Source organism: Angustibacter sp. Root456 (assembly GCF_001426435.1).
In the GTDB taxonomy this organism is placed as follows: domain Bacteria; phylum Actinomycetota; class Actinomycetes; order Actinomycetales; family Angustibacteraceae; genus Angustibacter.
This window is the reverse complement of record NZ_LMER01000017.1, coordinates 113,059-168,499: the sequence shown is the minus strand read 5'-3', so window position 1 is coordinate 168,499 and position 55,441 is coordinate 113,059. Positions and strand designations below refer to the sequence as shown.

Sequence of the window (55,441 nt, the reverse complement as noted above, 5' to 3'; positions counted from 1 at the left end):
AAGCCAGTAGTCACGGGTCCTCCTCCACGCCGCAGTGGGACGGCGCGCAGCAGCCAGGAACGGTCGATGCGGACGGTGTCACGAGTCGTGACGGTAGGCCGATGGCCTAGGTCCGTGCGACGCCTAGCTGTGACCGGGAGGGGCTGAGGGCACGCGGCTCCAACGACCGGACGCCGCACACAATGGTTCCCGTCAGCCACCGGAAACGGCATGCCTGGTCGCCCGACGCGACGGCGACGAGGAGCACCAGCAGCAGGGCTTCCAGCACTCCGAGGCACGAGGCTGCCAGGTGGTGTCCGCCGTGGGCGGGTCCGTGGTCGGCGTGGTGGACGGCGGCAGAGACGCCGGTCTGGATACTGCCGGGCACGGCGATCCGGTCACCGCTGCTCGCTGAGGCGGCGGCAGGGGAGGGCGCCTGTCCCGACGCGGTCGACGACGAGAACGGCGCGAGCACCTGGTGCATCGACGTCATACCGTGCATGAAGAACAGCGCGGCCAGGGCGGTCAACGCCAGCACAGCACGCAGCGACCCGGGCGAGCCGGGGCGCAGTGACCGTCGCATACGAGCGAGACTAGGGGGAACTTCATACGGCCGCACGACGAGCAGCAGGTCGCGAGCGGTGCAGATGTGCAGCGGAGTCGCGTGCGACCGCCGCTCTCTGGGCGACCGCGGGACCTTGGTCCCCGACGGTTCACGAAACCTTGATGCGACCGCTGTCCAACCCATCGCCCCGGTTCGCCACGCTCGTCCCAGACGATGCCGCAAGGAGCGAACCATGACCGCAGCGCACGACACCGAGCCCGTGCGAATCACCGTTGTCGACGCGCCGGGGTGCCACTTCTGCGAGGACGCCCACGAGGCGCTCGCTGCGATGGTGCGAGCCGGCCACCGACTCGAGGTCCGCACGATCGGCGTCGGAAGCTCGGAGGGACGGGCGCTGGTACAACGGCACCGCGCTGCGCTCAGCCCCCTCGTCCTGGTCGACGGCGCCTTCTTCAGCCACGGTCGCCTGCCGAAGGGCAAGCTCCTTCAGCTCCTGGAGTCCCGGCCGTCCGCGCCCGCCCACGCGACGACCGCGGAGGCCTGAGGTGGGCGCCACGGGCCATCACCCACCCGCGGCTGGCTCGCCCCGGGGGCCGGGTCAACCACAACCCCTACCTACCGCGGTGACGCCCGTCGTGGCGACGGGGACGATGATGGAGTCATGAGCGTGGACGTGACGGTGCTGTACTTCGACGGTTGCCCCAGCTGGCAGACAGCCATCGAGCGGCTGCACGCTGCCGCGGACCGGACCGGTGTGGCCGTTCAGGTCAGCACGCAGGCGGTCGAGACCACCGAGGACGCCGAACGGCTCGGGTTCACCGGGTCGCCGACCATCCTGCTCGACGGAACCGACCCCTTCGCCCAGCCCGGCGAGATCTCGGCCCTGGCCTGTCGGGTGTACGCCACCCCGGACGGCTTGGCCGGTTCGCCAACCGTCGACCAGCTCGCCGATGCCCTCACCCGAGCCCCCATCTGAGCGGGTACGTCCGGCCTCTGGTCAGCAGCGTGGTCCTGGGTGACGATGGGGACATGGCAGCAGCTGCAGCAGTTGAGCACGAGCAGGTGGAGCGACCCACCTGCTGGTGCTGCGGGAACACCTTCGACGAGCAGGACCTGTCCCGGCTCGGGTCCCACCCCGAAGTCGGGGTGTGCGAAGGTTGTGCGCGCTGGCTGGCCCGGCGCGCCCGCTCCAGCGCTGAGACGGGTGCCCACAACCCGGGTGCGGTGATGCGCCGGGCGACGCTGGCAGCCCGTGGGCGGGTCATGCGGGCCGGGCTTCAGGACTGGCCCGTCTTCGGCCCCCTGCTGCGACGCCTGAACCGGCACCTGCCCTGATGCCTGAGGCCGGGGTGAGCCCGCACGACGAGCCCGCCCATCCGGTCGACCGCGCCGCCATCGTCGCCAGCCTGAACGGGTGCCGCGACGACCTGCACACGCTCCTGGCCACCGCGTCGCCCGCTCAGCTGCGCAGGCCCAGCAACGGCACCAAGTGGAGCAACGAGCAGCTGCTCTTCCACATGGTCTTCGGGTTCCTCATCGTGCGTCGGCTGCTCCCGCTCGTGCGGGTCGTGTCCAGGATGCCGAGATGGGTCGGCCGAAGCTTCGCCGGGCTGCTCGACGCGGGACGGGTCCCGTTCCACTGGATCAACTACGCCGGGTCCTGCGGCGGTGCGCTGGTGTTCAACCACGCCCGCATGGGGCGCCTGTGCGACCACACCATCGACCACCTCGTCACCAGCCTCGAGCAGGCACCCGACGAGACACTGGGTCGTGGGATGCCATTCCCGACCAGCTGGGACCCCTACTTCGAAGCGCACATGACCCTGGCCGCCGTGTACGCCTACCCAGCGCTGCACTACGCACACCACCGCAAGCAGCTCACCCTCGGAACCTGACCCCACGAACGGCCGCCACGGGAGCCACCCGACACGCCGCGCACGTCCGGCTACGCATCTGACGACCCAGGTCAGGGCAGGCTTGGCGTGTCCGCAGGCGGCGCGCACGAAGAAGCGCGCCCCCGGTTCGATGAACCGAGGACGCGCTTCGATGCGCCATTCACGCACCGTGAACCCACACCAAAAGCCGAACACGGAAGGGCAGCAGGGGCCGACTCACCCGTGTGGCGCAAGCCGCGGCAGGGTGTCGGCGCCATGCGGCAGGATGCGCGCGAACGCAGCACATCGACCAGGGGGCAGACATGGGGTTGTCGCAACGGCTGACTGGCAAGGGCGCATCTTCGCCAGCGACGGAGCCCCGTTCCGTCGCGCCGGCGTCTACGCCGATGCAGCCTTTCAAACCTGTCGCCACATGGCCGGCAGGCGGGTTCGCAGTCGTCGACGTGGAGACCACGGGGCTGTCCGCCCGGACCGACCGCATCCTGGAGGTCGCCGTCGTCCTGACCGACGCACGCGGCTGGGTCCAGCACGAGTGGACGACACGGGTGAACCCGCAATGCGCGGTCGGCGCCACGCACATCCACGGCATCACGGCCGACGACGTCGCGCACGCGCCCACCTTCGACCAGCTGGTGCCGCACCTGACCTCAATGCTGCGCGGTCGGGCCGTGGTCGCGCACAACGCCAAGTTCGACCTCGGCTTCCTGCGGTGGGAGTACGGACGCGCGAACTGGTCCTGGCCGCAAGTCCCGGCGATGTGCACGCTGGAGCAGTCCTGGCACTTCCTGCCACACCTGGACCGGCGCCGGTTGCCCGACTGCTGCTGGGCCAGCGGCATCACGCTGGACGGGGCGCACTCGGCTCTAGGGGACGCCCGCGCGACCGCGACGCTGCTCGCTAGCTACCTGGACCCTGCCTTCGGCCGGCCCCCGTTGCCAGAGCACCACGCCCTCCTCGCGCCGGCCGGGCGCGTCACCTGGCCGGACCGGCCTGGCGTGGGCCGCATCCCCGACCCCACCGGTCCGGTGCGGCGAGCCCCGAGGCCGGGCGTCAACTTCACCCGGGCCCTGCGCGTCGCCACGCTGCTGGAGACCTTCACCCTCTCCGACGCCTTGGACGAAGGCGCGCCATCGCAGGCCCTGCCCTACTTGGAGATGCTCGCTGAGGCTCTGGAGGACGGTGAGCTGTCGGCCGCGGAGCAGGTCGCGCTCAATGACGTCGCTGAGCTGTACGAGCTCGACGGGGAAGCTCTGACGGCTGCTCACCGGGGGTTCCTGCGCGCTCTGGCCCGCGAAGCACTGGAGGACGGCAAGGTCACCAGAGCCGAGAAGACGGAGCTGCTTGCTGTCGCCGAGCTCCTGGGCGGCACCCCGGGGGACGTCAACGACCTGCTCGACGGCGAGGAGGAGCGCCGGCTGGGCGCACTGTCGCACGGCCTGGCACCCCTGCCCGACCCGTGGGACCACGGCGAGCCGCTACGCGTTGGACACCGCGTGGTGTTCACCGGCTGTGAGGACCACCACCGCGAACACCTGGAGGCAGCCGCCCAGAAGGCCGGTGTCCGCGTGCTCGGTGCGGTCTCCAGCCGGACGGCCATGCTCGTCTCAGACGGCACCATGGAGGGCACGAAGGCCGAAGCCGCTCGACGTCTCGGCACCCGGGTGGTGCACCCGACCACCTTCGCCGTACTGCTGGCCCACCTCCAACCTGTCAGCCGCTCGGGCCGGCCCGAACGTCACGCGCCGACGCCAGCAGCGTTCCCCGCCGCGCACACCACCGCGACCATCGGCGAACGCGCCGCCGCACCCGGTCACGAGCCGGTCGCCGGCCCAGCCATCAGCGCGGTGCCACCCGCAGACGTCCGAGCATGGGCGCGCGCCAACGGGATTCCCGTCGGCACCCGCGGCCGGCTGCCAGCAGAGCTTGTCGACGCCTACCAAGCCGCGCACCTGCACGAGTGACTCGCGACAACTACGCCGGGGGGCTGGAGCGGTGTGGCTGTGCGGATAACAGCCTTGTCAGTCGACGGTCGAGCCACCGACACGACGCCTTCGCCGCAGGGGTAACGCTGCACGAACAGCTTGGTAGCCCTTCAGGCCGACTCCCGGGATGGAGACCTGCGACGCGGCACCGTGACCGCCTCCCTGACAGGCGCGTCGTACGTGGTCAAGGATCCACGCCAGCATCTTCTGAACGGCGCGTGCCAGCGGTTTGTGCGGGGCAGTGCCGGACGTCGGCCGGTCGGTGGCCTCCAGGGTGTGGCGTCGGCGCCAGGCGGCGACGGTGGTCGGTGAGCATCCCGCTAGCCGCGCGATCTGACGGTCGGAGGCGCCGGGATTGCTCTGCAGAACCTCGACGAGGGCCACGCCGCGCGAGGGGTAGTTCTTGCCGTCGCGACCGGTGCGGCGCCCGTCCAGGTGAGACATTGGCGAAGGTGGACGCACGGCGGCCCTGGCGGCGCGTGCTTGCCGGCGACGTCGGACGGTGGCGTCGCTGACGCCTGCTGCGTCGGCGATGCGCCGGTTGCTCCAGGCGGGGCGCAGCTGGATCAGTCTGTCGACGCCCTGACGTCTCTGCTTGCGGGTGAGCGGGAGTCCGTGGGCTGTGTTCGCCCGGAGAGCGACCTCCAGGAGCTCTGCTTCGTCACCGCGGACCCACTGCACTGCAATGGAGCGGTCGCCTCGTGCGGCGGCGGCCGCCGCACGGTGGTGGCCGTCGATCACGCGGGCGGTGTCGCAGTGCACGAGGAGCGGTTCACACTGGTCGAGCACCTCGGCGAGCAGTGCGACGTGCTCCGCGTTGAGCCCTCGAAGTGGTTCGCTGAGATCCAGCTCTGACAGGACTACGGGCACCGGGCCGCTCAAGTCGGCACCGGGGGCGTGGTCGTTCGTGGTCATGCGCCGGACAGTGCCGTCTGCGTGCGTCACGGCAGTCGCGCCAGCCTGCACGAGCCGGCGGCCCCGGCGGACGCCTTCACCGCCGGTGAGTGACGGCGGAGGGTCGGTGGGGGACGCACGAACGTGGGGAGCACCTGACGGTGCTCCCCACGTCGTCTACGTGTGTAGTGCGGCGAGCCCGTTGGTGAGGGCGTCGCGGATCTTCTTCTGGACGCCGGCCCCGACCACCTTGAGCTGGTTGAGGTTGCGTTCGGCGCTGGTGGCGAGCCGACCGACTTCGTCGAGCTCGGTGAGGGCGGACATGGCCCACTTGAGGTGGGCTTCGACCTTGGCGAGGTCGATCTCGTCGCCATCGTCCTGGCGAACGGTCAGCAGCGCCGTCATCTCTCGCAGGATCAGGTAGCACAGGCTGACGACGGTGGGGTCGTCTGCGGCGACGACCCAGCTGGCGTCGTCGACGCGGGCCCAGCGACCGCCGCCGGGGACTTCGTCGCTGGTGGGCACGAGGACGAGTCCGGCCGCTGCCTGACGCAGGTTGCGGCTGCGGTTCAGCTCCTCGCGAAGTTGGCGAGCGGTGAGGGGCTTGGACCTCCGTTTCGCCTCGACCACAATGCGCACCGGTCGCCCATGGGCGATGGGCGCGCACAGCGTTGCGATTCCGTCGCCTGCTCGCGAGGTGCCACCTGGTGCCGGGGTGGAGCCGGTGGGCTCGAAGCGGTCCCCGGCTGCGGTGATCACCTCGTCGGCGATGGCCATGGCCTGGTTCTCCCACTCCAGCCCGATCGCGCGGGTGCTCTTGGCCGAGGCGGCCTTGTGGGCTTCGGCGGCCTGGAGCAGGGCTCGCATCTGGGTGAGCTGCTCCCCGAGCTCCTGGCGGGAGGCGTGGACCTGTTCCAGGACGTCGCGGCGCAGTGCCTGAACGGGGCCATCGCGGTCCAGCGACAGGGCGTCCCGCATTGCCGTCGAGTGCTGGGCCAGTGCGCGTCGCACCTCATCCAACGCGGCGGACTGCGCGGTGCGGGCGGCCTCGCCGACCGAGGTTCGGACGTCGCCACTGGCCCCGGCCAGGGCGGCTTCGACCTGCTGTGGCAGCCGGCCCAGAACCTCCTGGGCGACGCGAGCGACCTGCTGTTCACCGGCTTGCAGTCGACGCAGGGTCTCGTCCATGCCGGCGAGGGCGCTCTGGGTCTTGGCATCGACCCGCTCGGCGAAGTCGTCCAGCGTGCGGCTGATCGTGCCGGTGTCGAGGCCAGCGGCCCCGACCGAGAGCGCGACGAGCCCGACCTGGACGGCACGCGCCACCAGGTCCGCCAGCGCCTGAGAGCCCTGGTCGGTCAAGCAGGCTCGCGCGATCGCGGCGGACTCGCGGTTGGCCACGGTCAAGTGGCTGATGGTGATGCCCGTGTCGGTCACCGTGACCGGTGACGACGACGCCATGGTGGTTGCCGCGGTCATCGCGCACCGCCGCGGACGGCCGGGAACGGCAGCGCGAGCGGGAGCTCGAGCCGGGCGCGCCGGCAGATCAGGCACTGCTCGGGTGGCGTCTGGTCGGGCCCGTGGATCAAGGACGCGTCCAGGACGGCGAGCTCGTCCAACAGCCCCGCCCCGTTGTAGCGGGCGGCGAGGGTCTCCTCGAGCTGCAGCTGCTGGCGCAGCAGGCTCGTCTCGTCACCGGTGCCGTGCGCGGCTGCACATGCGGCGTGGCGGGCGAGCTCGCCCCACAGGCGCAGCAGGCGTTCGCCTTCTGGCTGTGGGTCGCGGGTGGTGCTGGCCTTCGGCGTGGACGCCGTCAGCGGCTGGCTTGGTGTCATGTGTGACGCTCCAGCGGTTCGACCGAAGCGACGGGGCCGGGTGCCCCGTCGTCGACGGGGGCACTGAGTGGCCCACCAGAACCTGTTGAAGCGCTGTCCCCCAGCAGTAGTCACCCGATCGGGTGACGTTGCTGCCGCACCCCGCGCCGGGTGTCGAGAGACAGCCACCCGGAATGGCGTCTACGGGCCGCCCACGGCCGTGGTCTCGTCCTGTCGAGGGGGCCAACCACGGCGGACCATCGCTTCCCACTGGGTGGCCTTGCCGCGGAACGCCATCTCGGCGTGGATCAGGATCCGGCGGGGCCGGTTGCCCCTCGACTCCTCACGGTGGATCAGGCCGAGCGCCTCCAGCTGTGGGAGTGCCCGGCTCACCGAGGAGCGGTCGTGACCGACCGCGGCGGCGAGCTCCTTGATCGTCAACTCGACCACGTTGCCGTAGCTGCATTCCGCCAGCAGGTACAGGTAGAGGCGCCACTGCAGGGCGCTCATGTCGCGCCCGTCGCCTCGGATCAGCTCGCGCCAGGGTGCCTGGAAGAGCATCACGAACGGCTCCTTGTGCAACTGCTTCTTGGCGAACGCCACGAGGTGCACCTCGCCCGTGTCCACGTTCTTGTACTTCGGCATGCCCGTCCTCCGGTGGTGAAGGGCCGCACGGAGGGCGGCCGGAGCGGACACCTGTGCCGCGACCAAGGGGGTTGTCACGGAGGTCACCGAACAGGGCGGATCTGTACTTGCCGTCCCGGCCGTCCGTGTGCGGCGCCCCGCACAAGGGTGTGACCGGCCGGTCACTCGTAGGGCGCCCTGAGCAGGGCGTTTGCATCGAGCCTTCTACGCTCTCCTGGTAAGCCCCGGTGGCAGATGCCAGGCGCTTCCCCGACCAAGCACACAGGTACCGAAGTTCGGTGGTGCGCCCGGAGGGCGCGAGCCGAGCGCAGCGAGGCATGACCTGGGCCAGCGCCCTGCCTCGACACCCTCGGACGTCAGGCCTCGCGGGTGCGACCGGGCGGACTTCGAGGCGATGGCAGTGGGCCAGCAGGAGAGAGGTCTTGGATCGGTACGGATGGCGCTCAGCAGTCTGAGCATGACCCCCGACCTTCGTCCCACGGTTCTGCTCGTCCAGCGCCTCGAGGCCCAGATCGCGGCCCTGCGCACGCTCGGCGACGAAGAGTTCGCCACCGTCGACGGTTTGGGGCTCCGTCCGATCCTCGCGCCGGTGCGGGCTGTCTTCCCCGACGGGCAGGCGCCCAGCGCAAGGGTCAGGCAGTAGCTGCGGCATTCCGGACCCATCTCGTCGGGTGCGGAGTGTTGTAACCGGCTGAATGCCACCCAGGGTCTGGCGCGCACGGTCCATGACAGGACCACGAACACCGCCGGGAGGCCACCCATGTACGACCTGCAGGAGCTGTTCACCGAGCGCAAGGTCGCCCGCACGCTGGCGGCGCTGCTGCCGGACCGGTCGTTCGAAGGGGTTCACTGGGACCGGTGGTCCGTGGTCATGGACGCGGCCGGGGTCGCCACGCAGGTGCGCACGACGACCAAGCTGTACCCCGACGACCCGGACGTGGCCGCCTACACCGCGATCCCGGAGGACGCGTTCGACCCCTCGCGGCCGGACCTGGCGGCCAAGTACGGGCTCATCTGGGTGCGCATGTCCGACGTCCACCCGCTGGCGACGTCCGACGAGTACATCGGCTGCCTGTGGGCGGGCACCAAGACGCTGTTCTGCCGGATCACCTCCTCGGCGGTCAAGCGGCAGATCCGCCGGTTCGACGGCCCCGATGAGAACGCCTACACCGTGCTGGGTCTGGCGATCTTCAACCACTTCGACACGCTGGAGTGGACGCGATGGGCGTCCGACATCAGCCGCGCCGCCCGGGACAACGTCAACTACTCCCTCATCCACCGCACCTGCGAGGACCGCGGCCTGCTGATGACCTTCGGCACGGCCACCCACCACCCCGTGCGCGACCGCGAGGCGCTGGCCATCCTCGGCGTGTTCGGCAAGAAGGACGACTACGAGCGACGGCAGAAGCTGACCGGGACCAACGTGCAGAAGGCCAAGGACGGCGGAGCGCCCCGCTCAGAGAACCAGATGGCGCACGGCTACCGGCACGCGCGCCACCCCGGCACCGACCGCCGCGTCAAGGACGCGACCCGTGGGTTCATGCCCGAAGCCATCTGGGAGTTCGTCCCGACCCTGCAGGCCCTTGTTCAGGCCGCCGTTCAGACCGACGAGTCCGGCCGGTACGTCACCTCCTGGCGGGAGTTCACACGACTGCTCGCTGTCCACGACGTGCCGCGTCGCGGGCAGGTGGCCGACGGCAGCTACCGCTCCATGTTCGGCGACGCGGACGTCAACGACCCGCAGTCCGTCGCAGCGGCGGACGACCTCGACGGTGACGCCCTGTACCGGGTGGGGCGCTCGTTCTTCATCAACAACAACCACCATCCCCGGCTCCCAGCGGACAGGGCCGCCGAACCCGACCTGACGCTGGAGGAGCGCCTCTACCTGCACAAGGTGCTGCTGTGGAAGACGGGAACGTTCCTGTACATCCGCGAGAACGACATCCGCGGTCGGCACGCCGAGGCCAAGGGAGAGCGGCCCGTCTTCCGGGGCCCCATGGACGAGTTCGGCTACTTCCACATCGAGAGCCGCTGGGGGTTCCCCGTCGACCCCACCACCGGCGAGGAGCTGATCGGCTGGGGCATCCCCGACGCGGTCTGGGACAAGCTCATCGACCGGCTGCTGCACGAGACGCGGCCGCGGCGGCCACGCGGCGGCCGCAGCCACGCCACGCAGCGGCGCCGCTTTCTGGAGGACTTCGGCACCTGGACCACCGACGGCTCGGGCCGGGTCCTCGCGGCCGCCAACGACGAGCCACGCGAGGACGCGGTCGAGTGGACCGTCGGGGCACGCCAGAACAACACCCGAGGAGACCACCCCGGCCGGCAGAACATCGTGCTCCTTGCCCGCCCATGGCCTTCGGGGACGACCACCTCCGGTCGGCGGCGCGGCTGGAGCCGCGAGCAATCCAACCCCACCCGGCACGTCAAGGGCACGGCCAACCTCGCCGAGCTCGCCGCCGACCTGCGCACCCGGCTCAGCCACGCCGTCCAGCAGATCCTGGACGCCACCGAGCTCGCACCGGTCAGCCTGCCTGCCCGCCGACCCGAGCGCGACACCGCCGCCGACAAGATCGCCTCCCTCCGAGCGAAGCACGCGACAGCTGAGCGCGAGCGCGAGGCAGCCCGGACGGCGGCCGCCGCCCTGCGGGAGGCCGCCGCACGCTTCCTGACCGACGGCAACTCCACCAAGTTCGCGCAGTACGACCAGCAGGCCGACGACAGCGAGGCCACCGCCGAGCACACCACCGCCACGATGGACGCCCTCGCCGCACAGATCAACGCACTCACCGAACTCGCCGGCCAGTGCCCGCAAGAGGCGCTAGCCGAGGCCGACCTCAGCGTCACCGCCTACCTCGACGAGGCCCTGCGCCGAGCCGCCCTCAACAACGGCGACGCCCCGTGGCAGGCCGCCGACGTCGCCACCCGAACCTTTAGCCAGTGGAAGTTCACCCCCACCGGAGAGCACATCGACTACCAGTGCGTTGCCAGCCTGCCCCTCGCCGACGGCGGCACCGTCGACGTGCCCCTGGCCGGCAGGGTCGCGAACATCCGCAGCCGCACCAAGCGCACCGGGACCGGACCGAGCGTGATCGTGCCAGCCTTCTTCGCGGCCGGCCGAGAGCTGGACGACCTGACCGTCGTCCACCAGTGCACCCGACGCAGCCTGGTCATCAACCACCTCATGCCGTGGCTGGCCCAGCAAGGCGTCACCGACCGTGCCGTCAAGTGCGCGCTCATCGACCACCCCATCGTCGACGTCAGGCAGCTGGTCCACGCCGCCCTCACCGGCGCGACGGACCCGACCCACGCACGCTGGTCCGCCGGCTGGCGCGAGGTCATCCTCGAGACCTACCTGCATCACCCCACGCAGTGGGGCTTCGCCGCCTGCCCCGACGACACCACCGTCATCCAGCAACTGGCCAACACCCTCGCCCTGGCCCAACACCGAGAACAGGGACTGCCGGTCGCCGTGCTCGCCGCTCTCACGGGCATGAACGCCAAGACCAAGATCCGACGGCTGGTCAAGCCCGACGACCGCGCCGCCAGCGGCCTCGGCTTCACCCGTCCCCAGTACTTCGAGTACACGCCCGGCACAGACAAGCAGCACGTCCGCGTCCGGCCGTGCCCGCACCGGGGCTGTACCGGCGTAGCCGACCGAGTGCTGCTCCTTCCCGAGGTCGCAGTGTCGGGCTGGGGCGTGCTCTGCTCGTCGTGCTGGCGCGCCCCCGTCACGGCGGAGGACCGGTGCGCCGTGGCCGACCAGGAGCGTCAGGCACGGTGGGCACGCGCTCCCTTCCCGGCCGCGTACGACACCTACGTCACCGGGAACCCCGGACCGGCCGGTTCGCTCCGCGACGGGGCTCAGAGCCGGCGGGTCACGCCACGTTCACCATTCGACGTAGCGTCGGTCCAGCCGCGCGATCGTTGACAGCAGCCACGGTGTCAGCACAGCGGGACCGGCTCCGGAAGTACTGCAGGGTCTCCGCTGCTGAGATGCGCGTGCCGGGAGGGAGAGCGCCAGTGCGCTCTCCCCTCCCGGCACGGTCGCTGCTTCGCCGCGCTGTGGCCGCCCAGTGCTACTGGGTGGACGTGTCAGCGGACCGCCCGAAGGGGCGCGAGGTCAGGACGACGTAGCCACCTGGCCAGTTCGGGCCGCTGTCCATGTCCCACAGCAGACGGCTGCTGTAGCCGCAGCTCGACTCGTAGTCGTTGAGCGTCATGGCCTCCAACGGGCCAGCGCACCACATGAACGTGCCACCGGTCCACGCGTCAATGTCCTGATCGTCGATGGTGCCGGCGCCGTCGTGGCTTTCGAAGCGGCCCTCCGCGTCCAGGAAGGACTTGGCCGGAGCGGCGGTGTGCCAGAGCATCTGCGCCCGTCGGGCGTCGATCAGGACCGTCAGCGCGACGGGCTCGTGGTGGTTGGTGTGGGTCGGGGTGATCATCTCGATGCTCCAGCCAGGTCGGTTGTCCGCAGCGTTCTCGCAGCGTGGGAACACCCGTGCCGGAACCACGCTGGGGGGCAATCGAGGGTCGTGTGATCTGCGCCACAGCCCGTGGCCCCGTCGGCGTGCTGGCGCGCTGCCCCGAGGCGTGCGAGACCGCATCCGCGCCACCCGGTTCCCCCGCTGAACCGCAGGCCCCGGCCGGTGCCATCAGCCCCCAGAACGAGTGTGCGCGGACACCCTTCGCTGACCCGCGGCCAGGTGCGGCCGTCGCCGACTCAGGCGGCCTCGCGGCCATTCGCCCCTGGGGCAAGCGTCACCTCCCCCACCAGGCTCGGCGGAGGGCGATGACGCTTGCCGTTGACGTCGACGGACTTCTCGGCGCGCGACGACGTCAGAACTTGTCCGCCCCCGACTCGAAGTGCTCCTCCCCGGCGTTGTAGTACAGGTCCTTCACGACGGTCTCGTTCTCCCAGCCGCCGTTGGCCATGAGCTCACCCGGGGTGAGCCGGCGGACGTCGACGCAGGTGCGGGCGTACCGGTGTCGCAGCGAGTGCCAGGTCAGGTCGAACTGCACCCGCTCCTGGGTGATCCGAATCCAGCGTTCCTCGCGCTCGCGCCAGCGGTCGCCGACGTAGAGCCACTCCTGGTGCGGCCAATCAGCGGCCAGCGCCGCCGGCTTGAAGTAGTCGTTGCTGAACGCGGTGTGGAAGAACAGATCACCCCGCTCGGCGGGGAACAGCAGCGCTTCAGGGTTGGTCCCGGCCGCCTGCTCCTGCCGCGCCTCAGCGCAGCGAGCCAGCAGCGCGTCGTGCAGCCGGTAGCCGGTGATCGTGACGGCCGCGACCCACGCCTTGCGCCGCTTGTTGCCCTTCGGCGGCTTACGGCGGTTGCCGCCCGCGGGTGCTCCGGATGAGATCTGCCAGTCGATCTTGACGTGCAAACGCGCCCTTGCGAACGTGCCGTCGCTGCCCGTGTGCGCCGGGGTGTAGACGACGTCGTCAGCGGTCAGCTGGTACTGCTCGCCCCACCGGGCCCCGGCGTCGGCAGCCAGCTCCACGGCGAGCCGCCCGGTCCCCATCGGCAGAACAAGAGCCCGGGCGAGAGCGTCGATCTGCTGGGCGCACGGGGCGTCCTCCGTGCTGATGTAGATCTGGGACTCGCCGACATTGCGGACGCGGGTGCGGCGCTTGGGGGCTGCGGTGCCAGCGACGTCGCCGGCCAGGTCGTAGACCCTGACAGGGAGCAACTCGGCCTGCTCGGCCGTGAAGTAGCCCTGCGTCGCGCCCCAGCGCAAGAGTCCCCGCAGCGCGGTCGCGTTCTCCCGGCGGGTGTTGCGAGTCCCGGCCTGCGAGCGCATGCGGTCCAGCAGCTGGCGGTCGACGTCCATCCCCAGCCGGTGCCCGTGGCCGCGGATCACACGTGCGATCTTGGGGCGCATCTGAGTGAGCTGGCTCTCGGACCAGTCGCCGCCGGTCTTCTGGTTGCGGCCAACCCCCGACGACAAGTAGTCGTCCGTGATCGCCTTCAGCGTGGCCATGGCCTTGCCCCCCGCCGCCTGCCCGAGCCAGGCCGAGATCCCGGTGGCCTTGGCGACGGCGCTCTCCTGGGTCCGCCCCCCGGAGGTGCGGCCCAGGCTGCCGTCGGGCTGCGTCCAGGTAAGGCGGTAGTACGCGGAGGTGCCGGTCGGGGCCAGGACGTTGACGCGGCCCACAGTCACCAGCGGGGAGTTGCGACGGGCGCGCGTGCCGGGCCCGGCGGAACCGTGTGCGGTGCTCATGCCGCCACCTCCGCTCCGCGCCGCTTGCGCGGCTTGTAGCGCATCTGCGGCGTTGCGGCCTGCACGCTGGGTGCGACCTGGGCGGCCGTCTTCTTGCGCTGGTCGACGCTGAAGCGGGGCTGCTTGCGGATCCAGGCCAGGACCTCGTCCGGCACCCAGAGGCACCGGCGACCGACCTTGATCGGCTTGGGGAAGTCCGCGCGGTAGGTGTACTCGCGAGCGGTGTCGACTGCGACGAAGAACAGGCGGGCCAGGTGCTCGATCGCGAAGAGCGGGTCGGTGAGGTCGGGGTCGGCCAGGGCCGCGCTCGTGGTGCTGTGTGAAGTGGTCATGACCGGACCCGTCCGGGACGGCCGGATGAGCGCAGTCGCCTTGACGGTAGGGCGGTGACCGCCGCCGGTTGGTGCCAAAGACGTGCGAAAGCGGGCCTCCTGGAGGAGGCCCGCTTTCGCGTTAGGCCAGGTCAGAGGGCGTACGGCCCCGTCGACGCTGTCGTCGGTCAGATGTCGAAGTACAGCTCGAACTCGTGCGGGTGCGGACGCAGCCGGATCGGGTCGACCTCGTTCTTGCGCTTCCACTCGATCCAGGTGGCGATGAGGTCGGGGGTGAACACGTCGCCCTCGGTGAGGTAGTCGTGGTCGGCCTCGAGCGCGTCGAGCACCTCGGCGAGCGTGCCGGGCACCTGCTGGATCGACGCGTGCTCCTCCGGGGGCAGCTCGTAGAGGTCCTTGTCGATCGGGTCCGGCGGCTCGATCCGGTTGCGGATGCCATCGAGGCCGGCCATGAGCATCGCCGAGAACGCGAGGTAGGGGTTGCTCGACGGGTCGGGCACGCGGAACTCGATGCGCTTGGCCTTCGGGTTCGACCCCGTGATCGGGATGCGCACGCAGGCCGAGCGGTTGCGCGCCGAGTAGACGAGGTTCACCGGAGCCTCGTAGCCCGGCACCAGGCGGTGGTAGGAGTTCACCGTCGGGTTGGTGAAGGCCAGCAGGGACGGCGCGTGCTTGAGCAGGCCGCCGATGTACCAGCGCGCGGTGTCCGACAGGCCGCCGTAGCCGCGCTCGTCGAAGAACAGCGGGTCGCCGTCCTTCCACAGCGACTGGTGCACGTGCATGCCCGAGCCGTTGTCGCCGAACACCGGCTTCGGCATGAACGTCGCCGTCTTGCCGTGGCGGTGAGCGACGTTCTTCACGACGTACTTGAAGAGCATCACCTTGTCGGCCGACTTGCCGAGGGTGTCGAACCGGTAGTTGATCTCGGCCTGGCCGGCGGTGCCCACCTCGTGGTGCGAGCGCTCGACCTGCAGCCCCAGCCGGTCGAGCTCGAGGCAGATCTGGTCGCGCAGGTCGGCGAAGTGGTCGACCGGCGGCACCGGGAAGTAGCCGCCCTTGTAGGGGGTCTTGTGGCCGAGGTTGCCGCCCTCTTCGACGCGGCCGGTGTTCCAGGCGCCCTCGATGGAGTCGATGTAGTAGTAGCTGGCGTTCTGCTTGGTCTCGAAGCGCACGTCGTCGAACACGTAGAACTCGGCTTCGGGGGCGAAGAACGCGGTGTCGGCGATGCCGGTGGAGCGCATGTACGCCTCGGCCTTGGCGGCCACCTGGCGCGGGTCGCGCGTGTAGGGCTCGTCGGTGAAGGGGTCGACGATCGAGAAGTTGAGGTTCAGCGTCTTCTCGGTGCGGAACGGGTCGACGTACGCCGTGCTGACGTCGGGGATGAGCTTCATGTCGGACTCGTGGATCGCCTGGAAGCCACGGATCGACGAGCCGTCGAACATCTGGCCCTCACGGAAGAAGTCGGCGTTCACCGAGGCCGCCGGCACGTTGAAGTGCTGCATGACGCCCGGGAGGTCGCAGAAGCGTACGTCGACGAACTTCACGTCCTCGTCCTTGATGAACTTCATGACCTCGTCGGCGTTGCTAAACATTCATCCTCCTCGATGGCGCACGCAGTCGTGCTGACTCGCCGTACGTTAGGCAGGCGCGGTTTCTCGACAGTGTCCCGAGTGTTTCACCGACGTTACGTGGTCGCTCGGGCGTGTCCGGTGCGTGAAATCTCACGGACGGCGCGCGCGTACCCTGGATCCCATGGCACAACGCCGCCCACCAGCAGGCCGCTCAGCACGCCGCGAGGCCGTCGGCTCGTGGCTCGAAGGTCCGGCCGCGGCGACCCGCGCCGACGACGACTACCCCGGGCGCCGGCTCGGCCTGCCGCAGTCGGGCCCCGGCTCGGTGGCTCGCTTCGGACGGCGCATCGTGGCCCTGTTCGTCGACTGGGGTCTCAGCCTCCTCGTGGCCCGCGGTCTGCTCGACGGCCAGGAGTGGACGACGCTCGGCGTGTTCGCGCTCGAGCAGGTGCTGCTGGTGGCGACGCTGGGCGGCTCGCTCGGCCACCTGCTGCTGGGGCTGCGGGTCGTGCGGCTCGACGGCACCGCGGCGGGCCCGGCTCGCGCGCTGGGACGCGCCGTCCTGCTCTCGCTCGCCGTCCCGGCGCTGATCTGGGACCGCGACCAGCGCGGCATGCACGACCGGTTCATGGGCACGGTCCTGCGCCGGGTCTGACGCTGCGGGGGAGCAGCTCCTCAGCTGGCGTCCGGCAGCGCCGGCTGCCGCAGGTCGAGGTCGAGCGCCGCGACGTCGCGCTCGGTCTCCTCGGCTCGTGCGCGTTCCTCGGCGATGGCGCGCGCGGCGTTGGCGAAGCCGCCCTGCGCGAGCAGCGCGTCGGCTCGGCGCACCCAGACACCCATGACGCGCAGGGCCTGTGGGGTGGTCATAGCACTCGCCATCTCGTCCTCCCGCGCTCAGTGGGCTGGGGTGCCACGAAGAGTGACACCGACCAGTGAAGCCGACGCGGGTTACGTGCGTGTGTCCTGGTGTGAAGGCCAGGCAAAGCCTCTGCGCAGATCGCGGTTCGAAGCTGGCTCAGCGGCCGCGCAGGCCCTTGCGGTCGGGCCGCGCCCGCATCGGGTCGATGCCCTTCGGCACCGGCATGGGCGCCGAGCCGAGCGCGCGCAGTCGCTTGTTGACGGCGGTGACCTCCGTCTTGGTCAGCGACGGGCGCATCCGCTGCAGCTTGCTCACGAGCTTGCGCACCGGCACCTCGCCCTCGCCCGTGCCCACCCGAAGCACGGTGACGGGCACGTTCGGCAGCACGCGCGAGATCCGCTTGCGCTCCTTGTCGGCCAGCTTCTGCGCGCGGCCCTGTGGCCCCTCGGCCACGAGCACGACCCCGGGCCGGCCCACGGCCCGGAACACCATGGCCGCCGCCGACAGGTCGCCCGGCCGGGTCGCCTCGACGGCCACGGGCTGCTGCTCGAAGAACCATCCGCGGCGCAGCGCGCCCAGTGCGGCGCCACCACCGCCGACCTGGCCCTCGAGCTGGGCGTACGCCGCCCGCTCGGTGCGGCGCACCATGACGATGCCGGCGGCCATGACGGCCAGCGGGATGCCGATGACCGACAGGTAGATGGCGTGGTCGAAGACGATGCCGAGGACGACGAACACCACCTCGACGAGCACGAACGCCCCGAGCATCCACCACACGACGGCCGGGTCGAGGCCGCGCGCCTGGGTGAACGCCGTACCGATCTGACGCGCCCAGCCGAAGCGCTGCTTGCGCGGGGCGGGCGTCGAGGAGTCCTTGCGGGCCATGACGGGAAATCCTAGTGTCAGCGGACGGCGCAGCCGACCGCGGTGCGAGACGTGCGGGTTCTGAGAGTGCTGTCGGTGCCGCGGCTCAGCGGCTGAGCAGGCTCGAGGCCTCCTGGCGCGCCGGTGCCGCCTCGGCCAGGTGGGCCAGCGCCTCCGGCAGCTCCTCGCCGCGGCGACGCATCGCCTGCGCCCACAGCCGCCCAGCGCGGTAGGACGAGCGCACGAGCGGGCCGGCCATGACGCCGGCGAAGCCGATCTCCTCGGCCTCGGCTGACAGCTCGACGAACTCCTCGGGCTTGACCCAGCGCTCGACGGGGTGGTGGCGCTTGCTCGGCCGCAGGTACTGCGTGATGGTCAGCAGGTCGCATCCGGCCTCGTGCAGGTCGCGCAGCGCCTCGCTGACCTCCTCGCGGGTCTCACCCATGCCGAGGATCAGGTTGGACTTGGTGACCAGCCCGGCGCGACGGCCCTGCGTGATGACGTCGAGCGACCGCTCGTAACGGAACGCCGGCCGGATCCGCTTGAAGATGCGCGGCACGGTCTCGAGGTTGTGCGCGAACACCTGCGGCGCGGCGTCCAGCACCTGGCCGACGAGCTCGGGCTTGGCCGAGAAGTCGGGCACCAGGATCTCGACGCCGGTGCCGGGGTTGAGCTCGTGCACCTGGCGGACGGTCTCGGCGTACAGCCACGCGCCCTCGTCGGGCAGGTCGTCGCGGGCGACGCCGGTGATGGTGGCGTAGCGCAGCTCCATGGCGCGCACCGACTCCGCGACGCGCCGCGGCTCGTCGCGGTCGAGCGGGCTGGGCCGGCCGGTGTCGATCTGGCAGAAGTCGCAGCGGCGCGAGCACTGCTCGCCGCCGATGAGGAACGTCGCCTCGCGGTCTTCCCAGCACTCGAAGATGTTGGGGCAGCCGGCCTCCTGGCACACCGTGTGCAGGCCCTCGCTGCGCACCAGTCCCTGGAGCTCGGTGTACTGCGGGCCCATCGAGGCCTTCGTCTTGATCCACGACGGCTTCTTCTCGATCGGGACCTGCGCGTTGCGGGCCTCCAGACGCAGCATCCGGCGTCCCTCGGGCGCGATCGTCACCTTGCGGCTCCCATCCGATGTGCGGTCGTGCGTGAGTCGTTCACGTCCCGGGCGCCCCCGAGGACCCCTCCAGCCTACGCCGCGTGCGCAGGTGGCCTCAGGCGACCGGCACGGTCAGCCCCGCTGAGGTCTGCAGAGTGGCGTTGCCATCGCTGCGCCAGATGATCTTGCTGGGCCGGGAGAGCCCCCCAACGGGCGGCCATGGCGCCAAGATGCCCGGTGCGTCACCGTTCGTCCGCCGCCATGAGCCGAGGCTGGACTCGCTGCACGACAGGTGGTCGATGAGCAGAGGCCAGCGAGCGTGACCGCTGGCGCGAACCGGCGTGGTGTGGGGGCTTCAGCTGCTCAGGTCACCCGGGCGCCGTGCCGATACCTCCGTCAGCGCGGCTGCTCGAGCCGCCACCAGGAGGTCCCCATGGCCGTCATCACCGCGAGCGAAGCGGCACGATCGAGCGTTCCCGAGCACCCGCTGCTGCGCGCGACCGCGTGGTCGTCGGCGATCGGGCTCGTGGCTGGTCTGGTGCTGGGGCTGGTCACGCAGGCACAGGAGCACGACCGGGGCTGACCGGCCCCTCGCCCTGCTCCTCAGCCTGCTCCGCACCCAGCACCGCGCGCAGCTGCTCCTCGACGAGCGAGAGCACCTCCGAGACAGCGACGTCGCGGCCGAGCTCGGCGCTCAGTGAGGTCACGCCGGCGTCAGCGATGCCGCACGGCACGATCGTCTGCGCCCAGGCGAGGTCGCAGTCGCAGTTGAGCGCGAAGCCGTGCATCGTCACGCCCTGCGACACGCGGATGCCGATCGCGCCGATCTTGCGGTCCGGGCCACGGTGGTCGGCACCCACCCACACGCCGCTGCGGCCCTCGACGCGCTGCGTCGAGACGCCCAGCTCGGCGCAGACCGTCATCATCATCTGCTCCAGGCGCCGCACGTGGGCGACGACGTCGACCGGCTCGGTGAGCCGGACGATCGGGTAGCCGACGAGCTGCCCCGGGCCGTGCCAGGTGATCTTGCCGCCGCGGTCGACGTCGATCACCGGCGTGCCGTCGAACGGCCGCTCGTGCGGCTCGGTGCGCTTGCCGGCGGTGTAGACCGCCTCGTGCTCGAGCAGCAGCACGGTGTCGGGTCGCTCACCGGCGACGACGCCCGCGTGCACCTGACGCTGCAGATCCCAGCCCTGCAGGTACGGCACCGGCTGGGGGACGAATCCGACGTGCTCGAACTCCAGGCTCATGCCCGAAATGCTACGCCTCCCGCAGCGGTCGTCCGGACGGGCGGTGCAGGTGCTCGACGACGGCGACGAGGTCAGCCCGCAGCCGCGCCAGGTCGCCGACCGCGTCACCGATGAGGGCCTCGGCCGCGGCCTCGTCGTGCGCCTCGTCGCGCACCCGGCGTCCGGTGGCGGAGAGGCTCACGAGGACGCGGCGGCGGTCCTGCGGGCAGCGGTCGCGGCTGACGTAGCCGAGACGCTCGAGCCGCTCGACCACACGGCTCATGGTCTGGTCCTGCACCGAGGCGGCGGCGGCGAGCTCGCGCTGGGTCATCGCGCCGCCCTCGAGCATCCACAGCACCGCGAAGCTCGCGTGGTTGAGCTCCCAGCGCGACAGGTGCGAGTCCCACGCGTGCTCGACCAACCGCGCGGCGGTCGACAGCAGCCGCCCGGTGGCCCAGTGCGACAGGTCGTCGACCGCGCCGATCGGCACGTCGGACGAGGCGGTCACGGGATACTCCTGCTGTTGTCGGCGACAGCGACGAGGCGCTGCGGCCGGTTGGCGCGATCCATGATGCCGCGTCGCCGTCCGAGATGCACAGCAGGCTGAGCGATGGTTAAGGTCAGCATGCTGAGGATTTCGAGAAGAGGAGCCAGCGTGAGTTCGCAGACCGCCGACGGGGCGTCCGGTTCGGCTCAGGAGTCGCGTCAGGAGCAGCGGCGCCGCCGTCGCAAGGTCGGTGGCACCCGCCGGGCCGTGCTGCGGGCCGTGGCCCTGACGTTGCTCGGCCTGGTGTGGCTGGGGATCAGCGGCGTGGGCGGCCCGCTCGTCGGCCGGCTGTCGGAGGTGCAGGAGAACGACAACGCGAACTTCCTGCCCGCCTCGGCGGAGTCGACCGAGCTGGCCAAGCTGTCGAAGAAGTTCAGCTCGGCGTCGACCTTCCCGGCCTTCGTCGTCATCGAGCGCGATGCCGGCGTGAGCGACGCGGACCGCGCCGCGGCCCAGCAGTTCGCGCGAGGCCTGCCTGACCTCACGATCGACGTCGCGCCTGCGGCGGCCGGCGACCGCACCTTCCGCCTCGGTGACTACCTCGCGCCCGCGCCCACCGCCGTCGTCCCGAGCGAGGACGGCAAGGCACTGCTGCTGCCCGTGCTGCTCAACGGCGACAAGGCCGGTGACAGCCTGCCGGACGGTGAGAGCGTCGTCGGGCAGTCGGTGAAGGCCGTGCGGGACGCCGCCCAGGAGCAGCTCGAGTCGACCGGTCTGAAGACGTACGTCACCGGTCCAGCCGGGTTCACCGCCGACCTCGTGACCGCCTTCAGCGGCATCGACGGCAAGCTGCTCGGGGTCAGCCTCACGGCCGTGTTCATCATCTTGCTGCTGGTCTACCGCAGCCCGCTGCTGCCGCTCGCGGCGCTGATGACGTCGGCGTTCGGCCTGTCGCTCGCGGCCCTCGTGGTGTTCCCCCTCGCCAAGAGCGGCGCGATCACCCTCGACGGCCAGAGCCAGGGCATCCTGTCGATCCTCGTCATCGGCGCGGCCACCGACTACGCCTTGCTGCTCGTGTCGCGCTACCGCGAGGAGCTGCACGACCACGCCAGCAAGTACGTCGCGATGCGCCGGGCCTGGCGCGGCTCGGTGGAGCCGATCGCGGCCAGTGCGGCCACGGTGGTGCTCGGCCTGCTGTGCCTGCTGCTCAGCCAGCTCGGCTCCACGCGCGGCCTTGGGCCGGTCGGTGCCATCGGTATCGGCGGCGCGCTGCTTGCCGCGCTCACGCTGCTGCCGCTGCTGCTGCTCGTGCCGGTGATCCTGCTCGCAGCGGTCGCTCTCGGCGTCGCGTTCGCCGTCGGGGCGGTGCTGGTCAACGCGGTCGTCGGGCTGGTGCTCGTGGTGCTGGTGCTGGCCGCGGGCATCTACTTCGCGGTCCGGCGTCGCCAGGCGTTGCGGCGCAATGACATCGACGGCGTCGACGGCGTCGACGGTGCCGAGGGCGCGCGCCTGCCGTGGTACGCCCGGGCCGAGTCCGGTCGCTGGCTGTTCTGGCCGCGCACGCCGCGACTCGACCACGTGCACCGTGCCGACTCCGTGGGCGGCGGGGGCATCTGGGGTCGGATCGCCTCGCTGGTGGGCAACCACCCGCGCGTCGTGTGGGTCACCACGCTCGTCGTGCTGCTCGGCGCCGCAGTGTTCGCGCCGTCGCTCAAGGCCGACGGCGTCAGCACGTCGCAGGTCTTCCGCGACCGCGTCGAGTCGGTCGTCGGGCAGGACGTGCTGACCCAGCACTTCCCGGGCGGGGCCGGCAGCCCGGCCCTGCTCGTGGTGCAGGAGACCGACGCCCAGCAGGCGCTGCAGGTCGTGCGCTCGGTGAAGGGGGTGGCGTCAGCCCAGCTCACGGTCGACCCGTCGATGGCCGGCGGAACGCAGCCACCGCCGCCCAAGGTGGTCGACGGTCAGGTCGAGATCGAGGCGACGCTGTCCGCGGCCGCCGACAGTCCGGCCGCCGAGGAGACGATCAAGCGGCTGCGCAGCGCGGTCGACCAGATCGGGCAGGACGTCCTGGTCGGCGGCACCACCGCCGTCAACCTCGACGTCCGCGAGGCCAGCCGGCGCGACCTGACCGTGATCATCCCGGCGATCCTCATCGTGATCCTGCTCGTGCTGATGGTGCTGCTGCGGGCCGTCGTGGCACCCCTGCTGCTCATCGGCGCCAACGTGCTGTCGTTCGGCGCCACCATCGGGGTCAGCGCGCTGGTGTTCAACCACGTGCTCGGCTTCCCGGGCGGCGACCCGCAGATCCCGTTGTACGGCTTCGTGTTCCTCGTCGCTCTGGGCATCGACTACTCGATCTTCCTGATGACGCGAGTGCGCGAGGAGTCGCTCGAGCACGGGACACGACGGGGCGTGCTCGTGGGTCTGGCAGTGACCGGCGGCGTCATCACGAGCGCGGGCGTGGTGCTGGCCGCCACGTTCGGGGCGCTGTCGACGCTCCCGCTGCTGTTCCTGCAGCAGATCGCGTTCATCGTCGCCTTCGGCGTGCTCCTCGACACCCTCGTGGTGCGCTCGCTGCTGGTGCCGGCACTCACCCGCGACATCGGCGGGCGCGTGTGGTGGCCCAGCCGGTTCGCCGCTGACCACGAGGACGAGCCTGCGGCGGAACGGTCTGACACCATCACCGCATGAGCGAAGGCGTGCGGGTCGGGCTGGTCGGCTACGGCATGGCGGGCCGCGACAGCCACGCGCCCCTGCTGCGCGAGGCCGGGCTGCAGGTGACGCACGTCGCCACCTCCGACGCCGGACGGCGCGCACAGGCCGAGGCCGACCTGCCCGACGTCCGTGTGGTGTCGTCGCTCGACGCGCTGCTGCTGGAGGCGAGCGACATCGACGTCGTGGTGCTCGCCAGCCCCACGGGCGTGCACGCCGAGCAGGCCATCAGCTGCCTGGACGCCGGACTGCCCCTGGTGGTCGACAAGCCCCTCGGGATCGACGCCGGCCAGGCCCGGCGCGTGGTCGAGCACGCCCGCGCCGTCGGCGTCCGGCTGACGGTGTTCCAGAACCGGCGCTGGGACGCTGAGCAGCTGACGCTGCGGCGGCTGCTCGACGAGGGCCGACTCGGCCGCGTCTTCCGCTTCGAGCGCCGCTGGGAGCGCTGGCGCCCGCAGCCCAAGGACCGCTGGCGCGAGCGCAACCTCCCGCAGGAGGGCGGCGGGCTGCTCCTGGACCTGCACAGCCACCTGGTCGACTCGGCCGTCCAGCTCTTCGGCCCCGTGCGCGAGGTGTACGCCGAGCTCGCTGCCCACACGACCGTCGGCGAAGACGACGCGTTCGTCGCGCTCGGCCACGACAGTGGCGTGCGCAGCCACCTCGGGGCGCTGTCGCTGGCCGGAGCCCCTGGCCCCCGCACGCGTGTGCTGGGCTCGGCCGGGGCGTTCGTCGTCACCAGCTTCGAGCAGGAGCAGACCGCCTTCGGTGACCTCGCCGACCTCGACGCCGAGCACTGCGGGTGGCTGGTGGCGGGGGAGTCGAGGGAGCCGGTGTTCCGGGCCCCTGGCGAGGCAGCTGACTTCTACCGCGGCGTCGCTGCAGCCGTCACCGGCGGCGGCGAGATGCCGGTCGACCCCCGCGACGCCGTGCACGTGCTCGAGGTGATCGACGCCGCCCGGCTCAGTGCGGCCGAGCGGCGCGTCGTCCAGCTCTGAGGAGGCTGCGCCTCGGCAGTGCTAGGCGATCCACGTCGACGTGAGCCGGCTGACGCGGCTTCCGTCGAGATCGGCCAGCGACAGCCCGACGAACTGGCCCGCCTGCGCGGAGGTCTGCCAGCGGAACCGCGGCTCGCTCGTGGTCGCCGCATGGACGATCACCTCGGCTGCCTGCTCCGGCGTCTGGGCGTTCGCGAAGGCGCCGGCGGTGCGCTCGAGGTAGGCCGCGAGCAGCGGGGCGTAGGCGTCCTGCGGCGACAGGCTCTCGTCGGGGCGGTGCACGTTGCCGACGAACCCGCTGGCCACGGCACCGGGCTCCACGACGCTGATCGTCACGCCGAACGTGGCCGCCACGGGCGCCAGGGACTGCATGAGCCCTTCGACCGCGAACTTCGCCGCGCAGTAGGCGTCAGCGAAGGGCTGCCCGACGGCGCCGCCGACGCTGGTGACGGTGACGACCCGTCCGCTGCCGGCCGCGCGCATGGCCGGCAGCACGAGCCGGGTCAGCCGGGCGACGCCGAGGTAGTTCACGTCGAGCTGCTCCTGCAGCTGGGCGTCGGTGAGCTGCTCCAGCGTGGCCACGGCGCCCCGCCCGGCGTTGTTGACGAGCACGTCCAGGGATCCGTGGTCGGCGAGGACGCTCTCGACGCAGGCCCGAGCCTGGTCGGGGTCCGTGACGTCCAGCGCGCGGACGTCGACGTCGACGCCGGCGCCGGCTGCCGCCTGCTGCAGGGCGTCGCTCTTGGCGGTGTCGCGCATGGTCGCGACGACCGTGAGCCCGGCGCGGGCGAGGCCGACCGCGGTGGCCAGGCCCATCCCGCTGGACGTGCCGGTCACGAGGGCGACCCGAGGTGCCGACGTCACACCGGCACCCTAGACCCCTGCGGCGCCGGGCAGCACGCGCGGCTCGATGCGCTCCTCGACGGCGCCGTCGCCCTCGCGCGTGACGACGTAGGCGCCCTTGCCGCGCATCTCGGTGACGGCCTCGAGGAGCTCGGTGCCGCGGTAGACCAGGCCGACTCCGTCGTCCGTGCAGTGGGTGGTGCCGAGCGTGCCCTCGGCCACCAGCCGGTGCACGAGCGGACGGCGGCGCGCCTCGCTGTCGTAGTGCACGCCGTTGCCGTAGGGCAGCAGGCCGAGGCCGTTGGTGACGGCCCGCAGCTCCGGGCCGAACGAGTCGGTGGTGCCGCCGTCGTACCAGCAGATCGAGCCCGCTGACACGCCGGCGAGCACGACGCCGGCCCGCCACACGCGGGCGAAGATCTCGTCGAGCCCGTGCACCCGCCAGACGGCGAGCAGGTTCGCGACCGACCCGCCGTTGACCCACACGACGTCCTGCGCCATCAGGTGGCCCTCGACGTCCTCGACCGACGGCATGCCGAACAGCGCGAGGTGCGACATCTCGAAGCCCGCCGTGCGCCCCGCGTCGTCCATCTCGGCCTGGAACCACCGCTGGTCGCCGCCGGCCGTGCCGACGTGGCACACGCGCGGCCGTCCGGTGGCTCCCGACAGCTCGACCGCGTGGTGCACCAGCGGTCCGAAGTCGAAGCGGTGGCGGTCGGCGGGGACGTAGCCGCCCGAGGTGGCCAGGATGGTGGGGGCGTCAGCAGGCACGGTGCTCCTTGCGTCCGGGGTGTCCGAGGTGGTCCAGGATGGCTTGCGCGGCTCGGCGGCCCGACACCAGGGCCCCTTGGATCGACGCCGTGTCGCGGTGGTCGCCGGCCACGAACCGCCCGTCACCGAGAGCCACGGACTGGCGCACCGTGAGGGGCGGGAGCATGGCGGGCAGCGCGTGGGGGATGGCATAGGTGGCCACGAGCTCCCAACGCGTCGGGTCGCAGCCGTAGAGCCAGCGCAGCTGCTGACGCAAGGAGCGCTCGGTCTCTGCGTCGTCGTGGTCGCCGAGCACCGTCGTGGCCACCAGGGCGCGGCCGTCAGCGCAGTACGACGGCGCGACGTTCGACACCACGGCGGAGTTGACCACCGGCCCGCGCCGATCACCGTCGACGTGCAGGATCGCTTTACGGGTCGGGGGTTGCCCGGCCAGGTGGTAGAAGGTCGTGAGGGCGCGTTGCGGTGGTGTCGGCAGGCCGAGCAGGCCGTGCGCTGCGGTGCCGTCGGTGGCCACGAGCACGGCCCGGGCCTCGATCCGGCCGTTCGTCGTGACGACGACCCCGCCGTCCAGCGACTCGGCCGGCTCCTGCAGGCGCACGACGTCGTCGGGCAGCCGCGCGGCGAGCTGCTCGGGAATCGCCTGCATGCCGGTGGCCGGAAGGGCGGGTGTACCCCGGACGAACGAGCGCAGCACCAGCTCGACGAAGCGTCGCGAGCTCTGCTGCTGGTCCTCACCGAGCACTCCGGCGAGGAAGGGCTCGAGCACCGAGTGAGTGAGTGGGCCGTCCAAGTGGTTGCGGCGCAACGTGTCTGCGTACGGCTCGTCGGGGGAGCCGATGATCTGGCCCGGGTCGCCGTAGCCCACAGCCGCGGCCCACCGCACGAGAGCGAGCTTCTCGCGCAGGCCGCCGGGCCCGGTCAGCGTCGACACCGCGCGCCGTGGTGAGTGACGCGGGTCGGCGACGACAGCGCGTCCCTCGCCTCGCGCTACGACGACCCCGGCCTCGAACGGGTGCAGGTCGAGACCGCCGACGTCCAGCATCGTCTGGACGGCGGGGTAGGAGGGGTTCAGCAGCTGGAAGCCGCGGTCGAGCAGCAGCCCGTCGCGGCGGTCGGTGCGCACCCGGCCTCCCACCGCGTCCCCGCGCTCGAGGACGCAGACCTCGACGCCGGCCCGGGTCAGCGTGACGGCCGCCGACAGACCGGCGAGGCCGGCACCCACGATGACGACGTCGGTACGTGCGGGCACAGGTGTCACCCGCGCGACGCTACCGGCGGCCGGACGCCGATGCCCCCTGTGGACAACCTCCGGCGCGGGCCTCGCGGTTCGGCCACGCTTGAGCGATGACCCACGACGATCTGCCCGCGCCCCCCTGCGTGCCGGGATACGACCTGCTCGAGCCGATGGGCCGTGGTGCCACCAGCGTGGTCTGGCGGGCTCGCGCTGATCCGCGCGTCGATCCGCTCACCGGCGGGGCGGAGGTCGCGGTGAAGATCGTGCTCGCCGGTCCGGACGCCGAGCGCGAGCTGGCCGTGCTCAGCGGGGTGCGGCACCCGCACCTGCTCGAGCTGCGCGAGGTCGTGGCGCTCGACGCGGACCGCCTGGCGATCGTGACGGACCTGCTCGAGGGCGGGACCCTCGCGTCCGTGGTGGCCGCCCGGGGCCGGTTGCGCCCGGGCGAGGTGGTGACGGTGCTCGTGCCGCTGGCGCAGGCCCTGGCTGCCCTGCACGTCACCGGCGTCCTGCACGGTGATCTCGCTCCGAGCAACGTGCTGTTCACGCTGGCGGGACGTCCGGCGCTCACCGACCTCGGCACGACGCGCATCACCGGCGAGCCGCGCGAGGAGGTCTACGGCACGGCCGGCTACGTCGACCCGGTGGTGCTGACCGGCGGCGAGCCCACCGCTGCCAGCGACGTCTACGGTCTCGGGGCGCTCGGCTGGCTGGCGCTCACCGGCTCGCCGCCACCATCACCCGTGCACCGTCCGGCGTTGCGCGAGCTGGCACCGAGCGCGCCGCAGGCGCTGGTGGCCGCGATCGAGTCGGCCGTCGACCCCGACCCCGCCGGCCGGCCGCCGGCCGCCGAGTGGGCCCGCACACTGCACGCCGCAGCGCCGGCCGAACCGGTGTGGCGCCACGGTGCGGCTCCGGCCGACGGTGGCCTGACGCGACGGGTGCGCGACCTGGCCGCGACGGAGCCCGAGCCGGCGCGTGGTGCGCGCCACCGCAAGCAGCGGTCGTGGCGGTGGCGTCGTCCCGCCAAGCTGCTTGCCGTCGCCGCCGTCGCCCTGGGTCTCGTCGGCGGGGTGGGCGCGACCTGGTGGTGGGCGCGTCCCGTGCGAGCGGCGCAGTCCGCGAGCGCCGGGGCGGGGGCAGCGCTGTCCGACGCGCAGGCGAGCAGAGTCGTCACCGAGCTGGCGGCGGCCCGAGCGGACGCACTGGCACGCCCCGATCGGGCGGCGGCGACGGGCGCGGCTCCTGGCTCGGCGGCGGCGCAGGCGGACGCGCTGGCCCTGGCTCGGTTGCGCGATCGCGGCGCCCGGTACGCCGGTCTGCGGCTCACGGCGCGCGAGGTCCGGGTGGTGAGCCGTGCTCCCGGCCGGGCGTGGGTGCAGGTCGTGCTCGCGGTGTCGGCGTACGACGTCGTGGTGGGGGAGCGCGTCGTCGAGCACGTGGCGGCGCGGCCCAGGGCACCGAGCCGGCTGGAGCTCGCGTTCGTCGCGGGCGAGGGCTGGCGGGTGGCGCGCGTCGCCGGCTGAGCGTGACGGCTCCCCTGGACGTCGCTCAGTGCATCAGCACCGGCGCCGCGACGGCGAGGTCGGGTTGGTCGAACGTGAACCCGGCGTCGAGCAGCCGGCGTGGGACCACCCGGTGGCTCGCCAGCACGGCTTCGGCGAAGCCGCCGATCCCCACCCGGACGGCGAACCCCGGCACGGGCAGCACGGCCGGGCGGTGTGCGGCCCCGGCCAGCGCGGCCATGAACTCGCGTTGCTCCACCGGCCCGGGCGACGTGAGATTGACGGCGCCCGGCAGATCGCCGTCCAGCAGACGGGTGAGGGCGCGCACGTGGTCGTGCAGGGTGATCCAGCTCCACCACTGGCGTCCTGATCCGACCGGGCCACCGAGCCCGAGCCGGATGAGCGGCACCAACCGCTTCAGCACGCCACCGTCGGGCGACAGGATGAGCCCGGACCGCGTGTGCGAGACCGGGATGCCCGCCTCACGGGCCGGGTCGGCGGCCGCCTCCCAGCCACGGGTGACGTCGGACAGGAACCCCGAGCCGCGGGGGGAGTCCTCGGTGACCTCGTCACGGCTGTCGGGGTAGTAGTCCATGCCCGACGCGCTCACCAGCACGCGCGGGAGGGGGTCGAGGCGGGCGAGCGCTCTCGAGAGCAGGTCGGTGGTGTCGACCCGCGAGCGCAGGATGGTGCGCTTGTAGCTGTCGGTCCACCGGTGGTCGCCGACGCCGGCTCCACTGAGGTTGACCGCCGCCTCCACACCACGCAGGCCGCCGTCGTCGATGACACCGGCTGCGGGATCCCAGTACACCTCGTCCGGCGCCTGGGTGNGTGGCCCTGGCCCCGCAGGTGCGGGACCAGGGCCGAGCCGACGAGACCCGAGGCCCCGGAGACGACGATCTTCATGGCTGCCCTTTCGCCAGTCAGCGACCGGGCCGGGCGGCCAGGTCAGAGCCCGAGGTCGGCCTCGAAGGCACCTTCCTCCAGGCGCTCCTTCATGGTGACCAGGAAGCGCGCGGCGTCGGCGCCGTCGACGATGCGGTGGTCGTAGCTCAGCGCGAGGTAGACCATCGAGCGGATCGCGATCGTCTCACCGCCATCGGCGTCCCGCACCACCACTGGCCGCTTTACGACGGCACCCGTGCCGAGGATGCCCACCTGCGGCATGTTGACGATCGGGGTGTCGAAGAGCGCACCGCGGCTTCCGGTGTTGGTGAGGGTGAACGTGCCGCCGCCGAGCTCGTCCGGCGTGATCTTGTTCGCGCGGGTTCGCTCGGCCAGGTCGGCGATCTTGCGGGCGATGCCGGCGATGTTGAGGTCACCAGCGTCGCGGATCACCGGCACGATCAGACCCTTGTCGGTGTCGACGGCGATGCCGAGGTTCTCCTGCGCGTGGTACACGACCTCGTCGCCCTCCACGCTGGCGTTGACCGTCGGGTGCGCCTTGAGCGCCTCGACCGCCGCCTGCGCGAAGAACGGCAGGAACGACAGCTTGACGCCCTCGCGAGCCGCGAAGTCGTTCTTGGCCCGGTCGCGCAGCCGCGCGATCTTGGTGACGTCGACCTCGACCACGGTCGTCAGCTGCGCCGAGGTCTGGAGCGACTCGACCATCCGCTGGGCGATGAGGCGGCGCAGCCGCGTCATCTTCTCCGTGGTGCCGCGCTTGGCCGACACCGACGCCGGCACGGGGGCCGACGGGCGCGACGGGGTCGCAGCGGCCGGCGCGGACGCGGGCTCGGGGGCGGCGGCCTTCTTGGCCGCCTCGGCGGCGTCGAGCACGTCCTGCTTGCGGACGCGCCCACCCACGCCGGTGCCGGAGACCGATGCGAGGTCCACACCGTGCTCCGCCGCGAGCTTGCGCACCAGCGGGGTGACGTACGTCGAGGCGTCCGAAGACGCCGCCGGCTGCTGGCTCTGCTGAGCCGGCTGCGACTGCTGCTGGGCGCCCTGAGACTGCTGCGACTGCTGCTGGGCGCCCTGAGACTGCTGGTCGGGTTGCGCCGGAGCGGCTGTGGGCTGCGGAGCCTGCGTCTGCGGCGCCGAGGAGTGCGACTCCTCGGGCGCGGCTTCGGGCTCGCTCTCGGCCTGGGCCGCCTGCTGCTGGTCCTGCTCCGCCTCCTCAGCGGCCGGCGTGGGCTGCGCCTGCGGCTGCTGCGCCTGCTGCGGCTGGGCCGCACCCGACGATGCACCGCCACCGATCACCGCGAGGTCAGCGCCGACCGGCACCGTCTCGTCCTCGGCGACCAGCAGCTTGGTGATCGTGCCGGCTGCCGGGCTCGGGATCTCGGTGTCGACCTTGTCGGTCGAGACCTCGAGCAGCGGCTCGTCGACCTCGACGGTGTCGCCTTCGGCCTTCAGCCAGCGGGTGACGGTGCCCTCGGTGACCGACTCACCGAGCGCGGGCATCGTGACGGTGGTGCCGGCACCGGAGCCGCCCGCGTCGCCGGAACCGTTCTCCTGCTGCGTCTGCTCCTGCTGCTGCTCCTCCTGGGGCTGCTCCTGCTGCTCCTGGGGCTGCTGCTGCGACTGAGCGGCCTCGGGCTCGGACGTCGTGGCACCCGGCTCCTGCGCGGCTGACGGCTCGGCCACCTGCTCGGTCGCCTGCTCGGTCGCCTGCTCGGTCGCCTGCTCCTGGGGAGCCTGCTCGCCGCCGTCCGCGTCGCCGCCGGTTGCTGCGCCGTCGCCGATCACTGCGAGATCGGCGCCCACGGGGACGGTCTCGTCCTCACCGACGAGCACCTCCTGCAGCGTGCCCGCCACGGGTGAGGGGATCTCGGTGTCGACCTTGTCGGTCGACACCTCGAGCAGCGGCTCGTCGACCTCCACCTGCTCACCGACCTGCTTGAGCCAGCGCGTCACGGTGCCTTCGGTGACGGACTCCCCGAGGGCCGGCATCTTCACCCGTTCTGACATGGGCAGTGCTCTCCTTCGTCGGTGTGCAGGTCGTGCAGTCGGTGTGGTGGGTGTGGTGGGCGTGGGTGGGCGACGGGGGCGCGACGCCGTCAGGCGTGGACGTGCAGCGGCTTGCCGGCGAGCGCCAGGTGGGCCTCGCCCAGCGACTCGTTCTGCGTCGGGTGGGCGTGGATGAGCTGCGCGACCTCCTCGGGGAAGGCCTCCCAGTTGACGATCAGCGAGGCCTCGCCGACCTGCTCGCCCATGCGGGCGCCGACAGCCACGAAGCCGACGACCGGCCCGTCCTTGCGGCGGATGAGCTTGACGAAGCCGGTCGTGCCGAGGATCTGGCTCTTGCCGTTGCCGCCGAGGTTGTACTCGTAGCTCTCGATCTGGTCGTCGCCGTACTGCTCCTTGGCCTGGGCCTCGGTGAGCCCGACCGAGGCGATCTCGGGGTCGCAGTAGGTGACGCGCGGGATGCCGGAGTCGACGACCGGCACGGGCTTCAGCCCGGCGATCTCCTCGGCGACGAAGATGCCGTGGGCGAAGCCGCGGTGAGCCAGCTGCAGGCCGGGCACGAGGTCGCCGACGGCGAACACGCCGTCGACGTTGGTGCGCAGCCGCTCGTCGGTGGGCACGAAGCCGCGGTCGACGGTGACGCCGACCTCCTCGTAGCCCAGGCCCTGCGAGCGCGGCCCGCGGCCCACGGCCACGAGCATGAGGTCGGCCTGGATGCTCTCGCCGCTCTCGAGCGAGACGGTGACCCCACTGTCGTCCTGCGTGACGCCGCTGAAGCGGACGCCGGTCTTGAAGTTGATCTTGCGCTTGCGGAAGGCGCGCTCGAGCACCTTGGACGCCGACTCGTCCTCAGCGGGCACCAGCCGGGGCAGGGCCTCGATGATCGTGACGTCGGCGCCGAAGGACTTCCAGACGCTCGCGAACTCGACGCCGATCACGCCGCCGCCGAGCACCACGACGCTGTTCGGCACGAAGTCCAGGGTCAGCGCCTGGTCGCTCGTGATGACCCGGCCCCCGATCTCCAGGCCCGGCAGGCTGCGCGAGTACGACCCGGTGGCCAGGACGACGTTGCGGCCCTTGAGCTGCTGGTCGCCCACCTGCACGGTGTCCTTGGCGACGAGGCGGCCCTCGCCCTCGACGAGGGTGACCTTGTGGGCCTTCACCAGACCCTGCAGGCCCTTGTAGAGCCGCGAGACGATGCCGTCCTTGTAGGTGTTGACCTGGGCCATGTCGATGCCCTCGAACGTCGTCTTCACGCCGAACCGCTCACCCTCGCGGGCGCCGTCAGCGATCTCGGCGGAGTGCAGCAGGGCCTTGGTGGGGATGCAGCCGTAGTGCAGGCAGGTCCCGCCCACCTTGTCCTTCTCCACCAGCGCCACGCTCAGCCCCAGCTCGGCGGCGCGGAAGGCGCACGCGTAGCCGCCGCTGCCACCTCCGAGGATCACGACATCGAAGACCTCGCCGGTGCTGTCGGCCACGTCGCCTGCTCCTTGCGTGTTCTGCGCTGCGGGTCGCGCGCGCTGGTTGGTCGTTGGCGGTGCCCATCCTGTCACCAACCCGACGCGAGCACGCAACGTGGTCATCTTGTGGCGCGCTGGCGGGCACACTGGGGGTGGCCAGCAGCGGTGAGCACCGAGTGGACGACCAAGGAGGTCACGGCGTGGGGTGGTTGAGGCGACGGCGCGAGCGCGTCCGGCCGGTGGCGACGTCCGAGCCGTCGAAGGCGGACGTCGAGGCCGCCACCGCGCACCTGCGCGACTTCGTGGCCAGCCGCCCGGGCGTCGAGATGTACGTCGAGCCGCGCACCGCCATGACGCCCACCACGCTCGTGCTCATCGCGACCACGGGCGAGTGGACGCGCCGCCGGATCGGCAGCCCGCAGGCGGCGGGTGACCTCGCGCGGTCGCTGGGCGTGCCGGTCTACGACGTCCAGCAGACCGGCTACCCCGCCCGCATGCGCGAGTGGACCTCCCGCCAGCGCCAGGCCGAGCGCGACGCCGCCAGCTGACGCGCAGATACCCGCCGATTTCCGGCGGCCAAGCCCCAGAAGGGGACAGCCGGGCCGGAAAACGACGGGTATCTGCGTGAGCCGCGGGTCAGTGCTTGCCGTGACCCTTGCCGTGACCCTTGCCGTGCGAGCCGCTCGTGGCCTCGGCGGCGTGGGACTTCTTGGCGTGGGTGGCCGGCGTGGCGGCAGTCTCCGCCGCCTCGGTGGAGTCGGTGGAGTCGGTGGACTCGGTGGAGTCGGCCGCCTTCCCGCAGTTGCTGCGAGCGGCCTCGCTGACCGACGTCAAGCCGGCCTGGGCGAGCAGGCTGCGGTCGCGGGCGAACTGCGAGACGTACTGGCCGTGGCTCGTGGCGTCGGCGCAGGCGACGAGCGTCGCAGTGGTCGTGGCGGTGTCGGTCGGTGCCACGGTCTGCGTCTCGGTCGCCGACTCCTCGGTGCCGTCGGTCGTCTCCGTCGAGGTCTCGGTGGAGGTCTCGGTGGAGGTCTCGGTGGAGGTCTCGTCGGTCTCACCGGCGTCCTCGCCGGCCTGCTCGCCGTCCTCGGGGTCGGACGTCGCCGACGTCGTGGGGACGCTGGTCGTACTGGTCGTCGTGCTGTCACCCGCCAGTGACGTGAGGCTCATGCCGGAGCCCGTGGCGGCGACGGCGGCCCCGGCGCCCACGACGACGCTCACCGCGACGGCGGCGACGGCCTTGGACTGAGCGGCGAGGAACGAGGCGAGGATCGACTTCACGAGAACTCCCGGGTGGGCTGGATGACACCCGGTAATCGACGGTGAGTCACGATTCGTTACAGCACGCACACCAGAACGCACGCCAGCACGCACGCCAGCACGCACGCCGAGGGCCCGTCACCTCTGGCGGTGACGGGCCCTCGGTGGGTGGACGGCGCTCAGCTGGCGAGGTCCTCGGCGACGGCGACGAGCGTGCGCACGGCGTGACCCGTGCCGCCCTTGTGGGTATAGCCCCACGGCGTGCCCTCGAGGAACGACGGCCCCGCGATGTCGAGGTGGGCCCACGGGATCTGGCCCGAACCGTCGGCGCGCTCGCCCACGAACTCCTTGAGGAACAGGCCGGCCACGAGCATGCCGCCCATGCGCTCGCCCATGTTGGCGATGTCGGCCACCTGCGAGTCCATGCTGGCGCGCAGCTCGACCGGCAGCGGCATCGGCCACATCGTCTCGCCCACGCGCTCGGCGGCCTCGGCCACCTGAGTGCGCAACGCGTCGTCGTTCGCCATGATCGCCGCGTAGCGGTGACCCAGGGCGAGCACCTGGTGCCCGGTGAGCGTGGCGACGTCGACGATCGCGTCCGGGTGCTCCTCGCTCGCCGCCACGATGGCGTCGGCGAGCACCAGGCGACCCTCGGCGTCGGTGTTCAGCACCTCCACGGTGCGACCGCCGTAGGTCGTGAGGACGTCGGAGGGGCGCTGGGCGGTGCCGGACGGCATGTTCTCGGCCAGCGGCACCCAGGCGGTCACCTTGACCTTGGCGCCGAGGCGGGCGAGCGCGAGCACCGCACCGACCACCGCTGCGCCGCCGGCCATGTCGGACTTCATGGTCTCCATGCCGGCCGGGGGCTTGAGCGACAGGCCACCGCTGTCGAAGGTGATGCCCTTGCCCACCAGCGCCACGTGCTTCTTGGCGCCGCGGGGGCTGTAGCTGATCTTCACCAGGCGCGGGGGACGGCTCGAGCCCATGCCGACACCGAGGATGCCGCCGTAGCCGCCCTTGGCCAGCGCCTTCTCGTCGAGCACGTCGACCTTCACCGGGTGCGACTTGGCGGCTGCGACGACGGCGTCGGCGAAGGCTGCCGGGGGCAGGTCGCCGGGCGCGGTGTTGACCAGGTCGCGCACGAGGTGCACCGAGCGGGCGACCTCCTGCGCGTGCGCGGCGGCCGCGGCGGTCGCCTTGTCCTTCGCCAAGGACGTCAGCACGAAGACGTCGGACACCGGTGCCTTGACGTCGTTCGCGGTGCGCGCGCGGTGGCGGCTGAAGGCGTACGCGCCGAGCAGCGCACCCTCACCGACGGCGGCGACCGTGTCAGCGTCGGCGGCCGGAAGCGCGAACGCGACCGACGACGTGCCGGCGAGGGTGCGCGTGGCCGCGCCCGCGGCGCGACGCAGCGTCTCAGCCGGGTAGGTCGACCTGCGGCCGGTGACGGCCTTGCCGAGGCCGGTGAGCGCGATGGCGCCCGCGGCGACGTCCTTGCCGGCGGGGATGCGCACGACCTGGTCGGCCTCGCCCGTCACGCCGAGGCTGGCGAGGGCGTCCGACACGCTCTTGGCGACACCGCGCGGCAGCGCCGCCGCGCCCTCGACGAGGACCGCACCTCCGTCGCCCTGGGCGACGCCGACGACGAGGGTGTCGACCTTGATGCTCTTGGTGTCCTTGTCGGACAGGCTGAGGGACGTCACGTGGGTCCTTCCGTGAATGGTTCGGGAGCGTGCGGGAGCCGCGGTTCGTGCGGGTTGCCCCGATGCTAGACGGGACGTCGCCGCAGCGCCGTGCAGGGACGGTAGGTTGCGCCCATGGCTGACGCGAATGCCTCCGACACCCCTGCGCCCGGCGAGCTTCGCCGCTCACCGCTGCACGAGCGGCACGAGCAGGCCGGGGCCAAGCTGGCCGACTTCGGCGGTTGGCTCATGCCCATCGAGTACGCCGGCGGTGGGGTCGTCGCCGAGCACACGGCCGTCCGCGAGCGGGTCGGTCTCTTCGACGTGAGCCACCTCGGCAAGGCGCTCGTGCGCGGCCCGGGCGCGGCGGCGTACGTCAACGCCACCCTCACCAACGACCTCGGGCGCATCGAGCCGGGTCAGGCGCAGTACACGATGTGCTGCGACGCCACGGGTGGTGTCGTCGACGACCTCATCGCCTACCTGCGCTCCGACCACGAGGTGCTGCTCGTGCCGAACGCCGCCAACACCGCCGAGGTCGTGCGGCGTCTGGCCGCCGAGGCACCGGCCGGCGTCGAGGTGACTGACGAGCACACGACGTACGGGGTGCTGGCGGTGCAGGGCACGCGCAGCGACGAGGTGCTGCAGGCCCTGGGCCTGCCCACCGGGCACGACTACATGAGCTTCGTCGACACCACGTGGCGCGGGGCGGACCTCGTCGTCTGCCGCACCGGCTACACCGGCGAGCGCGGCTACGAGCTGCTGGTCCCGTGGGACGTCACCGTCGAGCTGTGGGACGCCCTGGGCGAGGCCATGCAGCAGCACGACGGGCGGATCGCGGGCCTCGGCGCGCGCGACACCCTGCGCACCGAGATGGGCTACCCGTTGCACGGCCACGAGCTGTCGCTCGACATCACGCCGGTGCAGGCGCGGGCGGGCTGGGCCGTGGGCTGGAAGAAGCCGGCGTTCTGGGGGCGCGACGCGCTGGTGGCCGAGAAGGAGACCGGGGCCGCTCGCCAGCTGTGGGGCCTGCTCGCCTTCGAGCGCGGCATCCCGCGCGACGGCTGCACGGTGCGGCTCGACGGCGGCGACGAGGTGGGCCGGACGACGTCCGGCACGTTCTCGCCCACCCTCAAGCAAGGCATCGCGTTGGCGCTGCTGCAGCGTGGGGTGGGCGAGGGCGACGAGGTCGTCGTCGACGTGCGCGGACGTGGCCTGCGCTGCCGGGTCGTCAAGCCGCCGTTCGTGCAGGTGCAGACCCGCGGCGAGTGACCTCGGTGGGTGCTTTCGTGGGTGCAGCGAACCTGGGGTGATCACCCCAGGTTCGCTGCACCCATCGCCGCACTCGTGAGGGTCGACGCCTACGGACGCCGCTGGCGCAGGAGCACCACGCCGGTCCACAACGCCCAGGCCACCACCAGGAAGAAGCCCGTCGAGAAGGTGTCCTGCAGCTCCCAGCGCGCCGGGTCCGTCAGGAGGGCCGACCCGACGCAGGTCGCCGCGCCCACCGAGCCGAGGGCACACAGCGCCTTGGAGAACAGGCCCGACCGCCACATCGCCGCCATCGTCAGCACCAGCGCGACCGCGACGGGGGCGTAGATAGCCGAGTTGAAGTACCAGGCGACCCGGTCGACGGCGAGCGCGCCGACGTCCTCTCCTCGCGCCGCGAGCGTCGCCGCACTCGCGCCCAGGACGACGGAGGCGATCTCGACGACCACGGACGAGCCCATGGCGATGATGGCGACGTCCATCACCCCGGACGGCCGACCGGAGTCAGAGAGCGCCTTGCGGACGCCGACGATCATGGTCAGTCGCCCGAAGAGCACGATGCCCAACCAGCCGATCAAGAAGCCGTAGCCTCCCTCGGTGCCCGCGTACGAGGCGAGCGCCTGCGAGGCGGAGGTGCCCGGCTCGTTGTACAGGCTGCCCACCCCCGCGAGGGCGAAGCCGACGAACTCGAGCAGGTAGATCGCGATGCCGGCGAGCACGAGGGCGTTGCCCGTGAGCTGCGGGCGGTGACGCGTGGCCGGATCGGTTGCAAGCGTGGTCGCCATGCGGTTCCTCCTGGGAGCGATCGATGCGAGGTGGTGCGAGTCGTTCGATCGTCCGTGCTGCTGGGGCGCCGTCACATCGCGCTGCAGGTCGACGCCTGTCGTCCGAGCGACGTCACGTGGCGGCGCCACGACTACCTCTCAGAGACGACGCGAGTACATCTCGAGAACGACGCGCGACGCCTCGCGACCTCCTACGCTGGCGGCCATGACGCGCCGGCTGCAGGTGCGGCACCTGCCGCCCCTCGTGATCGACGGAGCGCTCGCGGCCTTCTTCACGGTGCTCGCGCAGGTGGAGCTGCACGTGGGGTGGGACGACGGCTACCGCGCCGGCCCGCTGTGGCTGAACAGCGCGCTGCAGGTCGTGGTGACGATGCCCCTGGTGCTGCGCAGCACCCGGCCACGCCTGTGTTTCGCGCTGATGACGGCAGCCGTGGCGCTACCTGCCCTGGCCGTCCCGCGGACCATCCTGTTCTGGGGCAACATGCTGCCGCTGATGCTGGTCGTCTTCACCGTCGCGCGGGCTCGCCTGCGGTGGTGGCAGTGGGCGGCGCCAGCAGCCACCCTGGCCGGGGCCAGCGTCGCCCTGCACAACGACGCGATGCCGCTCAGCGACGCGTTCTTCGCCTTGGTCATGTTCGGTGCGGCCCAGCTCGCAGGCCAGCTCGTCGGGCGGGTCAGCGAGCAGCGCAGCAGGCTCTCGGTGGCTCTCGCTCAGCTGGCCGCGGAGCAGGAGCACCGTGAGGAGCAGGCGGTGCACGAGGAGCGGCGGCGGATCGCCGCCGAGATGCACGACGTGATCGCTCACGCCGTGAGCCTGATGACGATCCAGCTGGGAGCGGCGCGATTGCGCCTGGAGACGAGCGGGCAGCCAGTGCCCGCAGAGCTGAAGGCGTCGGAGGAGACCGGACGCCGAGCGCTCGCCGAGCTGCGGCGCACCCTCGGTGTGATGCGCACCGAGGGTGCAGGCTCCCTCGAGCCACTCCCTGGACTCGCCGACGTCCACGCCCTGGTCGAACGCTTTCGCGCCGGCGGGATGACCGTCAGGTCGCGAATCGACGTCGACCTCGAGCTGCCCGACAGCATCCAGCTGGCGGCGTACCGGATCGTCCAGGAGTCGCTGACGAACGTCATCCGCCACGCCGGGGACGTGGCCTGCGACATCAGGGTCACCACAGGGGACGACGAGCTCGTGGTGGGTGTGGCGAACGGGCCTGGCAGCACCGGATCGGCGAGCGGGGGAGGGCATGGGCTACGCGGGATGCGCGAGCGGGTCTCGATGTTCGACGGCACCCTCGCCGCCGGGCCGACGGACCAGGGCGGCTTCGCGGTGGTGGCCCGCCTGCCGGTCGCTGCCACCGCGACCCGCGCGAACCGCACCGAGGTCGCCGGATGACGACGGTGGTGGTCGTGGACGACCAGGCCCTGGTCCGGGCGGGACTCGTCTCGATCCTGCGTACCCAAGCTGATCTCGACGTGGTCGGGGAAGCCGCTGATGGACGCCGCGCCATCGAGGTCGTGAACGACCGAGATCCCGACGTCACGCTGATGGACGTGCGCATGCCCGGCCTGGACGGCATCGAGGCGACGCGACGGCTGGCGGAGCACCGCACCGCCATCGTGATGCTGACGACGTTCGACCTGGACGAGTACGTCTACGCGGCGATGAAGGCCGGCGCCCGTGGCTTCTTGCTCAAGGACATCCCGCCGGAGTCTCTCGTAGACGCGGTGCGGTCGGCCGCCCGCGGCGACGCGTTGCTGGCGCCCACCATCACGCGTCGCATGATCGAGCAGTTCGTCCGCCAGCCGCCTCCGGGTGCTCCGCGTCCGGAGATGCTGGACCCGCTCACCGAGCGCGAGTGCGAGGTGCTGGGCGAGATCGCGCACGGCCGATCCAACGCCGAGATCGCCGGGCGCCTCTTCCTGTCCGAGGCCACGGTGAAGACGCACGTGACGCGGATCCTGACGAAGCTGGGCCTGCGTGATCGGACCCAGGCGGTGGTCTGGGCGTACGAGTCGGGGCTGGTGCGCGCCGGCCGGTCCTGACGTGGGGCGAGTGACGTCCGTGAGCGGGTTCGTGGGTGCAGCTAACCTGGGGTGATCACCCCAGGCTCGCTGCACCCATCCCTGCTCCGACCGACAGAGCCGCCCAGCCGGCCAGCAGCGCGAGCTCGACGACGGCACCGAGGACGTCTCCGGTGATGCCGCCGAAGCGGTTCGAGCAGCGGGCGATGACGGCGGCGACGACGCCGGTGCACACCGCGACCGCGACGACACCGACCCACCAGGGCACGCCGGCACCAGCCAGCAGGGCGCAGGTGACGGCCGCTGTCGCGAGCACTACCGCGACCGCCCACGGACGCCGCACCGACCCGGCTACGGTCGCGCCCAGCCCCTCTGACCGAGCGGCCGGAATCCCTACGGCGCAGGCGATCGGCAGCATCGACCGCGAGACGACGACACCGAGGCCAGCCAGCAGCGCAGCGCGCCACCACGACAGCGAGCTCAGCCCCGACAGCGCTGCGGCCTGTCCGAGCAGCACCACGACGAGCGTCGCGGTGCCCATCGGGCCGACGTCTCCGGTGCGCATGACGGCCAGCGCTCGCTCACGGTCGTAGCTGCTGCCCAGCCCGTCCGCCGTGTCGGCCAGCCCGTCCAGGTGCAGCCCGCGCGTGGACAGCGCCAGGGCGCCGACGGCGAGAGCGCCGACCAGCAGCGGCGGAGCCTGCAGCGCGGTGCCTGCCGCCATCACCACCGCGACCGCCGCAGCGGGCACCAGGGCCGCCACCGGTGCCAGCAGCATGCCCGCACCGGCCACCGCACGGTCGACCCGCGACGGCGGCGGCACGCGCAGCGCCGTGAGCGTGCCCACCGCCAGCCGCAGGCCGTCGGACGTGACGGCGCGGCGGCTCACGTGGCGTCGAGGTCGCTGGTCGGTGCGGGATCCCCGTCGGTGGACTCGTCGTCGGACGCGCCCGGCGACTCGCCCATGAGCTCGGCGAGCAGCCCCATCTCGGCCGCCATCGCCTGCGCCGCTCGCAGTACCGGCAGGGCCGTGAGCGCGCCGGTGCCCTCACCGAGCCGCATGCCGAGGTCAACGAGCGGCTCGAGGCCCAGCACGTCCAGGGCCCGGTGCTGCGCCGGCTCGGTCGAGCGGTGACCAGCGAGCCACCAGTGGCTGGCCGGGTCGACGAGGCGGCGGGCCACCAGCGCACACGCGCACGAGACGACACCGTCGAGCAGCACCGGCGTACGGCGCACCGCGGCCTGCACGAGGAAGCCCGTCATCGCCGCCGTGTCGGCGCTGCCGACCGTGCGCAGCACGGCGAGCGGGTCGTCGCGCACCGCCCGCGACCGGTAGAGGGCGTCGCGCAGGGCAGCAACCTTGCGCGCCCACGCGTCGTCGTCGACGCCGGTGCCGGTGCCCACGACGTCGAGGGCCTGCAGGTCGAGCAGCGCCGCCACGAGCGCCGCAGCCACCGTGGTGTTGCCGATCCCCATGTCACCCGGCACCAGCAGGTCGGCTCCGGAGTCGACCTCCTCGTCGGCGACGGCGGCTCCGGCCCGGAACGCCGCGACGACCTGCTCGTCGGTGAGGGCGTCCTCGACGTCGATCGAGCCGGACCCGCGGCGCACCTTGTGACGCGTCACGGCGGCCGGGAGGTCGCTCGTGTCGGCGTCGACGCCGAGGTCGAGCACCCGCACCGTCGCGCCGTGCAGGCGCGCCAGCGCGTTGATCCCCGCCTTGCCGGCGAGGAAGGTGCGCACCATCGCGCCCGTGACCTCGCGCGGGTAGGCCGAGACGCCGGACGTCGCGATGCCGTGGTCACCGGCGAACACGACGACTCGGACGTCGTCCAGCGCACGCGGCGGGCACTGGCCCTGCGCTCCGGACAGCCAGACGGCCAGCTGCTCGAGCCGGCCGAGGGAGCCCAGCGGCTTGACCAGCCCGTCCAGGCGCAGGCGGGTGTCGGACGCCGCCTCGACGTCGCGCAGGCCGACCGCCTGGCGCAGGGCGACCAGGTCGATGTCAGCCGTCACGCGGAGTCCTGCTCGAACGGGCCGCGGCGCTCGTGCACCGTGAGGTCCACCAGCGGCCAGTCGCGGTCGGGTATCGCGGGCTGCACCTGCGTGTCGTCGGAGCGCATGCCGTTGACGGCGTGCAGCGGCGGGGCGACTCGGTGCGCTGGCTTCGGCTGGTGCGGCGGCTGCTGGGTCGGCTGGTGCGGCGGCTGCTGGGTCGGCTGGTGCGGCGGCTGCTGGAGCGGTTGCAGATGCGGCGGCACGGCCGGCGCGCGATGGGTGGCGACGCGCTGCGCAGGAGGCGTGGCAGCGGCCGCCGGCGCCGGCCCGGCGGCCTCCTGCGCCGGCGCGGGCGACGTGGCGGGCGACGTGGCGGGCGACGTGGCGGGCGACGTGGACAGGGCGAGCGGCAGGGTGGCGAGGTCGACGGCACGGCCGGCGATCACCAGCAGCACGCTCTCGCTCGCCGACGACAGCCGGGTGTTGAGCCGCCCCAGCTCGTCGCGGAACACGCGTCCCGACCAGGTCGCGGGGACGACACCGGCACCCACCTCGTTGCTCACGGCCACCACCGGCACACCCACCGCGTGCCAGGCCTCCAGCAGCTCGTCGACCCGGTCGTCGAGCCGGGTGCGCCAGCCCGGCTGCTCGTCCCAGGCACCCACGTCCCCCAGCACGCGGGTCAGCCACGTGCCGAGGCAGTCGACGACGAGGGGCGAGGTGGCGGAGCGCAGCACCGCCGCTAGGTCCGTGGTCTCCACCGTCGTCCAGTGCTCCGGCCGGTCGGCGCGGTGGCGCGCGACCCGCTCGGTCCACTCGGCGTCCTCGCCGTCGGGAGGTGTTCCGGTGGCGACGTACGTGACCTGCGGCTCGGCAGCGAGCAGCTGCTCGGCGACGGCTGACTTCCCGGATCGCACGCCACCGAGCACCAGCGTGCGCCGCGAGGGCCGCCCGCTGGCCGCGATGGTCGGCCGCGTCTCAGCGAGCCGGCGGCCCCGGGCAGCGCGGTCGAGCACGAACTCGTGCCCGTCCTCGACGACCTGGACGCCCCACGCGGCGAGGCGCGGACGCAGGTCGGGCGGGCTCTGGTGCGACAGGTGGACGGCCGCCACGCGGCTGCCGCGGGTGAGGGCGCGCGCGCCCCGCAGGCGCACCATCTGGTCGGCGAAGGTCGACAGGTCGAGGTGGTCCTGGCCGGCCGGGCGCCCCGGGCCCCGGCGGTCGCCGAACGTCGCCTCCAGCAGCACGAGGTCGTACTGCGCGTCGGTCGTCGCGCTGATCGTGGCCGCCGGCAGGGGACCGGTGTCGGTGGCGTAGAGCACGCGCTCTCCGGTCGGTGCGGCGACGTCGTACACGACGGCCTGCTCGTCGCCGTGCGCCGCGGCGAGCACGCGCACCGTGTAGCCGTCGGCGTCCAGCACGTCACCCGGAAGCACCACGCGCCAGCGGATCGGCTCGTCAGGCCCGACCCACAGGCACCACGAGGCGATGACCGACTCGGTGCCGACGACCGTGAGCGGCTCGGTGCGGCCCGCCCAGCTGCGCGCGAGCAGCGCCATGGGAGCGCTGTGGTCCGGGTGGTTGTGGGTGATGAGGACGTGAGTCACCCGCTGCAGGCCGGTGCCGTGGCGCAGCGCGGCGCGCGGGGTCTCGGGCCCACAGTCGAGCAGGATGCGGTCGTCGACCAGCGCGGACGTCGGCCCGCGCCACTGGCCGGCCCGGTGGGCGGCCAGGCACGAGGCGCAGTCGCAGAAGGCGTTCGGCCAGCCGTCGGCCGAGCCGGTACCGAGCAGGCGGACGCGCATCAGGGGTCCGTTCGACGAGGTGGGCGAGCAGTAGGCGCCGGTGTGGGGACCTCCGGCGAAAACCATCCTGGTGCGGCGAACGCGGCGCGTCGCGCGCCACGCCGAAGCGAGCCGAGAACTGGACGACCGGCAACTACAACGAGTACTGCGGTGAGTACGCCCCGTGGCAAATCCCAACCCAAACTGGTCAGAAGGTAGAAAGCGGCGTACCGAGAGATGTTGGCCCCCAACGGGTCTCCGGGCACGAACACGCCGCCGTCCGGGCCGGTGGTGGCGAACGGCCAGAACCACAGGTTCATGACGACGCCGTAGGCGATGCCCGCGAGGAGCCCGTAGGCGGCCAGCAGCCAGATCTCTCGGCGACCGCTGGCGCGCGGCAGGCTGGCGGCGCCCAGCCCCACCATGCCGGCCGCGACCATCTGGAACGGCGCCCACGGCCCGACGCCGCCGGTGAGGAACGCACCGACCAGCACGGCCAGCGCCCCGAGGACGAAACCCGCTCCGCGGCCGAGCACCCGGCCTCCGACGACGAGGAGGAAGAAGATGGGTTCGAGCCCTGCCGTGCCCGCCGACACCACCCGCAGCGCGCCGCCGAGCGCCGCCAGGACCCCAAGCACCGCAACGGTCTTTGCGTCGAGGCCACCCGCGCCCAGCTCGGCGAGCACGAGTGCACCCATGAGCGCGAGCAGCAACACGAACAGCCACGGGGCGTCGCCGCCGTGGGCCAAGCTGGCGTCCGGTGTCACGACAAACGGCCAGGCGAACGCTGCGACCCCGACGAGCAGCGTGACCGCGAGGGTGAACGCCGACACCCAGCGCACGCGCACGAGCGGCGTGGCGGAACGCGTTGCCGCAGAGCTCATGACGCCGCCAGGGCGGCTTCGACGTCCGCCACCGTCAGCCACGGCTGGGGGTGCAGCACCTTGGCCACCTGGGGTGCGAAGGCGGGGGAGCCGGCCAGGACCGCGCGCACCGGCCCGTCGGCGACGACCTCGCCCTCGGCCAGCAGTGCGACGCGGTCAGCCACCGCCGCCACCAGCTCGACGTCGTGGCTGGCGAGCACTACGCCGTGGCCCTGCGCGCGCAACCTCAGCAGGAGGTTGACGAGCCGGGCCTTGGCGCCGTAGTCGAACCCTCGGGTGGGCTCGTCGAGCAGCAGCAGCGGTGGCTGCTTGGCCAGCACGATCGCCATGGCCAGAGCAAGCCGCTGCCCCTCGGACAGGTCCCTCGGGTGCGTCTCGTCGTGGACGTCCGGAGCCAGCTCGCGCAGCACCGCACGGACGGTGCCGGGCGCGAGCCGGAGGTCGTCGTCTGCGGTGCGGCACTCAGTGCCGACCGAGTCCGCATAGAGCAGCAGGCCGGGATCCTGGGGGACCAGCCCGACGTGCTTCACGAGCTCGCGCGGGCGGAGCGACGCGGGGTCGTGCCCGTCGGCGCGCACGCGCCCGGCCCGCACGCCGAGCTGACCTGCCGCGGCGGCGAGCAAGGTGGACTTGCCGACGCCGTTGCGCCCCATCACCGCGACGATCTCGCCTCCGGCGACCGTCAGGTCGAGTGAGCGGAGCACCGGCGCGTGCCCTCGATGGACGACGAGCCGCTCGACCTGCAGCAGTGGTCGAGCCTCGCCATGAGGCACCGGCCGCAGCTGGGCGGGGGGGCGCCCGGCCAACCGCTCGCGCAGGCCGCCGGCGTGGCGACGCGCCTCGCGCACCGACAGCGGCAGCGGGTCCCAACCGGCCAGCAACCCGAGGTCGACGACAGGGGGAGTGACTGGCGAGGTCAGCATCGCCCGACGGGGGTCGTCCTGGCGCACCGTGCCGTGCTCGACCGTGACGACGCGGTCGGCGTACTGCACGACCCGCTCGAGCCGGTGCTCGGCCATCAGCACCGTCAGGCCGAGGTCGTGCACCAAACGGGTGAGAGCGGCCAAGACCTCTTCGGCCGCAACGGGATCCAGGGCCGACGTGGGCTCGTCGAGCACCAGCACCCGCGGGTGGGCGGCGAGCACGCCACCGATCGCGACCCGCTGCGCCTGGCCGCCCGACAGCGTGCGGAGGGACCGCGCGCGCACGTCGGCGAGGCCGAGCAGGTCGAGCGTCTCCTCGACCCGCTTGCGCATGACGTCACCCGGGAGGCCCAGCGACTCCATGCCGTAGGCGAGCTCCTCCTCGACCGTGTCGGTGACGAAGGCGGCGGTGGGGTCCTGGCCGACGAAGCCCACCACCTCGGCGAGGTCGCGGGGCCGGTGGGTGCGGGTGTCGCGGCCGTCGACGACCACTCGGCCCGCGAGGGTGCCGCCACTGAAGTGCGGTACGAGGCCGTTGACGCAGCGCAGCAGCGTCGTCTTGCCGCTACCGGTCTCGCCGACCACCAGCGCGAGCTCGCCCTCCGCGACCTCGAGCGTGACGTCGTCGAGCACCGGGTGCTCGCGGTCCGCGAACCGGACGCCGACCCTGTCGAAGGTGATCACGCTGCGCTCCTGAAGTCCTCGTCGACCGTATCGGGTGCGCTGCGGGCCGGGTGCAGCCGCGCCCTGGTCGGTGGAAGGGGTGCCGCCCAGGCCGCCACGAGACTGACGGCGGCCCCGGCTGTCGCCAACCACGGCAGCACGGGGAAGACGGCGGGCACCGTCTGCGGCACCAGCCCGGGCTCGTGGCGCTGAGCGGCTGCGATGACCACGGCGGCGGCGACGCAGCCACTGGTCGCTACCACCCACTCGGGCAGGGCCCAAGGGTCCGGCCGGTAGCGCGAACGCGGGTCGCGCCGAGCGCCGACGACCAGGGCGGCGGCAGCGACGGCAGCCCCCACGCCGAGCAGCGGCAGACCCAGCAGCGGCGCCGAGCCGGCGTCCAGGACGCCGTACGTGCCCGCGACGACGCCGGTGAGTCCGACGAGAGTCAGCGCGGTGGCGAGCCGGCGCGACCGCGCGTCGCGGTGCACCGAGCGCCCGTACCCGCGGGACTCCATGGACGCCGCTAGGTCGAGGGCGCGCTCGAGCGCACCGTCGAGCACCGGAACGGCGAGTCGCATCAGCTCGCGCGGGCTGCGACCGTCGTGGCCGCGCAAGCGGCGCGCGGCCCGCACGCGGCGGGCGTCCTCGACCATCTGCGGTGCGTAGGTGAGGCCGACGACGACGGCGGTGCCGACCTCGTACAGCGTGGCCGGCACGTAGCGCAGCAGTCTCCGCGGGCTGGCCAGTGCGTTGGCGGCGCCGATGCAGGCCAGCACGGCGGCCAGCCGCGCGCCCTCGTAGGCAGCCGCGAGCACCTGCTCGAGCGAGACGGGGCCGCCGAGCCGCAGGTTCGTCGAGCCGGTCGGCAGCGGCAGCTCCGGCAGCCGGAAGAGCACAGTGGTGCCGGGCACCCCTCCCCCGAGGAGTGCCGACAGCACGACACGTGCCACGATGACGAAGAGTCCAAGCCGCAGGAACGCACCGTATGGCGAGGCGGCCCCCACCTCGCGTCGAGCCGACACGACGTATCCAGCGACGGCCACGACGACCGCCAGCAGCAGGGGGTTCGTCGTGCGGCTCGCGGCCGTGGCCAGGCCGATCGCCCACAACCACCAGGCCACCGGGTGAAGCAGGCGCGGTGACGGGTGGCTGCGGGCGATCGACGGCATCAGTCGTCCAGCCCCGCGCTGCGACGGCGGGCCATCAGCCCGAGGCCGGCGGCGATGACCACGACGGCGGCGATCCCGATCCAGGCCGCGGTGGGCAGTCCGCCACCTCCGGCGTCCTCGTCCGGGGCGTCCTCGTCCGGGGCGTCGTTGGCCGCGCTCGCCTTGGCCGGCAGGGTGATCGACGTGTCCGGGCTCTTCGCCGCAGCGGGCACCTCGGCGACCGGGTCACCGCAGCCGGACGCCGGCCAGTTCTGGATGCCGCACATCAGGCCCTTGTCGACGCGCAGCGTCAGGCCGGCGGCCGCCAGCACCGCGGAGCCGGTGGCGTCCTGAGGGACGCTCACGCACTCGCCGCGCGGGGCCGGCGGCGTGCTGCCGTCGCTGCTGTCGGCCGGGCGCCCGAAGTCGACGACCAGGCCGACGAGCTTCTGACCGTTGGCCGTGGTCTTGCCCGAGCAGAGCTGGTCGAAGGTCGGAGTCACGCGCGGCGTGCGCGTCGACGACTGGTCGGCGACGGCGAACCGCCAGCCCTCGACCGAGCCGTCCTTCGGCACCGTCTGGTCCGGGCCCTTCTGCGCGAACGCCCACGTGCCGTTCGTGAGCTGGAAGTAGCCCCAGTAGCGGTAGGCGGCCGCCTGCGCCTGGGGTGCGGCCACCAGTGCGGCGAGCGCGACGACCAGCAGCGCGACAGCGGTGCGCGCGCTCACGCGGGCGCGACGGGACGACGTGGATCTCGATCTCATGTGCTGACCTCCTCGCGGTGTAGGTGCGGGAGATCGGCACGCACGAAGACGGGCCGACGTCCGGCTCCGTACCGCAGTCCTCGGCGGAAATGTCGGAGCCTGGCCCACGATCCGGTACTCCGGCTCACCTCAGCACCCGCCGGGACGACGGGGCTGCGGCCTACGGTTGCGGGTCAGCGCCGGACTTCGACCGGCTTCCCCCGACCGTGGGTGTCAGGTGGCGCAACCGTCCCACGTGCCGCGAAGGGGTGTCAAAGCACGCCGGTGAGACGCTCGGCACAACCGCTGGATCACCGCTGGATCACCGCTGGATCGAGGTCGTGTTCGCAGTGTGGGCATCCCCTGGTGGGCGGCCGCGTGGCGGGCAGGATGTCCGGATGACGAGCACCACGACGACCGACCCGCTGCTGCTGGGCCTGCGGGTGGCCGACCGCTGCGTGCTCGTGGTGGGCGGCGGCCCGGTGGCGCTGCGGCGGGTGGCCCGGCTGCTGGAGGCCGGAGCTGACGTCCGGCTCGTCGCGCCGGATGTCGTCCCGGCCCTGCGCGACCTGGCCGATCGGCAGCGGCTCACCTGGCACCAGCGGGGGTACCGCCCGGCCGACCTCGACGAGGCCTGGCTGGTTTTCGCCTGCACGAACGACCCTGAGGTGAATGCCGAGGTGCTGCAGGACGCCACGACCCGGCATCTGTGGTGCTCGCGCGCCGACGACGCCACCACCGCCACGGCCTGGACGCCGGCCGTCGGGCGCAGCGGTCCGGCGAGCGTGGCCGTGCTGTCGGGACGCGACCCGGTGCGCTCGGCCCGTCTGAGAGACGCGGCCGTCGCTGCCGTCGAGGTCGAGCTGCGGGCCGGCCGCGCGGAGTCCGGGCGCGCGCACCGGGGGCCGCGCCACGGACGTGTGGTGCTGGTCGGTGGGGGACCCGGCGACCCGGGCCTGCTCACGCGGCGGGGCTACGAGCGGCTGGCCGAGGCCGACGTCGTGCTCGCCGACCGCCTCGCTCCGCTCGCGGCGCTCGACGGCCTGCACCCCGACGTCGAGGTGGTCGACGTGGCCAAGCTGCCGCGCGGTGCGCTCACGACGCAGGAGGCGATCAACGCGCTGCTCGTGCGGCACGCCAGGGCGGGACGCACGGTGGTGCGACTCAAGGGCGGCGACCCGTTCGTCTTCGGCCGGGGCTTCGAGGAGCTCACGGCCTGCGCCGACGCCGGCATCGACGTCGAGGTCGTGCCGGGCGTGACCAGCGCGGTCAGCGTGCCGGGCCTGGCCGGTGTGCCGGTCACGCACCGCGGTGTGTCGCAGGGGTTCTCGGTCGTCTCGGGCCACCTGCCGCCCGGTCACCCGGACAGCACGGTCAACTGGGGGGCGCTCGCCCGCACCGGCACCACGATCGTCTGCCTCATGGCCGTGGCCACCCTGCCGGCGATCGCCACCGAGCTCGTCGCCCACGGGCTCGCGCAGAACACGCCCGTCGCGGTCGTCGAGGACGGCGGCCTGCCCACGCAGCGCGTGCTCCGCTCTTCGTTGTCGCAGGTCGCCGCCATGATGAGCCGCGAGCAGGTCACCGCCCCGGCTGTCGTCGTCATCGGCGAGGTCGCGGCGCTCACGCAGCCGGCGGCACCGGCACCGAACGCACGGAGGGTCGATGGGGACGTGGGTCATGCTGCTGCGCGGCATCAACCTGGGGCCGCGCCACAAGGTGCCCATGGCCGAGCTGCGGGCGCTCTGCGCTGACCTCGGGCTCACCGACGTCCGCACCTACATCGCGAGCGGCAACGTGATCTGCTCGTCGTCGCAGCGCAGCGCGACCGCGGTGGGGGCCACCATGGAACGAGGGCTCCGCTCGCGGTTCGGTTTCGACGTGCCGGTGATCGTCCGGACACCGCAGCAGCTGCAGGGAGTCGTCGACGACCTGCCCTTCCTCGACACCGAGCAGGTGCACGTGTCGTTCCTGCCCGCGCCGCTGCCGGCGCCCGTCGAGGCCGAGGTGCGCACAGGACTGCTGAACGGCGCCGAGCTCGTGGTGTCAGGTGCGCACGCCTACCTGCGCACCCCCGCCGGGCTCGGTCAGCCGTGGCTGCGCGCCCCCCAGGCCAAGGCGCTGAGTGATGGCACGGTGCGCACGTGGCGCACCGTCACCGCGCTGCTCGACCTCGCGACCCCGTAGGGTCGAGCCATGAGCGAGACCTGGACCTGGCGCTACGTCGACGCCGACGGCAAGGACGTCGCTGCCGACAGCGTGACCACCACGAGCTTTCCCACCCAGTCCGACGCCGAGAGCTGGCTGGGCGAGGAGTGGCGCTCGCTCGTCGAGGCTGGCGTCGACGCCGTGTTCCTGCGCGAGGGCGAGACGGAGATCTACGGGCCGATGAGCCTGCGCCCCGCGCAGTAGCGCTACCGGGCGGTCTCGGCCTGCCGAGCCCGCAGGCCACGCAGGATCTCGTCGCGCCGGTCGGCCACCGACCGCCGGGCGGCGGCAGGCAACGCCGGCTCTGCCAGCACCCGCTCGGCCAGGTCGACGGTGCTGGTCTCGACGGCCGTGCTCGGGAAGAGCCCGCGGCCGAACAGCTGCACCATCTCGGCCGACTGCGTCGCGGCGAAGCCGGGGTAGTCGGCCGCGAACCGGTCGACGTACGGCGCGAGCAGCTCGCGTTGGTCGGCGCTCCAGAAGCCCAAGGCCACCGCGAGCAGCTCGTGGTTGCTGAGGCGACCCTCGACCGCGCTCGTCCAGGCCTGTTCCTTGGCCTGCGGTGTCGGCAGGGCTGCGCGAGCGGTGAGCGCGTGCAGGGCGCCGCTGCTGGAGCGGTCGCGTTCGCGCTCGGCAGCGATGTCGTCGTCGCGGACCGCGCCGAGGGTCGCTGCCCGGTGCAGCAGGCGCCAGCGCAGGTCGTCGTCGACCGCGACCCCCTGCGGCACCGTCACTCCGGCCAGCCAGTCGCGCAGGAGGTCGGCGTCGCGGGTGATCTCGACGAGCCCGCGCACGAGCTCGAGCTGCTGGTCGCTGCCTGGTGCGGCGTCACGGGCGAGCTGCAGCAGCGCGTGGGCGAGCGTGCTCAGCAGTGCGTCCCGCTGGTCGGTGGGTGACCACAGGTCGGCTGCCGTGATCGCGTCGCGCACCACGCGCGCGGTCACCGGCTGCGGGTCAAGCGGCCCCAGCGCCCGGGCGGTGAGGCCGACGAACCCGGACGGCGCGAAGGTGCCCCGGCCCATCATCTCGCTGACGGTCAGCCAGACCAGGGCTCGGGCGAGGGGGTCGGTGAGGCCGACGAGGTGCTCGCGCACCGTCGTGAGTGAGGCGTCGTCGAGGTCGACGAGCGCGTAGGTGAGGTCGCCGTCGTTGGGCAGGAGCAGATCGGCCACCGGCTGGCCAGTGAGTGCCGGCACTGGTGACTCGGGGTCGGCCGAGACGTCGGCCGCTACCAGGGCGCGGCGCACCAGGGCGTCGCCGTCCAGGTCGAACAACCCGATCGCCATGCGGTGCGGCCGCAGGCGCTGCGGGGCGTCCTGTCGGACCGCGACCCGCGTGTAGCGCCCGGCGCCGTCGTCCGTGACGGCCAGCGACAGCGTGCTCGGCCCGCTCGTGCGCAGCCACTGATCGGCCCAGGTCGACACGTCGCGACCGCTGGCGCTGCTGAGGGCGTCGACGAGGTCGCTGAGCGAGGCGTTGTCGAAGGCGTGGTCGGCGAAGTGCTGCCGCAGCCCGGTGAGGAACGCCTCGTCACCCAGCCACTCCACGAGCTGGCGCAGCGCGGAGGCGCCCTTCGCGTAGGAGATGCCGTCGAAGTTCAGCAGGGCGGCGCCGGTGTCGGCGGCTTCACCGGCCACCGGGTGAGTGCTCGAGAGCTGGTCGGCGCGGTAGCCCCACGCCTTGCGCTTCACCAGGAACGCCGTCCACGAGCCCGGCTGGCCGGCGGCCTCGGCAGCAGCGCGGTAGGCGAGGTACTCGGCGAAGGACTCGTTGAGCCACAGGTCGTCCCACCAGCGCATCGTCACGAGGTTGCCGAACCACATGTGGGCCATCTCGTGCAGCTGGGTGTTCGCGAGGTTCTCGCGGTCGTCGGCGGTGACGGTGCCTCGCGGCAGGTAGTACTCGTCGCGGAAGGTCACCAGGCCGGGGTTCTCCATCGCTCCGGCGTTGAACTCGGGGACGAAGGCCTGGTCGTACTTGCCGAACGGGTAGCGCACACCGAACAGCTCGTGGAAGTAGTCGAAGCCCACCGCGGTCGTGGCCAGCAACCGCTCGGCGTCGAGGTACGGCGCCATCGACTGGCGACACCAGACGCCCAGGTCGATCCCGTCGTGGTGCCCGCGCACGCCGTGGTACGGGCCGGCGACGACGGCGACGAGGTAGGTCGAGATGCGCTGGCTCGTCGCGAAGGTCCAGCGGCCCGGCTCGCCCTGCTCGCCCGCGGTGTTCGACAGCACCACCCAGGACGGCGGCGCGCTGATGCGCAGCGTGAATTTCGCCTTGAGGTCGGGCTGGTCGAAGCACGCGAACAGCCGGGGGGCGTCGTCGAGGAACGCCTGGCTGTACAGGTAGACCTGGCCGTCCTCGGGGTCGGTGTAGCGGTGCAGGCCCTCACCGGTGCGGGAGTAGGCCATCCGCGCCGTGACGGTGACGTGGTTGGTGTCCTGCAGGTCGTGCAGGCTCAGCCGGTCGTCCTGCCAGGCACTGGCGTCGAGGGCCCGACCGTTGAGCTCGGCCGACACCAGCTCGGCCGCCTTGAGCTCCAGCCACGTCGAGGCCCCCCGCTCGGCGCAGGTGAAGTCCACGCTGACCGTCGAGGTGAACGTGTCGTCCGCCTCCGCTCCTACCAGGTCGAGGTTGACCTGGTAGGAGCGGACGGACAGCAGCTCGCGTCGGGCGACGGCCTCGTCGCGGGTGAGGGCGCGCGGCATGGTCAGGACGCCGTCAGCTCGGCCGGCGCTTCGGCGCGTTCTCGGCGGTCTTGCCGGGGTCGGTCTCGACGATCGAGCCGAGCGCCTCGTCGATGCGCTCCATCGCCTCGGCCGGGATCTTCACGCCGGCGGCCTTGACGTTGTCGTGCACCTGCTCCGGGCGCGAGGCGCCGACGAGCGCGGTGGCCACGTTGTCGTTCTGCAGCACCCAGGCGATGGCCAGCTGAGCCATGCTGAGGCCCAGGTCGTCGGCGACCGGCTTGAGGTCCTGCACGCGGGTCAGGACGTCGTCGTCCATGAAGCGCTTGATCATGTCGGCGCCGCCCGACGCGTCCGTGGCGCGTGAGCCCTCCGGCGGCGGCTGGCCCGGCAGGTACTTGCCGGTGAGGACGCCCTGCGCGATGGGGGACCAGACGACCTGGCTGATGCCGAGCTCTCGACAGGTCGGGACGACCTCGTCCTCGATCACGCGCCAGAGCATCGAGTACTGCGGCTGGCTCGACACGAGCTGGACGCCGAGGTCCTTGGCCAGCGCGTGGCCGGCGCGGATCTGGTCGGCGGTCCACTCCGACACGCCGATGTAGAGGGCCTTCCCCTGGCGGACGACGTCCGCGAACGCCTGCATCGTCTCCTCGAGCGGCGTCTCGGTGTCGAAGCGGTGCGCCTGGTACAGGTCGACGTAGTCGGTCTGCAGTCGGCGCAGCGAGCCGTTGATCGACTCCATGATGTGCTTGCGCGACAGGCCGCTGTCGTTGGGTCCGCCCGGGCCCGTGGGCCAGTAGACCTTCGTGAAGATCTCGAGCGACTCACGGCGCTGGCCCTTGAGGGCCTCGCCGAGCACCGTCTCAGCCTTGGTGTTCGCGTAGACGTCAGCGGTGTCGAACGTCGTGATGCCGTTGTCGAGCGCGGCGTGGACGCACTGCGTCGCGACGTCGTTCTCCACCTGCGAGCCGTGGGTGAGCCAGTTGCCGTAGGTGATCTCGGAGATCTTCAGGCCGGAGTTGCCGAGGTAGCGAAATTCCATGGGCCGACCCTATGAGGTCGCGCTGCGCACCGCGAGCGCGTGACCTAGGCCCCTGCCGGCAGCAGGCGCGCGCGGATCAGGCTGAGGTGGTGGTGCGAGGGGGTGGCTGAGCGTGGTGACGAGCGTCGAGGCGGCCTTCGTGACCGCTGTCGCCGCGCTCGGCGTCGCGGCAGTGAACGTCGTGGCGTCGCTCTACCAGGCGAGCAGGCAGCGCACGAACGCGGCCGAGCTCGAGCGGCTGCGTCAGCAGCTGGAGCAGAACCGCTTCGACCGCGAGCGCGCAGTCAGGGCCACGGAGGTTCTCGATCGCTACCGCGGGCCGCTGCTCGACGCCGCCTGGGATCTTGGCCACCGCGTCGACATCCTGCGCAACTACCGGCCGAGCACCGGGGTCGGCGCCGGGTCGCTGCCCGACGACGTCATTCGCAGCACGTCGTTCCGACTGGCGCAGTACCTGGCGTGGCACGAGGTGCTGCGCCGGAAGGTGCAGTTCCTGCAGTACTCGGCGACGAGCGAGACACGCTCGACGTTCGACTGCCTCGAGACGGTGCGACGGGTGCTCACCTCCGACGAGGTGGACCCTCGATTCCACGTCTCACGCGAGGAGCAACGTGCGATCGGCGAGTGCATGATCACGGCGGACGGCGAGGGCTGCATCGGGTACGACGAGTTCACCCGCGTCTTCGACGACCGATTCGCGCACTGGTTGCGGCCGTTCGCGCAGGCGCTGGCGTCGCCGGAGGCCAGCAGCGACCGGCGCCTGGGCATGCTGCAGACGGCTCTGGCGGCCCTCGCCGACCGGCTGGACCAGGAGCGCCGCTACCCACCGGGATGGCGCGCCCGCGCCCCCGGGATCACGCTGCCGCCTGCGCGCTGAGCCATGGGACGCGGTGACGTCACTCCCGGCGCGGTACGAGCCATTGGCGGGTGAGGCGTTGGAGGTATTGGCGTTGCCAGCGTTTGGGGTCGGGTGGTGGCAGGGGTGGCTGGTCGCCGGGTTGGTGGCCGGGTTGGGTCCAGACCACTTGGCCGTTGATGAGGTGGCCGACTGCGCCGGTGGTGTGGACGTGGTGGTGGTGTCGGTCGCAGAGCAGGGCCCCGTCGCGGACGGTGGTGTGGCCGCCGGCGTCCCAGGGGGTCAGGTGGTGGGCGTGGCACCAGGAGGCGGGGGCGGTGCAGGTGTCGAAGGTGCAGTGGCGGTCGCGTTCGATGATGGCGATGCGTTGGCGGGGGGTGTGGTAGCGGTGGGTGCGGCCGACGTCGAGGGGGTCACCGAGGTCGTCGATCAGGACGGGGACCAGGTCGGCGCCGCAGGCCAGCTTGGCGAGCAGGCGCCGGGAGATGGGGGTGCCGTCGTCGAGCTCGGCGGGGGGCAGGCCGGTGGGCTTGGGAGCACCGGGTTCGGACGGGGTGATGTGTTCGGACACGGCGGTGGCCAGGGTCTCGGCGGTGACGCGGACGATGACCTTGGCG

The 55,441-nt window shown here is 72.3% G+C and carries 52 protein-coding genes, 1 pseudogene and 1 riboswitch (1 of these 54 cut by a window edge); of the genes and pseudogenes, 19 read left to right on the top strand and 34 right to left on the bottom strand.

The features are described 5' to 3' along the window. Positions 1 to 106: 106 nt before the first annotated feature. Positions 107 to 517 (bottom strand): hypothetical protein, encoded by a 411-nt coding sequence (locus tag ASD06_RS11910; RefSeq protein ID WP_056677614.1) that lies wholly within the window; start codon positions 515 to 517, stop codon positions 107 to 109. Positions 518 to 776: 259 nt separating this feature from the next. Here ASD06_RS11910 and ASD06_RS11905 point away from each other — a divergent pair, with 259 nt between their 5' ends. The 4 genes from ASD06_RS11905 (at position 777) to ASD06_RS11885 (ending at position 4,400) form a co-directional block, all read left to right on the top strand. Then, positions 777 to 1,088 (top strand): hypothetical protein, encoded by a 312-nt coding sequence (locus tag ASD06_RS11905; RefSeq protein WP_056677611.1) that lies wholly within the window; start codon positions 777 to 779, stop codon positions 1,086 to 1,088. A gap of 117 nt (positions 1,089 to 1,205) precedes the next feature. After that, positions 1,206 to 1,520: a thioredoxin family protein gene (locus ASD06_RS11900; RefSeq protein WP_235502318.1), complete on the top strand. Its 315-nt coding sequence runs from the start codon at positions 1,206 to 1,208 to the stop codon at positions 1,518 to 1,520. Positions 1,521 to 1,878: 358 nt separating this feature from the next. After that, entirely contained in the window at positions 1,879 to 2,439 is a 561-nt protein-coding gene (locus ASD06_RS11890) for a DinB family protein (RefSeq protein WP_056677605.1), read from the top strand. A 443-nt stretch (positions 2,440 to 2,882) separates the two neighbouring features. Beyond that, positions 2,883 to 4,400 (top strand): histone-like nucleoid-structuring protein Lsr2, encoded by a 1,518-nt coding sequence (locus tag ASD06_RS11885; protein ID WP_056677602.1) that lies wholly within the window; start codon positions 2,883 to 2,885, stop codon positions 4,398 to 4,400. A gap of 57 nt (positions 4,401 to 4,457) precedes the next feature. Here the strand turns inward: ASD06_RS11885 and ASD06_RS18905 are convergent, their stop codons facing one another. The 4 genes from ASD06_RS18905 to ASD06_RS11865 form a co-directional block, all read right to left on the bottom strand. Continuing rightward, complete coding sequence (locus ASD06_RS18905; RefSeq protein WP_157371679.1) at positions 4,458 to 5,336, bottom strand: helix-turn-helix domain-containing protein; 879 nt, start codon at positions 5,334 to 5,336, stop codon at positions 4,458 to 4,460. A gap of 156 nt (positions 5,337 to 5,492) precedes the next feature. Next, positions 5,493 to 6,503 carry a hypothetical protein gene (locus ASD06_RS11875; RefSeq protein WP_157371678.1) on the bottom strand — a complete coding sequence of 337 codons (1,011 nt, stop codon included), beginning with the start codon at positions 6,501 to 6,503 and terminating at the stop codon, positions 5,493 to 5,495. A 284-nt stretch (positions 6,504 to 6,787) separates the two neighbouring features. Further along, positions 6,788 to 7,147: a hypothetical protein gene (locus ASD06_RS11870; protein WP_056677592.1), complete on the bottom strand. Its 360-nt coding sequence runs from the start codon at positions 7,145 to 7,147 to the stop codon at positions 6,788 to 6,790. A 180-nt stretch (positions 7,148 to 7,327) separates the two neighbouring features. Continuing rightward, a complete protein-coding gene (locus ASD06_RS11865) occupies positions 7,328 to 7,771 on the bottom strand; it encodes a MarR family winged helix-turn-helix transcriptional regulator (RefSeq protein ID WP_056677589.1) in 444 nt (147 codons plus the stop codon). 457 nt (positions 7,772 to 8,228) lie between these two features. On the opposite strand from ASD06_RS11865, the gene ASD06_RS11860 reads away from it, so the two are divergent. Next, positions 8,229 to 8,414: a hypothetical protein gene (locus ASD06_RS11860; RefSeq protein WP_157371677.1), complete on the top strand. Its 186-nt coding sequence runs from the start codon at positions 8,229 to 8,231 to the stop codon at positions 8,412 to 8,414. A gap of 117 nt (positions 8,415 to 8,531) precedes the next feature. Continuing rightward, a complete protein-coding gene (locus ASD06_RS11855) occupies positions 8,532 to 11,702 on the top strand; it encodes a hypothetical protein (RefSeq protein WP_056677583.1) in 3,171 nt (1,056 codons plus the stop codon). Positions 11,703 to 11,850: 148 nt separating this feature from the next. Here ASD06_RS11855 and ASD06_RS11850 read toward each other — a convergent pair whose 3' ends face one another. The 4 genes from ASD06_RS11850 to glnA all read right to left on the bottom strand — a co-directional run bounded on the left by ASD06_RS11850 (position 11,851) and on the right by glnA (position 15,923). Further along, positions 11,851 to 12,219 carry a hypothetical protein gene (locus ASD06_RS11850; protein ID WP_157371676.1) on the bottom strand — a complete coding sequence of 123 codons (369 nt, stop codon included), beginning with the start codon at positions 12,217 to 12,219 and terminating at the stop codon, positions 11,851 to 11,853. 394 nt (positions 12,220 to 12,613) lie between these two features. Then, positions 12,614 to 13,999 (bottom strand): hypothetical protein, encoded by a 1,386-nt coding sequence (locus ASD06_RS11845; protein WP_056677578.1) that lies wholly within the window; start codon positions 13,997 to 13,999, stop codon positions 12,614 to 12,616. Next, positions 13,996 to 14,331, bottom strand: coding sequence for an AlpA family transcriptional regulator (locus tag ASD06_RS11840; RefSeq protein ID WP_056677575.1), 336 nt, complete (start codon positions 14,329 to 14,331; stop codon positions 13,996 to 13,998). Before ASD06_RS11840 ends, ASD06_RS11845 begins: the two co-directional genes overlap by 4 nt. A 167-nt stretch (positions 14,332 to 14,498) precedes the next feature. Further along, entirely contained in the window at positions 14,499 to 15,923 is a 1,425-nt protein-coding gene (glnA, locus tag ASD06_RS11835) for a type I glutamate--ammonia ligase (RefSeq protein WP_056677573.1), read from the bottom strand. Between the two features lie 160 nt (positions 15,924 to 16,083). On the opposite strand from glnA, the gene ASD06_RS11830 reads away from it, so the two are divergent. Further along, complete coding sequence (locus ASD06_RS11830; RefSeq protein ID WP_056677570.1) at positions 16,084 to 16,557, top strand: RDD family protein; 474 nt, start codon at positions 16,084 to 16,086, stop codon at positions 16,555 to 16,557. A 20-nt stretch (positions 16,558 to 16,577) separates the two neighbouring features. Here ASD06_RS11830 and ASD06_RS11825 read toward each other — a convergent pair whose 3' ends face one another. The 3 genes from ASD06_RS11825 to lipA all read right to left on the bottom strand — a co-directional run bounded on the left by ASD06_RS11825 (position 16,578) and on the right by lipA (position 18,733). Further along, on the bottom strand, positions 16,578 to 16,769 hold the full coding sequence (locus ASD06_RS11825; RefSeq protein ID WP_056677567.1) for a hypothetical protein: 192 nt from the start codon (positions 16,767 to 16,769) through the stop codon (positions 16,578 to 16,580). Between the two features lie 148 nt (positions 16,770 to 16,917). After that, positions 16,918 to 17,646, bottom strand: a complete 729-nt coding sequence (locus tag ASD06_RS11820; protein WP_056677563.1) for a DUF4191 domain-containing protein — start codon at positions 17,644 to 17,646, stop codon at positions 16,918 to 16,920. Positions 17,647 to 17,731: 85 nt separating this feature from the next. Next, positions 17,732 to 18,733: a lipoyl synthase gene (lipA, locus tag ASD06_RS11815; RefSeq protein ID WP_200942108.1), complete on the bottom strand. Its 1,002-nt coding sequence runs from the start codon at positions 18,731 to 18,733 to the stop codon at positions 17,732 to 17,734. A 415-nt stretch (positions 18,734 to 19,148) separates the two neighbouring features. Between lipA and ASD06_RS18900 the strand changes: the two genes are divergently transcribed. Continuing rightward, a complete protein-coding gene (locus ASD06_RS18900) occupies positions 19,149 to 19,298 on the top strand; it encodes a hypothetical protein (RefSeq protein WP_157371675.1) in 150 nt (49 codons plus the stop codon). Here the strand turns inward: ASD06_RS18900 and lipB are convergent. Both lipB and ASD06_RS11805 read right to left on the bottom strand, forming a co-directional pair. Next, the gene (gene lipB, locus ASD06_RS11810) at positions 19,267 to 19,959 is read right to left on the bottom strand and encodes a lipoyl(octanoyl) transferase LipB (RefSeq protein ID WP_056677852.1); all 693 of its coding nucleotides are present in this window, start codon (positions 19,957 to 19,959) and stop codon (positions 19,267 to 19,269) included. The two genes, ASD06_RS18900 and lipB, sit on opposite strands and share 32 nt — an antisense overlap. A 16-nt stretch (positions 19,960 to 19,975) precedes the next feature. Continuing rightward, positions 19,976 to 20,452 carry a MarR family winged helix-turn-helix transcriptional regulator gene (locus ASD06_RS11805; RefSeq protein WP_056677560.1) on the bottom strand — a complete coding sequence of 159 codons (477 nt, stop codon included), beginning with the start codon at positions 20,450 to 20,452 and terminating at the stop codon, positions 19,976 to 19,978. Positions 20,453 to 20,599: 147 nt separating this feature from the next. On the opposite strand from ASD06_RS11805, the gene ASD06_RS19410 reads away from it, so the two are divergent. Together ASD06_RS19410 and ASD06_RS11795 are read left to right on the top strand one after the other, a co-directional pair. After that, positions 20,600 to 23,122 carry an MMPL family transporter gene (locus tag ASD06_RS19410; protein WP_200942104.1) on the top strand — a complete coding sequence of 841 codons (2,523 nt, stop codon included), beginning with the start codon at positions 20,600 to 20,602 and terminating at the stop codon, positions 23,120 to 23,122. Continuing rightward, complete coding sequence (locus ASD06_RS11795; protein WP_056677557.1) at positions 23,119 to 24,138, top strand: Gfo/Idh/MocA family oxidoreductase; 1,020 nt, start codon at positions 23,119 to 23,121, stop codon at positions 24,136 to 24,138. Before ASD06_RS19410 ends, ASD06_RS11795 begins: the two co-directional genes overlap by 4 nt. 21 nt (positions 24,139 to 24,159) lie before the next feature. Here the strand turns inward: ASD06_RS11795 and ASD06_RS11790 are convergent, their stop codons facing one another. From ASD06_RS11790 to ASD06_RS11780, 3 genes are read right to left on the bottom strand one after another with little or no spacing between them, the layout of a single operon-like run. After that, positions 24,160 to 25,002: an SDR family oxidoreductase gene (locus ASD06_RS11790; RefSeq protein WP_157371674.1), complete on the bottom strand. Its 843-nt coding sequence runs from the start codon at positions 25,000 to 25,002 to the stop codon at positions 24,160 to 24,162. Between the two features lie 9 nt (positions 25,003 to 25,011). Continuing rightward, positions 25,012 to 25,752, bottom strand: coding sequence for a peptidase E (locus ASD06_RS11785; RefSeq protein ID WP_056677554.1), 741 nt, complete (start codon positions 25,750 to 25,752; stop codon positions 25,012 to 25,014). Continuing rightward, the gene (locus ASD06_RS11780; RefSeq protein WP_056677552.1) at positions 25,742 to 27,001 is read right to left on the bottom strand and encodes an NAD(P)/FAD-dependent oxidoreductase; all 1,260 of its coding nucleotides are present in this window, start codon (positions 26,999 to 27,001) and stop codon (positions 25,742 to 25,744) included. Before ASD06_RS11780 ends, ASD06_RS11785 begins: the two co-directional genes overlap by 11 nt. 95 nt (positions 27,002 to 27,096) lie before the next feature. On the opposite strand from ASD06_RS11780, the gene ASD06_RS11775 reads away from it, so the two are divergent. Then, positions 27,097 to 28,512: a serine/threonine-protein kinase gene (locus ASD06_RS11775; RefSeq protein ID WP_082537968.1), complete on the top strand. Its 1,416-nt coding sequence runs from the start codon at positions 27,097 to 27,099 to the stop codon at positions 28,510 to 28,512. A gap of 25 nt (positions 28,513 to 28,537) precedes the next feature. Here the strand turns inward: ASD06_RS11775 and ASD06_RS11770 are convergent, their stop codons facing one another. The 4 genes and pseudogenes from ASD06_RS11770 to lpdA all read right to left on the bottom strand — a co-directional run bounded on the left by ASD06_RS11770 (position 28,538) and on the right by lpdA (position 32,879). Further along, the gene (locus tag ASD06_RS11770; protein ID WP_235502321.1) at positions 28,538 to 29,251 is read right to left on the bottom strand and encodes a TIGR01777 family oxidoreductase; all 714 of its coding nucleotides are present in this window, start codon (positions 29,249 to 29,251) and stop codon (positions 28,538 to 28,540) included. Between the two features lie 71 nt (positions 29,252 to 29,322). Further along, positions 29,323 to 29,397, bottom strand: a pseudogene (locus ASD06_RS20010) (NmrA family transcriptional regulator); the annotation flags it as partial. 42 nt (positions 29,398 to 29,439) lie between these two features. Then, positions 29,440 to 31,404: a 2-oxoglutarate dehydrogenase, E2 component, dihydrolipoamide succinyltransferase gene (gene sucB / locus ASD06_RS11765; RefSeq protein WP_056677547.1), complete on the bottom strand. Its 1,965-nt coding sequence runs from the start codon at positions 31,402 to 31,404 to the stop codon at positions 29,440 to 29,442. 89 nt (positions 31,405 to 31,493) lie between these two features. After that, positions 31,494 to 32,879: a dihydrolipoyl dehydrogenase gene (gene lpdA, locus ASD06_RS11760; protein ID WP_056677544.1), complete on the bottom strand. Its 1,386-nt coding sequence runs from the start codon at positions 32,877 to 32,879 to the stop codon at positions 31,494 to 31,496. A gap of 182 nt (positions 32,880 to 33,061) precedes the next feature. Here lpdA and ASD06_RS11755 point away from each other — a divergent pair, with 182 nt between their 5' ends. Beyond that, positions 33,062 to 33,409 carry a hypothetical protein gene (locus ASD06_RS11755; protein WP_056677842.1) on the top strand — a complete coding sequence of 116 codons (348 nt, stop codon included), beginning with the start codon at positions 33,062 to 33,064 and terminating at the stop codon, positions 33,407 to 33,409. Positions 33,410 to 33,497: 88 nt separating this feature from the next. On the opposite strand, the gene ASD06_RS11750 is transcribed toward ASD06_RS11755, so the two are convergent. Continuing rightward, positions 33,498 to 34,142 carry a hypothetical protein gene (locus ASD06_RS11750; protein WP_056677541.1) on the bottom strand — a complete coding sequence of 215 codons (645 nt, stop codon included), beginning with the start codon at positions 34,140 to 34,142 and terminating at the stop codon, positions 33,498 to 33,500. A gap of 158 nt (positions 34,143 to 34,300) precedes the next feature. Further along, positions 34,301 to 35,824 (bottom strand): leucyl aminopeptidase, encoded by a 1,524-nt coding sequence (locus ASD06_RS11745; RefSeq protein WP_056677538.1) that lies wholly within the window; start codon positions 35,822 to 35,824, stop codon positions 34,301 to 34,303. Between the two features lie 114 nt (positions 35,825 to 35,938). Here ASD06_RS11745 and gcvT point away from each other — a divergent pair, with 114 nt between their 5' ends. Continuing rightward, the gene (gene gcvT / locus ASD06_RS11740; protein ID WP_056677536.1) at positions 35,939 to 37,075 is read left to right on the top strand and encodes a glycine cleavage system aminomethyltransferase GcvT; all 1,137 of its coding nucleotides are present in this window, start codon (positions 35,939 to 35,941) and stop codon (positions 37,073 to 37,075) included. Positions 37,076 to 37,164: 89 nt separating this feature from the next. Here gcvT and ASD06_RS11735 read toward each other — a convergent pair whose 3' ends face one another. After that, positions 37,165 to 37,857 (bottom strand): hypothetical protein, encoded by a 693-nt coding sequence (locus ASD06_RS11735; RefSeq protein WP_056677533.1) that lies wholly within the window; start codon positions 37,855 to 37,857, stop codon positions 37,165 to 37,167. Positions 37,858 to 38,062: 205 nt separating this feature from the next. Here ASD06_RS11735 and ASD06_RS11730 point away from each other — a divergent pair, with 205 nt between their 5' ends. Then, positions 38,063 to 39,250 carry a sensor histidine kinase gene (locus ASD06_RS11730; protein WP_056677531.1) on the top strand — a complete coding sequence of 396 codons (1,188 nt, stop codon included), beginning with the start codon at positions 38,063 to 38,065 and terminating at the stop codon, positions 39,248 to 39,250. Then, on the top strand, positions 39,247 to 39,900 hold the full coding sequence (locus ASD06_RS11725) for a response regulator transcription factor (protein ID WP_056677528.1): 654 nt from the start codon (positions 39,247 to 39,249) through the stop codon (positions 39,898 to 39,900). The genes ASD06_RS11730 and ASD06_RS11725 overlap by 4 nt, the downstream gene beginning before the upstream one ends. Positions 39,901 to 39,955: 55 nt before the next feature. On the opposite strand, the gene ASD06_RS11720 is transcribed toward ASD06_RS11725, so the two are convergent. The 7 genes from ASD06_RS11720 to ASD06_RS11690 are packed head-to-tail and all read right to left on the bottom strand — an operon-like array spanning position 39,956 to position 48,046. Beyond that, the gene (locus tag ASD06_RS11720) at positions 39,956 to 40,768 is read right to left on the bottom strand and encodes an adenosylcobinamide-GDP ribazoletransferase (protein ID WP_200942100.1); all 813 of its coding nucleotides are present in this window, start codon (positions 40,766 to 40,768) and stop codon (positions 39,956 to 39,958) included. Next, a complete protein-coding gene (cobT, locus tag ASD06_RS11715) occupies positions 40,765 to 41,868 on the bottom strand; it encodes a nicotinate-nucleotide--dimethylbenzimidazole phosphoribosyltransferase (protein ID WP_369853737.1) in 1,104 nt (367 codons plus the stop codon). Before cobT ends, ASD06_RS11720 begins: the two co-directional genes overlap by 4 nt. Positions 41,869 to 41,891: 23 nt before the next feature. After that, the gene (locus ASD06_RS11710) at positions 41,892 to 43,682 is read right to left on the bottom strand and encodes a bifunctional adenosylcobinamide kinase/adenosylcobinamide-phosphate guanylyltransferase (protein WP_200942098.1); all 1,791 of its coding nucleotides are present in this window, start codon (positions 43,680 to 43,682) and stop codon (positions 41,892 to 41,894) included. Further along, a complete protein-coding gene (locus tag ASD06_RS11705) occupies positions 43,682 to 44,545 on the bottom strand; it encodes an ECF transporter S component (protein ID WP_056677525.1) in 864 nt (287 codons plus the stop codon). Before ASD06_RS11705 ends, ASD06_RS11710 begins: the two co-directional genes overlap by 1 nt. Continuing rightward, positions 44,542 to 46,152, bottom strand: a complete 1,611-nt coding sequence (locus tag ASD06_RS11700) for an ABC transporter ATP-binding protein (protein WP_056677521.1) — start codon at positions 46,150 to 46,152, stop codon at positions 44,542 to 44,544. Before ASD06_RS11700 ends, ASD06_RS11705 begins: the two co-directional genes overlap by 4 nt. Beyond that, on the bottom strand, positions 46,149 to 47,303 hold the full coding sequence (locus tag ASD06_RS11695; RefSeq protein WP_056677518.1) for an energy-coupling factor transporter transmembrane component T: 1,155 nt from the start codon (positions 47,301 to 47,303) through the stop codon (positions 46,149 to 46,151). Before ASD06_RS11695 ends, ASD06_RS11700 begins: the two co-directional genes overlap by 4 nt. Further along, positions 47,303 to 48,046, bottom strand: a complete 744-nt coding sequence (locus ASD06_RS11690) for an SCO2322 family protein (RefSeq protein ID WP_082537966.1) — start codon at positions 48,044 to 48,046, stop codon at positions 47,303 to 47,305. Before ASD06_RS11690 ends, ASD06_RS11695 begins: the two co-directional genes overlap by 1 nt. A gap of 113 nt (positions 48,047 to 48,159) precedes the next feature. Beyond that, positions 48,160 to 48,246: riboswitch (cobalamin riboswitch) on the bottom strand. Between the two features lie 177 nt (positions 48,247 to 48,423). Here ASD06_RS11690 and cobA point away from each other — a divergent pair. The 3 genes from cobA to ASD06_RS11675 are packed head-to-tail and all read left to right on the top strand — an operon-like array spanning position 48,424 to position 50,437. Beyond that, a complete protein-coding gene (cobA, locus tag ASD06_RS11685) occupies positions 48,424 to 49,779 on the top strand; it encodes a uroporphyrinogen-III C-methyltransferase (protein WP_082537965.1) in 1,356 nt (451 codons plus the stop codon). Further along, positions 49,691 to 50,212: a DUF1697 domain-containing protein gene (locus ASD06_RS11680; RefSeq protein WP_082537964.1), complete on the top strand. Its 522-nt coding sequence runs from the start codon at positions 49,691 to 49,693 to the stop codon at positions 50,210 to 50,212. The genes cobA and ASD06_RS11680 overlap by 89 nt, the downstream gene beginning before the upstream one ends. A gap of 9 nt (positions 50,213 to 50,221) precedes the next feature. Next, the gene (locus tag ASD06_RS11675; RefSeq protein WP_056677510.1) at positions 50,222 to 50,437 is read left to right on the top strand and encodes a hypothetical protein; all 216 of its coding nucleotides are present in this window, start codon (positions 50,222 to 50,224) and stop codon (positions 50,435 to 50,437) included. 2 nt (positions 50,438 to 50,439) lie between these two features. On the opposite strand, the gene pepN is transcribed toward ASD06_RS11675, so the two are convergent. Together pepN and ASD06_RS11665 are read right to left on the bottom strand one after the other, a co-directional pair. After that, on the bottom strand, positions 50,440 to 52,944 hold the full coding sequence (gene pepN, locus ASD06_RS11670) for an aminopeptidase N (protein WP_056677508.1): 2,505 nt from the start codon (positions 52,942 to 52,944) through the stop codon (positions 50,440 to 50,442). 13 nt (positions 52,945 to 52,957) lie between these two features. Further along, positions 52,958 to 53,968 carry an aldo/keto reductase family protein gene (locus ASD06_RS11665; RefSeq protein WP_056677504.1) on the bottom strand — a complete coding sequence of 337 codons (1,011 nt, stop codon included), beginning with the start codon at positions 53,966 to 53,968 and terminating at the stop codon, positions 52,958 to 52,960. Positions 53,969 to 54,080: 112 nt separating this feature from the next. On the opposite strand from ASD06_RS11665, the gene ASD06_RS11660 reads away from it, so the two are divergent. Further along, positions 54,081 to 54,845 (top strand): hypothetical protein, encoded by a 765-nt coding sequence (locus ASD06_RS11660; protein WP_056677501.1) that lies wholly within the window; start codon positions 54,081 to 54,083, stop codon positions 54,843 to 54,845. A 19-nt stretch (positions 54,846 to 54,864) separates the two neighbouring features. Here ASD06_RS11660 and ASD06_RS11655 read toward each other — a convergent pair whose 3' ends face one another. Beyond that, a protein-coding gene (locus tag ASD06_RS11655) for an HNH endonuclease signature motif containing protein (protein WP_056677499.1) crosses the window boundary here: on the bottom strand, positions 54,865 to 55,441 show its 3' portion. Its footprint extends 362 nt past the window's final position; only the last 577 of its 939 coding nucleotides appear in the window; its start codon lies off the right edge, out of view; the stop codon is at positions 54,865 to 54,867.

Coding starts and splice junctions, on each gene's coding strand:
- ASD06_RS11905 (WP_056677611.1), top strand. CDS start 777: ATGACCGCAGCGCACGACACCGAGCCCGTGCGAATCACCGTTGTCGAC.
- ASD06_RS11900 (WP_235502318.1), top strand. CDS start 1,206: ATGAGCGTGGACGTGACGGTGCTGTACTTCGACGGTTGCCCCAGCTGG.
- ASD06_RS11890 (WP_056677605.1), top strand. CDS start 1,879: ATGCCTGAGGCCGGGGTGAGCCCGCACGACGAGCCCGCCCATCCGGTC.
- ASD06_RS18905 (WP_157371679.1), bottom strand. CDS start 5,336: ATGACCACGAACGACCACGCCCCCGGTGCCGACTTGAGCGGCCCGGTG.
- ASD06_RS11875 (WP_157371678.1), bottom strand. CDS start 6,503: ATGGACGAGACCCTGCGTCGACTGCAAGCCGGTGAACAGCAGGTCGCT.
- ASD06_RS11870 (WP_056677592.1), bottom strand. CDS start 7,147: ATGACACCAAGCCAGCCGCTGACGGCGTCCACGCCGAAGGCCAGCACC.
- ASD06_RS11865 (WP_056677589.1), bottom strand. CDS start 7,771: ATGCCGAAGTACAAGAACGTGGACACGGGCGAGGTGCACCTCGTGGCG.
- ASD06_RS11860 (WP_157371677.1), top strand. CDS start 8,229: ATGACCCCCGACCTTCGTCCCACGGTTCTGCTCGTCCAGCGCCTCGAG.
- ASD06_RS11855 (WP_056677583.1), top strand. CDS start 8,532: ATGTACGACCTGCAGGAGCTGTTCACCGAGCGCAAGGTCGCCCGCACG.
- ASD06_RS11850 (WP_157371676.1), bottom strand. CDS start 12,219: ATGATCACCCCGACCCACACCAACCACCACGAGCCCGTCGCGCTGACG.
- ASD06_RS11845 (WP_056677578.1), bottom strand. CDS start 13,999: ATGAGCACCGCACACGGTTCCGCCGGGCCCGGCACGCGCGCCCGTCGC.
- ASD06_RS11840 (WP_056677575.1), bottom strand. CDS start 14,331: ATGACCACTTCACACAGCACCACGAGCGCGGCCCTGGCCGACCCCGAC.
- glnA (WP_056677573.1), bottom strand. CDS start 15,923: ATGTTTAGCAACGCCGACGAGGTCATGAAGTTCATCAAGGACGAGGAC.
- ASD06_RS11830 (WP_056677570.1), top strand. CDS start 16,084: ATGGCACAACGCCGCCCACCAGCAGGCCGCTCAGCACGCCGCGAGGCC.
- ASD06_RS11825 (WP_056677567.1), bottom strand. CDS start 16,769: ATGACCACCCCACAGGCCCTGCGCGTCATGGGTGTCTGGGTGCGCCGA.
- ASD06_RS11820 (WP_056677563.1), bottom strand. CDS start 17,646: ATGGCCCGCAAGGACTCCTCGACGCCCGCCCCGCGCAAGCAGCGCTTC.
- ASD06_RS18900 (WP_157371675.1), top strand. CDS start 19,149: ATGGCCGTCATCACCGCGAGCGAAGCGGCACGATCGAGCGTTCCCGAG.
- ASD06_RS11795 (WP_056677557.1), top strand. CDS start 23,119: ATGAGCGAAGGCGTGCGGGTCGGGCTGGTCGGCTACGGCATGGCGGGC.
- ASD06_RS11775 (WP_082537968.1), top strand. CDS start 27,097: ATGACCCACGACGATCTGCCCGCGCCCCCCTGCGTGCCGGGATACGAC.
- sucB (WP_056677547.1), bottom strand. CDS start 31,404: ATGTCAGAACGGGTGAAGATGCCGGCCCTCGGGGAGTCCGTCACCGAA.
- gcvT (WP_056677536.1), top strand. CDS start 35,939: ATGGCTGACGCGAATGCCTCCGACACCCCTGCGCCCGGCGAGCTTCGC.
- ASD06_RS11735 (WP_056677533.1), bottom strand. CDS start 37,857: ATGGCGACCACGCTTGCAACCGATCCGGCCACGCGTCACCGCCCGCAG.
- ASD06_RS11730 (WP_056677531.1), top strand. CDS start 38,063: ATGACGCGCCGGCTGCAGGTGCGGCACCTGCCGCCCCTCGTGATCGAC.
- ASD06_RS11725 (WP_056677528.1), top strand. CDS start 39,247: ATGACGACGGTGGTGGTCGTGGACGACCAGGCCCTGGTCCGGGCGGGA.
- ASD06_RS11710 (WP_200942098.1), bottom strand. CDS start 43,682: ATGCGCGTCCGCCTGCTCGGTACCGGCTCGGCCGACGGCTGGCCGAAC.
- ASD06_RS11705 (WP_056677525.1), bottom strand. CDS start 44,545: ATGAGCTCTGCGGCAACGCGTTCCGCCACGCCGCTCGTGCGCGTGCGC.
- ASD06_RS11695 (WP_056677518.1), bottom strand. CDS start 47,303: ATGCCGTCGATCGCCCGCAGCCACCCGTCACCGCGCCTGCTTCACCCG.
- ASD06_RS11690 (WP_082537966.1), bottom strand. CDS start 48,046: ATGAGATCGAGATCCACGTCGTCCCGTCGCGCCCGCGTGAGCGCGCGC.
- cobA (WP_082537965.1), top strand. CDS start 48,424: ATGACGAGCACCACGACGACCGACCCGCTGCTGCTGGGCCTGCGGGTG.
- ASD06_RS11680 (WP_082537964.1), top strand. CDS start 49,691: ATGGGGACGTGGGTCATGCTGCTGCGCGGCATCAACCTGGGGCCGCGC.
- ASD06_RS11675 (WP_056677510.1), top strand. CDS start 50,222: ATGAGCGAGACCTGGACCTGGCGCTACGTCGACGCCGACGGCAAGGAC.
- pepN (WP_056677508.1), bottom strand. CDS start 52,944: ATGCCGCGCGCCCTCACCCGCGACGAGGCCGTCGCCCGACGCGAGCTG.
- ASD06_RS11665 (WP_056677504.1), bottom strand. CDS start 53,968: ATGGAATTTCGCTACCTCGGCAACTCCGGCCTGAAGATCTCCGAGATC.